This window comes from Nodularia sp. UHCC 0506, assembly GCF_034931045.1.
In the GTDB taxonomy this organism is placed as follows: domain Bacteria; phylum Cyanobacteriota; class Cyanobacteriia; order Cyanobacteriales; family Nostocaceae; genus Nodularia.
The window spans coordinates 120,906-170,765 of sequence record NZ_JAYGHH010000001.1 but is presented as its reverse complement, the minus strand read 5'-3'; the positions used below and the strand labels follow the sequence as shown (position 1 = coordinate 170,765).

Annotated in this window: 47 protein-coding genes, 1 other RNA gene and 1 pseudogene; 25 read left to right on the top strand and 24 right to left on the bottom strand. The window is 41.0% G+C overall.

Features of this window, described 5'->3' with window-relative positions; genetic code table 11:
- Positions 1-131 precede the first annotated feature (131 nt).
- Both VB654_RS00815 and VB654_RS00810 read right to left on the bottom strand, forming a co-directional pair.
- Positions 132-509 carry a DUF2267 domain-containing protein gene (locus VB654_RS00815; RefSeq protein ID WP_323211367.1) on the bottom strand — a complete coding sequence of 126 codons (378 nt, stop codon included), beginning with the start codon at positions 507-509 and terminating at the stop codon, positions 132-134.
- Positions 510-534: 25 nt separating this feature from the next.
- Complete coding sequence (locus VB654_RS00810; protein WP_323211611.1) at positions 535-978, bottom strand: DUF2267 domain-containing protein; 444 nt, start codon at positions 976-978, stop codon at positions 535-537.
- Positions 979-1,291: 313 nt separating this feature from the next.
- Between VB654_RS00810 and thrC the strand changes: the two genes are divergently transcribed.
- Both thrC and VB654_RS00800 read left to right on the top strand, forming a co-directional pair.
- Positions 1,292-2,596 (top strand): threonine synthase, encoded by a 1,305-nt coding sequence (gene thrC, locus VB654_RS00805; protein WP_323211610.1) that lies wholly within the window; start codon positions 1,292-1,294, stop codon positions 2,594-2,596.
- A 91-nt stretch (positions 2,597-2,687) separates the two neighbouring features.
- Complete coding sequence (locus tag VB654_RS00800) at positions 2,688-2,963, top strand: MoaD/ThiS family protein (protein ID WP_089093423.1); 276 nt, start codon at positions 2,688-2,690, stop codon at positions 2,961-2,963.
- Between the two features lie 77 nt (positions 2,964-3,040).
- Here the strand turns inward: VB654_RS00800 and VB654_RS00795 are convergent.
- A pseudogene (locus tag VB654_RS00795) lies at positions 3,041-3,215 on the bottom strand (type II toxin-antitoxin system HicB family antitoxin).
- A gap of 110 nt (positions 3,216-3,325) precedes the next feature.
- On the opposite strand from VB654_RS00795, the gene VB654_RS00790 reads away from it, so the two are divergent.
- A complete protein-coding gene (locus tag VB654_RS00790) occupies positions 3,326-3,955 on the top strand; it encodes a DUF2996 domain-containing protein (protein WP_323211364.1) in 630 nt (209 codons plus the stop codon).
- On the opposite strand, the gene VB654_RS00785 is transcribed toward VB654_RS00790, so the two are convergent.
- Positions 3,952-4,452, bottom strand: a complete 501-nt coding sequence (locus VB654_RS00785) for a TM2 domain-containing protein (protein ID WP_323211363.1) — start codon at positions 4,450-4,452, stop codon at positions 3,952-3,954. The two genes, VB654_RS00790 and VB654_RS00785, sit on opposite strands and share 4 nt — an antisense overlap.
- Before the next feature lie 545 nt (positions 4,453-4,997).
- Here VB654_RS00785 and acsF point away from each other — a divergent pair.
- From acsF to VB654_RS00750, 7 genes are all read left to right on the top strand, one after another.
- Positions 4,998-6,074 carry a magnesium-protoporphyrin IX monomethyl ester (oxidative) cyclase gene (gene acsF / locus VB654_RS00780; protein ID WP_323211362.1) on the top strand — a complete coding sequence of 359 codons (1,077 nt, stop codon included), beginning with the start codon at positions 4,998-5,000 and terminating at the stop codon, positions 6,072-6,074.
- 208 nt (positions 6,075-6,282) lie between these two features.
- Positions 6,283-7,689, top strand: coding sequence for a collagen-like protein (locus VB654_RS00775; RefSeq protein ID WP_323211361.1), 1,407 nt, complete (start codon positions 6,283-6,285; stop codon positions 7,687-7,689).
- Positions 7,690-7,758: 69 nt separating this feature from the next.
- A complete protein-coding gene (locus VB654_RS00770; RefSeq protein ID WP_323211360.1) occupies positions 7,759-8,754 on the top strand; it encodes a 2-dehydropantoate 2-reductase in 996 nt (331 codons plus the stop codon).
- A gap of 225 nt (positions 8,755-8,979) precedes the next feature.
- Positions 8,980-10,560 (top strand): phosphoglycerate dehydrogenase, encoded by a 1,581-nt coding sequence (gene serA, locus VB654_RS00765; protein WP_323211359.1) that lies wholly within the window; start codon positions 8,980-8,982, stop codon positions 10,558-10,560.
- Between the two features lie 107 nt (positions 10,561-10,667).
- The gene (gene prmA / locus VB654_RS00760; protein WP_323211358.1) at positions 10,668-11,588 is read left to right on the top strand and encodes a 50S ribosomal protein L11 methyltransferase; all 921 of its coding nucleotides are present in this window, start codon (positions 10,668-10,670) and stop codon (positions 11,586-11,588) included.
- A 29-nt stretch (positions 11,589-11,617) separates the two neighbouring features.
- On the top strand, positions 11,618-12,775 hold the full coding sequence (gene queA / locus VB654_RS00755) for a tRNA preQ1(34) S-adenosylmethionine ribosyltransferase-isomerase QueA (protein WP_323211356.1): 1,158 nt from the start codon (positions 11,618-11,620) through the stop codon (positions 12,773-12,775).
- A 119-nt stretch (positions 12,776-12,894) separates the two neighbouring features.
- Positions 12,895-13,968: a tetratricopeptide repeat protein gene (locus tag VB654_RS00750; protein ID WP_323211355.1), complete on the top strand. Its 1,074-nt coding sequence runs from the start codon at positions 12,895-12,897 to the stop codon at positions 13,966-13,968.
- Positions 13,969-14,318: 350 nt separating this feature from the next.
- Here the strand turns inward: VB654_RS00750 and VB654_RS00745 are convergent, their stop codons facing one another.
- On the bottom strand, positions 14,319-14,795 hold the full coding sequence (locus VB654_RS00745; RefSeq protein WP_323211354.1) for a universal stress protein: 477 nt from the start codon (positions 14,793-14,795) through the stop codon (positions 14,319-14,321).
- 43 nt (positions 14,796-14,838) lie between these two features.
- On the opposite strand from VB654_RS00745, the gene VB654_RS00740 reads away from it, so the two are divergent.
- A complete protein-coding gene (locus tag VB654_RS00740; protein WP_323211353.1) occupies positions 14,839-15,033 on the top strand; it encodes a hypothetical protein in 195 nt (64 codons plus the stop codon).
- Positions 15,034-15,038: 5 nt separating this feature from the next.
- Here VB654_RS00740 and VB654_RS00735 read toward each other — a convergent pair whose 3' ends face one another.
- The 4 genes from VB654_RS00735 to VB654_RS00720 all read right to left on the bottom strand — a co-directional run bounded on the left by VB654_RS00735 (position 15,039) and on the right by VB654_RS00720 (position 17,749).
- Positions 15,039-15,272: a hypothetical protein gene (locus tag VB654_RS00735; protein ID WP_323211352.1), complete on the bottom strand. Its 234-nt coding sequence runs from the start codon at positions 15,270-15,272 to the stop codon at positions 15,039-15,041.
- Entirely contained in the window at positions 15,272-15,562 is a 291-nt protein-coding gene (locus VB654_RS00730) for a type II toxin-antitoxin system HigB family toxin (RefSeq protein WP_323211351.1), read from the bottom strand. Before VB654_RS00730 ends, VB654_RS00735 begins: the two co-directional genes overlap by 1 nt.
- Before the next feature lie 134 nt (positions 15,563-15,696).
- A complete protein-coding gene (locus VB654_RS00725; protein ID WP_323211350.1) occupies positions 15,697-16,881 on the bottom strand; it encodes a GNAT family N-acetyltransferase in 1,185 nt (394 codons plus the stop codon).
- 136 nt (positions 16,882-17,017) lie between these two features.
- Positions 17,018-17,749 carry a RibD family protein gene (locus tag VB654_RS00720; RefSeq protein WP_323211348.1) on the bottom strand — a complete coding sequence of 244 codons (732 nt, stop codon included), beginning with the start codon at positions 17,747-17,749 and terminating at the stop codon, positions 17,018-17,020.
- 267 nt (positions 17,750-18,016) lie between these two features.
- On the opposite strand from VB654_RS00720, the gene VB654_RS00715 reads away from it, so the two are divergent.
- Both VB654_RS00715 and VB654_RS00710 read left to right on the top strand, forming a co-directional pair.
- Positions 18,017-20,002, top strand: a complete 1,986-nt coding sequence (locus VB654_RS00715) for a sensor histidine kinase (RefSeq protein ID WP_323211347.1) — start codon at positions 18,017-18,019, stop codon at positions 20,000-20,002.
- 28 nt (positions 20,003-20,030) lie between these two features.
- A complete protein-coding gene (locus tag VB654_RS00710; RefSeq protein ID WP_323211345.1) occupies positions 20,031-20,246 on the top strand; it encodes a hypothetical protein in 216 nt (71 codons plus the stop codon).
- Here VB654_RS00710 and VB654_RS00705 read toward each other — a convergent pair.
- The 7 genes from VB654_RS00705 to groL all read right to left on the bottom strand — a co-directional run bounded on the left by VB654_RS00705 (position 20,241) and on the right by groL (position 28,271).
- Positions 20,241-21,269 (bottom strand): Gfo/Idh/MocA family oxidoreductase, encoded by a 1,029-nt coding sequence (locus VB654_RS00705; protein ID WP_323211344.1) that lies wholly within the window; start codon positions 21,267-21,269, stop codon positions 20,241-20,243. The two genes, VB654_RS00710 and VB654_RS00705, sit on opposite strands and share 6 nt — an antisense overlap.
- A gap of 345 nt (positions 21,270-21,614) precedes the next feature.
- Positions 21,615-22,409 carry a PEP-CTERM sorting domain-containing protein gene (locus tag VB654_RS00700; RefSeq protein ID WP_323211342.1) on the bottom strand — a complete coding sequence of 265 codons (795 nt, stop codon included), beginning with the start codon at positions 22,407-22,409 and terminating at the stop codon, positions 21,615-21,617.
- A gap of 691 nt (positions 22,410-23,100) precedes the next feature.
- Positions 23,101-23,820, bottom strand: coding sequence for a ribonuclease III (gene rnc, locus VB654_RS00695; RefSeq protein WP_323211341.1), 720 nt, complete (start codon positions 23,818-23,820; stop codon positions 23,101-23,103).
- A 132-nt stretch (positions 23,821-23,952) separates the two neighbouring features.
- An RNA gene (gene rnpB, locus VB654_RS00690) (RNase P RNA component class A) lies at positions 23,953-24,344 on the bottom strand.
- A gap of 49 nt (positions 24,345-24,393) precedes the next feature.
- Positions 24,394-25,098 (bottom strand): hypothetical protein, encoded by a 705-nt coding sequence (locus VB654_RS00685; RefSeq protein WP_323211340.1) that lies wholly within the window; start codon positions 25,096-25,098, stop codon positions 24,394-24,396.
- Between the two features lie 50 nt (positions 25,099-25,148).
- Entirely contained in the window at positions 25,149-26,297 is a 1,149-nt protein-coding gene (gene corA / locus VB654_RS00680; RefSeq protein ID WP_323211339.1) for a magnesium/cobalt transporter CorA, read from the bottom strand.
- A gap of 294 nt (positions 26,298-26,591) precedes the next feature.
- Positions 26,592-28,271, bottom strand: coding sequence for a chaperonin GroEL (groL, locus tag VB654_RS00675; RefSeq protein ID WP_323211337.1), 1,680 nt, complete (start codon positions 28,269-28,271; stop codon positions 26,592-26,594).
- A 159-nt stretch (positions 28,272-28,430) separates the two neighbouring features.
- Here groL and VB654_RS00670 point away from each other — a divergent pair, with 159 nt between their 5' ends.
- Positions 28,431-29,513 carry an MraY family glycosyltransferase gene (locus VB654_RS00670; RefSeq protein WP_323211336.1) on the top strand — a complete coding sequence of 361 codons (1,083 nt, stop codon included), beginning with the start codon at positions 28,431-28,433 and terminating at the stop codon, positions 29,511-29,513.
- Between the two features lie 202 nt (positions 29,514-29,715).
- Here the strand turns inward: VB654_RS00670 and VB654_RS00665 are convergent, their stop codons facing one another.
- A complete protein-coding gene (locus VB654_RS00665) occupies positions 29,716-29,946 on the bottom strand; it encodes a hypothetical protein (RefSeq protein ID WP_323211334.1) in 231 nt (76 codons plus the stop codon).
- 147 nt (positions 29,947-30,093) lie between these two features.
- Here VB654_RS00665 and VB654_RS00660 point away from each other — a divergent pair, with 147 nt between their 5' ends.
- The 4 genes from VB654_RS00660 (at position 30,094) to VB654_RS00645 (ending at position 34,985) form a co-directional block, all read left to right on the top strand.
- Complete coding sequence (locus tag VB654_RS00660; protein ID WP_323211333.1) at positions 30,094-31,272, top strand: hypothetical protein; 1,179 nt, start codon at positions 30,094-30,096, stop codon at positions 31,270-31,272.
- Positions 31,269-32,288: a MoxR family ATPase gene (locus tag VB654_RS00655; RefSeq protein WP_323211331.1), complete on the top strand. Its 1,020-nt coding sequence runs from the start codon at positions 31,269-31,271 to the stop codon at positions 32,286-32,288. The genes VB654_RS00660 and VB654_RS00655 overlap by 4 nt, the downstream gene beginning before the upstream one ends.
- 5 nt (positions 32,289-32,293) lie before the next feature.
- Positions 32,294-33,358 carry a hypothetical protein gene (locus VB654_RS00650; protein ID WP_323211329.1) on the top strand — a complete coding sequence of 355 codons (1,065 nt, stop codon included), beginning with the start codon at positions 32,294-32,296 and terminating at the stop codon, positions 33,356-33,358.
- A 100-nt stretch (positions 33,359-33,458) separates the two neighbouring features.
- Complete coding sequence (locus VB654_RS00645; protein WP_323211327.1) at positions 33,459-34,985, top strand: formylglycine-generating enzyme family protein; 1,527 nt, start codon at positions 33,459-33,461, stop codon at positions 34,983-34,985.
- A gap of 523 nt (positions 34,986-35,508) precedes the next feature.
- Here VB654_RS00645 and fabG read toward each other — a convergent pair.
- Positions 35,509-36,255: a 3-oxoacyl-[acyl-carrier-protein] reductase gene (gene fabG, locus VB654_RS00640; RefSeq protein ID WP_323211326.1), complete on the bottom strand. Its 747-nt coding sequence runs from the start codon at positions 36,253-36,255 to the stop codon at positions 35,509-35,511.
- Positions 36,256-36,567: 312 nt separating this feature from the next.
- Here fabG and trxA point away from each other — a divergent pair, with 312 nt between their 5' ends.
- The 3 genes from trxA (at position 36,568) to VB654_RS00625 (ending at position 38,290) form a co-directional block, all read left to right on the top strand.
- Complete coding sequence (gene trxA / locus VB654_RS00635) at positions 36,568-36,885, top strand: thioredoxin (protein ID WP_323211324.1); 318 nt, start codon at positions 36,568-36,570, stop codon at positions 36,883-36,885.
- 126 nt (positions 36,886-37,011) lie between these two features.
- Complete coding sequence (locus VB654_RS00630) at positions 37,012-37,419, top strand: hypothetical protein (RefSeq protein WP_323211322.1); 408 nt, start codon at positions 37,012-37,014, stop codon at positions 37,417-37,419.
- A 97-nt stretch (positions 37,420-37,516) separates the two neighbouring features.
- Positions 37,517-38,290: a hypothetical protein gene (locus VB654_RS00625; protein WP_323211320.1), complete on the top strand. Its 774-nt coding sequence runs from the start codon at positions 37,517-37,519 to the stop codon at positions 38,288-38,290.
- A gap of 287 nt (positions 38,291-38,577) precedes the next feature.
- Here VB654_RS00625 and VB654_RS00620 read toward each other — a convergent pair whose 3' ends face one another.
- Positions 38,578-39,936 carry an N-acetylmuramoyl-L-alanine amidase gene (locus VB654_RS00620; protein ID WP_323211319.1) on the bottom strand — a complete coding sequence of 453 codons (1,359 nt, stop codon included), beginning with the start codon at positions 39,934-39,936 and terminating at the stop codon, positions 38,578-38,580.
- 127 nt (positions 39,937-40,063) lie between these two features.
- Here VB654_RS00620 and dnaG point away from each other — a divergent pair, with 127 nt between their 5' ends.
- The 3 genes from dnaG (at position 40,064) to VB654_RS00605 (ending at position 44,238) form a co-directional block, all read left to right on the top strand.
- Positions 40,064-42,067 (top strand): DNA primase, encoded by a 2,004-nt coding sequence (gene dnaG / locus VB654_RS00615; protein ID WP_323211318.1) that lies wholly within the window; start codon positions 40,064-40,066, stop codon positions 42,065-42,067.
- Between the two features lie 342 nt (positions 42,068-42,409).
- Positions 42,410-43,522: a PD-(D/E)XK nuclease family protein gene (locus VB654_RS00610; protein ID WP_323211316.1), complete on the top strand. Its 1,113-nt coding sequence runs from the start codon at positions 42,410-42,412 to the stop codon at positions 43,520-43,522.
- A 137-nt stretch (positions 43,523-43,659) separates the two neighbouring features.
- Positions 43,660-44,238 carry a Uma2 family endonuclease gene (locus VB654_RS00605; RefSeq protein WP_323211314.1) on the top strand — a complete coding sequence of 193 codons (579 nt, stop codon included), beginning with the start codon at positions 43,660-43,662 and terminating at the stop codon, positions 44,236-44,238.
- 212 nt (positions 44,239-44,450) lie between these two features.
- Here the strand turns inward: VB654_RS00605 and VB654_RS00600 are convergent, their stop codons facing one another.
- Entirely contained in the window at positions 44,451-45,413 is a 963-nt protein-coding gene (locus VB654_RS00600) for a protochlorophyllide reductase (protein WP_323211313.1), read from the bottom strand.
- A 108-nt stretch (positions 45,414-45,521) separates the two neighbouring features.
- Positions 45,522-46,031 carry a pentapeptide repeat-containing protein gene (locus VB654_RS00595; protein WP_323211609.1) on the bottom strand — a complete coding sequence of 170 codons (510 nt, stop codon included), beginning with the start codon at positions 46,029-46,031 and terminating at the stop codon, positions 45,522-45,524.
- 15 nt (positions 46,032-46,046) lie between these two features.
- On the opposite strand from VB654_RS00595, the gene VB654_RS00590 reads away from it, so the two are divergent.
- Positions 46,047-46,535: a YraN family protein gene (locus VB654_RS00590; RefSeq protein WP_323211312.1), complete on the top strand. Its 489-nt coding sequence runs from the start codon at positions 46,047-46,049 to the stop codon at positions 46,533-46,535.
- An 81-nt stretch (positions 46,536-46,616) separates the two neighbouring features.
- Here VB654_RS00590 and VB654_RS00585 read toward each other — a convergent pair whose 3' ends face one another.
- The 3 genes from VB654_RS00585 to VB654_RS00575 form a co-directional block, all read right to left on the bottom strand.
- Positions 46,617-47,006, bottom strand: a complete 390-nt coding sequence (locus VB654_RS00585) for a hypothetical protein (protein ID WP_323211310.1) — start codon at positions 47,004-47,006, stop codon at positions 46,617-46,619.
- A 445-nt stretch (positions 47,007-47,451) separates the two neighbouring features.
- A complete protein-coding gene (locus VB654_RS00580; protein WP_323211308.1) occupies positions 47,452-48,309 on the bottom strand; it encodes an SDR family oxidoreductase in 858 nt (285 codons plus the stop codon).
- A 502-nt stretch (positions 48,310-48,811) separates the two neighbouring features.
- Positions 48,812-49,860: FAD-linked oxidase C-terminal domain-containing protein (locus VB654_RS00575; protein ID WP_323211306.1), on the bottom strand; the 1,049-nt coding region annotated here is incomplete at its 5' end.

Sequence of the window (49,860 nt, the reverse complement as noted above, 5' to 3'; positions counted from 1 at the left end):
TTCGTAATTCGTAATTCGTAATTCGTAATTCGTAATCAAGCAAGTCTGACTTGATCTGAGTTTTTAGCTACATTAAAAAGCAGCTGGTTTAATATGCCAACCGCTTTTTTCTCCCAATTTAATTCTCAGCATTAAGCCGCTTCAATCAAAGCACTCCAGTCAGCAGGTAGACGTGATGTAAATTCATTTATTTTGTCTTTGACTGCTTCTTTGGTAACTCGCAGAGTTTCCTGGATCAGCTGACTAGCTTGAATATCATCCAATTTGAATTGTTCGCAAATCACATTAATATATTCATCAGCAGAAATAGGTAACTTTCTAATTTGGTGAGAATGCAGTCTTTCATAATTTAGAGGTTCAGGTAGACTATCACTAAGCTGGTGCGCTTGATCATCTTCTAGTTTGCTGGCTAAAATGCCAATAACTGCTTTCACCGCAGCATCAGCAGTTTCTCGATCTGGGATAAAAGGTAACTGACTAGCTGCGTCAACAAATTTTTCGTACTCCATCTGTGTTTCTCGCTAAATTTGTCTATTAAGCTCGGACTTCTTCAGGCCAGAGTTCTCGCAAAGCCGGCGGTAACATATTGATCACATCATCAATTTCGCCTCTGGTAATGCGTTCAGCCAGTAGCTGGAATACTGCACGCACGACACCTTCTGCATCAATTTCGGGGTCAGTGTTGCGGAAGTAATCACGGATATGCTGCAAAAATGCGGCTTTATTCCTTTCTTTGGTGGGGGTAGCTCCAGGCCGCCAGTTTTCGTAATAAAATCCCCCTAAGAGAATGGGTAACTGCGCTCCTAAATGTGCGGCTTCTGCTACTGTTAGGCGATCGCGCAAAGCGTGTAATGTAGCACGCAACGCCTGAAATACTTGGTGCTTACTTTCCCAGCCGAGCTTATTACACAAGTCATTTACCCAAGGAATTGTGGTCTGAACTGTTGTATCAAAAATATCCAGTCCTGTCATTGTCATAGCGATCGCTCCTGTAAAATGCCTTGACTTAGCATGGGTGAGACTCACTGAATCAGTCCCGCCTCTTCAGGATTCAAGGCTTTTCATGTCCTCAAGTCCATCCTAAAAATTTAGAAGTTGTGTCTCCTCTGACTAGTGGTGTGTGATGCCGGATTTACCCCTCTGTCTCAGGGATTGAGTCTTGATTAAACTTAATTGTGAGATTGATGACAAAGCTATACCCGATAAAAATAGTCGGGTATGTTTGACGGGTATTTTAACTCGTGTTAGTATCAGGCGACAGTTGACTGACAAAACAGGGAAGGCTTCATTTATGACTCAGGCAATCATCAAAGATACCCAATCAACAACTTCGACTTTAAAAGCTTTAAAGTGTAAAGAATGTGGTACAGAATACGAACTTAAAGCCAGTCATGTCTGTGAGTTATGTTTTGGCCCACTAGAAGTCAAGTATGATTTCAGTGAGTTACGTCTGACGATTACGCGTGAGAAAATTGCCGCCGGTCCCAATTCTATTTGGCGCTACCGTCCCTTTTTGCCCGTCGCAACTGATAATGTAATTGATGTGGGAACGGGAATGACTCCCCTGGTTCGTTCCCATCGCCTGGCTCGTCGCCTGGGTTTAAATAAGCTTTATATTAAAAATGATGCTGTGAATATGCCCACCCTGAGCTTTAAAGATCGGGTGGTGTCAGTGGCTCTCAGCCGAGCGCGTGAATTGGGTTTTACCACCGTTTCTTGTGCTAGTACTGGCAACTTGGCTAATTCTACAGCAGCGATCGCCGCTCATGCCGGTTTAGATTGTTGTGTATTCATCCCCGCAGATTTAGAAGCAGGTAAAATCCTGGGTAGCTTAATCTACAGTCCGACACTGATGGCAGTCAAGGGCAACTACGACCAGGTAAATCGTCTCTGCTCGGAAGTGGCTAATACACACGGCTGGGGTTTTGTCAATATTAATTTACGTCCCTATTATTCTGAAGGTTCCAAAACTTTAGGCTTTGAAGTTGCAGAACAACTCGGTTGGGAACTACCAGATCATGTAGTTGCTCCTCTCGCCTCTGGTTCACTATTCACCAAAATTTATAAAGGTTTCCAAGAATTTGTAGAAGTTGGTTTAGTGGAAGGTAAAGATGTCCGTTTCAGTGGCGCTCAACCCGAAGGTTGTTCACCCATCGCCCAAGCATTTAAAGAAGGGCGCGACTTTATTAAACCAGTGAAACCAAATACAATTGCTAAATCATTGGCAATTGGTAATCCTGCCGATGGTATTTATGCTGTTGAACTAGCCAAGAAAACTGGCGGTAATATTGAATCAGTCAATGATGCCGAAATTATTCAAGGCATCAAGTTACTAGCAGAAACCGAAGGCATTTTCACAGAAACAGCAGGTGGTACAACTATTGCTGTCCTGAAAAAATTAGTCGAAGCCGGTAAGATTGATCCAGATGAAACCACAGTAGTTTATATCACTGGTAATGGTTTAAAAACCCAAGAAGCAGTCCAAGGCTACGTCGGCGAACCTTTGACAATTGATGCTAAATTAGATAGCTTTGAACGTGCCTTAGAGCGCTCTCGTACACTTGACCGCTTGGAATGGCAACAAGTCCTCGTATAGTTAGAAGTTGTGAGTTAAGGGTTTTCTTCCTAACTTTCAACTGCTAACTGTACTCTTAACTCTCCCCTTTCACTCTTAAATTTTTACTTCTATGGCTGTTAAAGTTTTAGTTCCCACCGCGCTGCAAAAATTTACAAATAACCAAGCTACCCTGACCTGTAGTGGTAGTAATGTTTCGGAACTGTTCGATTCTCTAGAGCAAAACTGCCCTGGAATTAAAGCCCGGTTATGTGACGAAAAAGGACAAGCGCGGCGATTTTTAAATTTCTATGTGAATAGTGAAGATATCCGCTTTTTAGACGGGATAGAGACACCACTCAAAGATGGTGATGAAGTGAGTATTGTCCCGGCTGTAGCTGGTGGTTGATTCATTAGTCATTAGTCATTAGTTATGTGGGTTGCATATCCCGCTTCTTGTGGGTAATTAACTCCAAACTAATGACTTTATGTATGTTCGTATTCTTCCTGAATCATTTCAAACACATAAACGAGTTCGGTACGGGCTGCATCTGGTGTTTCTCCCCAAGCATGACAACCAACAATCGCACCGGATATCAGCCACAAATGTGCCATTGTCATCGGGACGAATCAAAGCGGTGTAGTCTTGCAAAGGCTTCAAAGGATGGAAGTTTTAGTTACACTTTATAGTTTACAGCGATCGCCAAGCTCTCCTATGTCAAAATGAAGGTAAAATCGCTCCCAAAGCTAGACAAAGGATTGACCTGAGCAATGGCAGAAGAAAAAAATCACAATCAATCGGGAGAAGTGGCTCCCAGCACTGTTGACAAACAAGCTCCCACTGTCGCTAAAAAAAATGCTCCCAGCACTGACGAACCAGTAGCAACAGATATTCCTACTGCCAACACGCCAGATCCCAAAGCAGCGAACCCAGAAGTCAACCCCAACGCCGCTACGACAAAAACTGCCCCACCCAAGGCAGAAAAGCCCCCAGCCGCAGCCAAAGCCGCAAAAAAGGAAAAACTCCCGGCAGTAGAAGATAAGCCCTTTGTAGAGTTTATGGAGCAACACTACTTGCCAAGTTTACAACAAGCGATCGCGGATCAAGGTGTAGAAGATTTGCAGCTGGCTTTTGCGAAACAAAAACTTCCCATTGCTGGCTTTCAGTCAGCTGAAGAATGCTGGCAAGTTATTGGTAGTTGGCAAAATGGTCAACGCCAATTTAACTTGTATTTCCCAGATGAAAGTATTACTGGTCAAAAGGGCTTTTCTTGCAACGAAGGTAAAAAACCTAGCACACTTGAGTCATTTTTAATTGATGAGCGCCGAATTACACTAGACCTTTTAGTATTTGGTTTAGTGCAGCGTTTGAACGGTCAAAAGTGGCTAGGTAGAAATTAGTTAAGTTCGTCAAAGCAGTAAATAACGGCTCCAGTAATGGGGTCGTTGTCTATTCTTACATAACCTGATTTCAACATCTCTTTAAGCATAGCTTCTACTTCCGCAAAGCCTGCACCTGTGGCACTCACACCTTGAGTTACAGTCAAAGTACCACCCTTTTTTTCTGCCGCTTGTAGCAGTTCTATCATCAGTTGATTACCAGTGGGGCGGTAAACTTGAGAAGCGATCGCAGGTTGATTTACAGGCACACCCAAGGAAGATAAACCTGCTTTGGCTTTGAGGTTTTGTTCATAATCATCAACCATATTAGGGATCAGCAACAAATCCACACACTGCCCTATACCAAACATACCAAAAGTAAACAACCACAAAAGACCAGTTCCGATTTTGCCATTATATAAACGATGTAGCCCTCCTAATCCAACGAAAAAAAACGCTCCACTCAAAATATAAGAAACAAGAAGACGGTCTTTGTGCTGCTTATTGTCAGGATTCATCTTGTTTTCAACCCTTTGGATTTTTTCTTGTTGTTGAAGATGGATTATTGATGCTGTTCTCTGGTAAATCAGCTTGGTCAGGCAAAGCAATTGAATCGGATTCAGTAATCACGCCATTCATCGAATATTGGTTAAATTGAAGTGAATAACTGATGAAAAATCGCTTGATACCATTGTAATAAAAACCACAAGAAGTTACATAAATAAGCGTATTTTATGAATATTGGTCAGTGTATGCTACTCTAACAAATTTATGAACTGCAATAGACATGATTATCTATTTTGACTACTAATTCTTGATTGTTGGTTCCTTGAGCGTTGACATATTGTTGCAACTCTTAACTTTTTCTATACTAAATTCTAGGCTGCATATTGGTAGACTGAGTTTTATACAAATCAATTATTCTCGTCTCCTGCGCCTTGTGAGAGCATCACCCTCATACTCGTTCATGGGAAACCCTGATGGAGTCTGAGGATATAAACTACAAATTGGTGTTAGCTCTCTGGTGTACTCAAGATCATAAAGACAAAAGAGCAATTTAGATATGGTAGATTCCCTCAAAAAACCAGGCTTTGAAGAAATGCGGCCAGGTGTGAAAACCCCGGCAAAAGAAACCCTGTTAACACCACGTTTTTACACCACAGACTTTGATGAAATGGCACGGATGGATATATCCGTCAACGAAGACGAGTTACAAGCCATTCTCGAAGAGTTCCGTGTTGACTACAACCGCCATCACTTCGTTCGAGATGCCGAATTTGAGCAATCCTGGGATCACATTGACGGAGAAACTCGCCAATTATTTGTAGAATTCCTCGAACGTTCTTGCACAGCCGAATTTTCCGGGTTTTTGCTTTATAAAGAACTCGGCCGTCGTTTGAAGGGTAACAGCCCAGTATTAGCCGAGTGCTTTAACCTGATGTCACGAGATGAAGCTCGTCATGCAGGCTTTTTAAACAAAGCGATGTCAGACTTCAATCTGTCCTTAGATTTAGGTTTTTTAACCAAGAGTCGCTCCTACACCTTCTTTAAGCCAAAATTCATCTTCTACGCGACTTATCTTTCTGAAAAAATTGGTTATTGGCGCTATATCACCATTTATCGTCATTTAGAAGCAAATCCTCAAGATAGAATTTACCCAATTTTCCGATTCTTTGAAAACTGGTGTCAGGATGAAAACCGTCATGGAGATTTCTTTGACGCGATTATGAGATCCCAGCCACAAATGTTGAATGATTGGAAGGCCAAGCTTTGGAGTCGCTTCTTCCTGTTGTCAGTGTTTGCAACTATGTATCTTAATGACATCCAGCGTCAAGATTTTTATGCTGCCATTGGACTAGATGCACGGGAATACGACATCCACGTGATTAAAAAGACCAATGAAAATGCTGGTAGGGTATTTCCTTTGATGCTGGATGTGGAGAATCCCGAATTTTATCAGCGTTTAGATACCTGTATTCAGAATAACGAAAAATTGGCAGCGATCGCCAAGTCTAAAACCCCCAAATTCTTCCAATTCTTCCAGAAAGCCCCAATTTATCTCTCTCATGCTTGGCAGTTCCTCCGGTTGTACTTAATGAAACCCATTGATACTGTTGCGACTCATGGCGGAGTACGCTAGTACCGCCGTGAAGTCAAAAATTTTATTCTATAGGCTTTTTATTGACTTGGAATAGTCGCCTTATTTACACTGTGTTGTACTAAGTGAGAAAACTAAATTTTTTGTCAGATTGAGTGGTTTTGTGCATAACAGAGCCACTTTTTTTATTTGGGAGCAAAATTGGGAACATCAGCGTCAAGACTGACTGACACAATTGAGGTTTACCCTGATGCACAGAAGTTTTAGGCGTAAGCTGCCACTTTTAGTAATTTTCAGCTTATTTACTAGCTTTTTGCCTGCCTCTGGCTCAGTCTTATGTCCAGTTTTTGCCCATACCAAATACGATCCAGTTAGTAGAAACCATAGCAGAGACGGAAGTAGCGGTACAGATGGGCGTTCTGGCAGAAATGGTCGAGATGGTGAGGACAAAACTATTTTTGTCGATGGTTCATCTGTAAAACTTGACCTGTCTGGTGAAAATGGTGAAGATGGTGAAAATGGCAGACGTGGTTATAGACCTGACTGTCATCATCAGGGTGACAAAACACACCATGATATCTATGCACCCAGTGGCGGTACTGGCGGGAATGGTGGTAATGGGGGTATTGGGGGGAATGGTGGCTCGCTCACACTCTATTACACTAACTTAGCAGACTTGCAGAAAATTTTTGCCGTAGCTAACCCAGGAGACGGAGGTCGGGGTGGTCGGGGTGGTCGGGGTGCTTATGGTTGTAGATGTCATAGACGAAGTTGGGAAATAGAAACTTGTACAGGAACCCCTGGGAATCCTGATTATAAATGCACAAAGCGGCGTTACAGGTGTTATGACGGCAGAATTGGAAATAATGGGATCAATGGCAGGAATGGTAGTCAAGGCCGCTTAGGAAAATTGCGTATTATTAACAGTCAGGAAACTTTAGCAACCGATAATCCAACTTTAAAGTTACCAATTTCTCAACTGATAGGTCAGCAATTTAACCTTTCTCGAAACCAGTGGCATCTCCGCCAGGGAGGAAACTCTTTACTTGCTCCTGGTTCTGTAATTGCGGATGAGTATCGGGAATTTGCAAAACGCCTAGAAACAGATTTTCAATTAGTTTGGGCTGAAAAAGAACCCATAACTAGCTTTAACAATCAATTTGTAACCGCTAGTTTAACTGATAGCGAACAGGTAGAAGTTACCTTTGCTGATGATTTATGGGTTGCAGGTAGTTCTCAAACTGAAGCTAACTTGACTACATTTACCGTTAACCATGCGATTTCCCAAAAAGATGTCACGCGATTAGCAGTAGCAGAGTTTGCGGAGGCTGGGGAAAACCTCAAATTAAATATTGTCGATTTGGCAGCAAAATCAGCAGTCATTCAAACTCAATTTCAGGTTAAATTCCGGGCGCAAGATAGATTTGCTCAGTCATCCAATTACACAACTGTATACCAAGGGGTGATTCCCGCAGAACTTGTTACCCGTGACTATAACCGTTTTATCTTAGCTTTGGGAAAGCTAAAAATTCCTGATCATGCCCTACGCCCTGGCGTAAATGTTGATATTGAGGTGGTGGCTACTCGCACCTTGGGGAAACGTTCTGCAAAACAAACAATTAACTGGCGAGGTGCTATCCGCAATCCTAGATCATAATAGGATGAACAAACCCTTAACATAGGTAGAGACGCGAACAACCGTGTCTAAGGAATAGCGAAATCGTTTATGAAAATCTGTGTCGTAGGTGCGGGTGCTATCGGTGGGTATTTAGGCGCTAAACTAGCTCTAGCAGGGGAAGAAGTCACCTTAATTGCTCGTGGACAGCATCTAGAGGCAATTCAAAACCAGGGTCTTGAGGTGATCATGGCTGATGGGTCAAAGTATGTAGTAAATCCATCTTTAGCCACTAGTGAGATCAATCAGGTCAGTCCTCAAGATGTCGTCATCCTCGCTGTCAAAGCTCAGAGTTTACCTGCCATAGCCCCGGCTCTATCATCCCTCTACAATCCTGATACAATGGTGGTTACTGCCCAAAATGGGATTCCTTGGTGGTACTTCCAGAAGCATGGTGGTGAATATGAAGGACAAGAAATTCACGCTATTGACCCAGATGGCATAATTGCAAACAACATTGATGTAGACAGGGTAATTGGTTGTGTTGTGTATCCAGCCGTAGAAATACAGTCACCAGGAGTAATTCGTCACATTGAAGGTGATCGCTTGAGTCTGGGAGAAATCGACAATACCAAAACCGAACGCATTCAAAAACTAGCTCAAAGCTTCAAAAAAGCAGGTTTCAAAGCCCCAGTGCGGTCTAATATTAGAACAGAAATCTGGCTAAAATTATGGGGAAACTTGGCATTTAATCCCATCAGTGCCTTAACTCGTGCAACTTTAGAGCAAATTGCCCAATACCCCTTGACTCGTGAACTGGCCAGGCAGATGATGATGGAAGCCCAAACCATCGGCGAAAAACTCGGTATTGAATTCGGTATCAGTTTAGAACAGCGCATCAATGGGGCGGAAAAAGTCGGCGCTCATAAAACTTCTATGCTCCAAGATATCGAGGCGGGTCGGGCAACAGAGGTAGAATCCATCTTAGGAGCAGTGATTGAACTGGGCAAACTCACCCAGATCCCTACACCCTACATGGATACGGTGTATGCTAATGTCAAATTACTAGAACAAACTCTGATTTCTAGCCGGGAAAGAATTTTATAAAAATATGAGGTTTTTAGCGAATAAAACCCTAGTCATGGTTTATATTACCGAAAGGGTGGCACAAATAACCTACTATCTCTGCAATTGATTACATTCACCGTCAAAGGTGAGTGAAGACGAGGTTGATATGAAAATGCTTAACTTTTGCTGAATTGCCACAGATAAAGACTAAACTAAAAAGTCTTGTGCAGCAAAACCTGTAACTCTAAAAGAAATGAAGTAATCATGTCTAAGGTTCTCGTCTCCGATCCCATTGACCAAGCTGGAATTGACATTCTCACCCAAGTAGCTACTGTAGATGTCAAAACAGGTCTAAAACCAGCAGAACTGATCGAAATTATTGGTGAATATGACGCGCTGATGATTCGCTCTGGTACGCGCGTTACACAAGAAATTATTGCAGCTGGAACTCAGTTAAAAATCATCGGTCGCGCCGGTGTGGGTGTGGATAATGTCGATGTTCCCGCAGCTACCCGCCGAGGAATTGTCGTTGTCAATTCTCCCGAAGGTAACACAATCGCCGCCGCCGAACACGCCCTGGCGATGATGTTATCGTTATCTCGTCACATTCCTGATGCTAACGCTTCCGTTAAAAGCGGTGAGTGGGATCGTAAAACCTTTGTCGGCGCGGAAGTTTATAAGAAAACTCTCGGTGTTGTCGGCTTGGGCAAAATCGGTTCCCATGTAGCCACTGTAGCTAGAGCAATGGGGATGAAACTACTAGCTTATGACCCCTTTATCTCTACAGAACGCGCCGAACAACTTGGCTGTCAGTTGGTAGAGATGGATTTACTGATGCAGCAAGCAGACTATATCACACTGCACATCCCCAAAACACCTGAAACCACCCACTTAATTAACGCCACAACTTTGGCAAAAATGAAACCCACTGCCAGAATTATCAACTGCGCCCGTGGTGGTATCATTGATGAAGCTGCTTTAGCAGTAGCGATTAAAGAAGGTCAAATTAAAGGTGCAGCCTTGGATGTGTTCGAGTCGGAACCACTGGGTGAATCTGATTTGCGATCGCTCGGTAAAGAAATCATCCTCACCCCCCATTTAGGAGCCTCCACAACGGAAGCACAAGTAAATGTCGCCATTGATGTCGCCGAACAAATCCGCGATGTTCTCTTAGGATTACCCGCACGTTCAGCAGTCAATATCCCTGGATTTGGCCCCGATGTGCTAGAAGAACTCAAGCCTTATATGCAACTAGCCGAAACCCTCGGTAACTTGGTGGGACAATTGGCTGGTGGACGGGTGGAATCACTGACTGTCCGACTACAAGGTGAACTAGCCAGCAACAAGAGTCAGCCTTTGGTTGTCGCTTCCCTAAAAGGATTACTTTACCAAGCCCTGCGGGAACGAGTAAACTATGTCAACGCCAGCATAGAAGCTAAAGAGCGAGGAATTCGAGTAATTGAAACCCGTGATGCCTCAGCTCGCGACTACGCCGGCTCATTGCACCTGGAAGCTACAGGTACTTTAGGTACTCATTCTGTCACAGGCGCTTTATTAGGCGACAAAGAAATTCATCTCACCGATGTTGATGGTTTCCCCATTAATGTCCCACCCAGCAAATATATGCTGTTTACCTTGCACCGCGATATGCCAGGAATTATCGGCAAACTCGGTTCCCTATTGGGCAGTTTTAATGTCAACATTGCCAGTATGCAGGTAGGCCGTAAAATTGTCCGTGGTGATGCGGTAATGGCTCTCAGTATCGATGATCCCTTACCCGATGGCATTTTGGCAGAAATTGTCAAAGTAGCTGGAATTAGGGACGCATACACAGTAACTTTATAAAGTGCTGAGTGCTGAGTGAAGAAAAAGGTTAGGAGTAATTCATAAATCTGTTCCACTCATCACTCTTTTAGACTCAGAACTCAGCACTCAGAACTCAGCACTAAAAAATGGCAAACACTTGGTGGGAACTACAGATTTTATGTGATCCAGCGCTAGAAGAGTCAGTCTTGTGGCGACTGGAAGATTTTAGTAGCCGTGGTACAGCGAGTGAAAGTCAAGGTAATGTCTGTCTCGTCAAAGCTTATCTACCGAGAATTCAAGCACAATTGCTAGATTTAGCGGCGCTGTCGCTGTGGTTGCGTCAAGATGCTCTTTGTGTAGGATTGTCTATTCCTACCTTGAATTGGGAGTTAATTGATGAGGAAGATTGGGCTACTAGCTGGAAACAATACTGGAAACCTGAAGAAATAGGCGATCGCTTTTTAATTAATCCTGCATGGCTATCCTTACCAGAAACAACAGAAAGGTTAGTAATTCGTCTTGACCCTGGGGTTGCATTTGGTACTGGTAATCATCCCACAACTCAATTATGTTTGGAATCCCTAGAAATGCGGTTAAGTGAAGTACCTGCGGCTTTTGCCGACAAAAGTGATCAACACAAACCGTTGGTAATTGCGGATATCGGCTGTGGTTCTGGTATACTTTCTATTGGCGCATTACTATTGGGTGCGGCAAAAGTCTATGCAGTAGATACTGACCCCTTAGCGGTGCAATCAACCTTCAGCAATCGCGCTCTTAACGACATTAACCCAGAACGCTTAGTATCAGCAGAAGGTAGTGTAGACATGATCCTCAAACTGGTGGATCAGCCAGTGGATGGTATTGTCTGTAATATTTTGGCTGATATAATCATTCAATTGGTTCCACAAATGAGTGCGATCGCTAAACCAGATACTTGGGCAATTTTTAGCGGTATTTTACTCGAACAATCTACAGCTGTTGCTGATGTATTAGAAGAAAATGGTTGGATTGTTGCTACCCTGTGGAAAAAGAAAGAATGGTGCTGCTTAAATGTGCGGCGTTCTTAGCGCTAATAATTTAAAATGCGATGAATTCAATGGAGTCAGAAATAACACACACTAATTCAAATGAACTTTCTCCAACAGAGGCACAAGACGTAAATCTAGATCGTTCATTAGCAGGGTACAACTACACATTACCACCCGAACTTATTGCCCAAAATCCCGTATTTCCCAGAGATAGTTCCCGTTTATTAGTAGTCAATTCTCCCGCAACAGGTCAAGAAACTGCACCTCTACACTATATTTTTCGAGATTTACCAGAGCTATTACGTACTGGTGATTTATTGGTAGTCAATGATACAAAAGTTATTCCGGCTCGGCTATATGGCCGTAAATGTACTGGTGCGGAAATTGAAGTTTTGCTATTAGAAGAAAGACAATATAATTGTTGGTTAGCTCTAGTTAAACCAGGAAAACGCTTCAAACCAGGAGCCAAAATTATTTTTGAACCCAGGGGATTAGAAAATAGCAATCAAAAGCATTGTCAGCCACTACCCACTCAACTCATCGCTACAGTTTTAGAAACAGACGCAGCTACGGGAGGACGTTTATTGCGGTTTGATGTGCCTGGAGGCAAACCTCTGGTGGAAGTGTTAGATCAATTTGGTGAAATACCCCTACCGCCTTATATTACGGCATCCACTGCCGCCGATGAACAATATCAAACAGTTTATGCTCAACAGCCAGGAGCGATCGCAGCACCTACGGCTGGATTACACTTTACCCCAGAATTACTAGAAAAGTTACGCGATCGCGGCATTAATCAAGCTTTCATTACTTTACACGTTGGCGTAGGCACATTTCGCCCAGTAGAAATAGAAGATGTCACTAGCCACCAAATGCACGAAGAATGGATTTCAGTTCCTGCCGCCACAGTGGAACAAATCCGCGCCACTCAAGCGGCTGGTGGTCGAATCATTGCCGTGGGAACAACAGCAGTCCGTGCCTTAGAAGGGGCAGCTAAATCTGGAGATTTACAACCATTTTGTGGCAAAACAGACTTATTTATTTATCCCGGTTATGAATGGCGGGTAGTAGATGGACTAATTACTAATTTTCATTTACCACGTTCTAGTTTGCTGATGTTGGTAAGTGCGTTAATTGGTAGACAACGTTTATTAAAAATATACCAAGAAGCGATCGCCTCAAAATATCGTTTTTATTCCTTTGGTGATGCGATGCTCATTCTTTAGAGACAAGAAGACGCAATTTATGGCATCTCTACAAGTTTTTAATTGTTAATTATTAATTTTTGCTTTCGTAATGGGTACTCTAAATTATAGGGTTCAAAAAAAGTACAGAGTTGCTACTTATGTATAAACAGCATAAAATTCGTCAGTGGTTTGGCTGGTATTACTCGGTGATCAATTGGCGGCAACCACATTTAGGACTTCTCTGTGCTGCATCTACCTTTTTGGTGTTTGCTGCACCGACAATTATGGAATTACCAGGAAGCAAGCTACTGGCACAAAAACCAATTTCTCAGGATTTAGAAACAGCAAGCCTTTACCAGCAAGGAGTCACACGCTATAACCGTAACGATTTACAAGGTGCTGAATCTGCCTTTCGTCTAGCCTTAGAACGTGATTCTAACCTTGGTATGGCACGAAAGTATCTGGGTAATATTTTACTGATGCAAAATCGTCTGGATCTAGCAGTGCAAGAATATGGAGAGGCGGTCAGAATTAATCCTAATCTGGGTGAAGCCTACTATAATCTGGGGTTAGCATTGCACCGACAAGGACAAAAAGCAGCCGCAATTACTGCTTATAGACAAGCTTTAGTGATTGATCCTACAATTTCAGACGCGCAGTATAATTTGGGTTTGGCACTGTACGAATTAGGACAAGTAGAAGAAGCGATCGCCGCTTATGAAGAAGCGATAAATTTAGATAACAGCAATGCCAAGGCTTATTTTAACTTAGCGATCGCCCAGCAGAAAGAAGGACAAATAGAATCTGCGATCGCTTCCTATAAAAAAGCCGTAGCACTTGATCCTCAAAATGCCAGGGCTTACAATAACATAGGCAGTCTCAAGGCAATTCAAGGTCAAACAACAGAAGCTATAGAAGTTTATCGGCAAGGTATTCGCCTCAATCGTCAGAATCCTGAAGCTTTTTATAACTTGGGAGTGATTTTATACAATCAAGGTGAACTTCATCAAGCCAACAGGTTATTGAAACGCGCCCACACAGCATACCAGGAACAAGGCAACCTTGAGGAATCCCAAAAAGTCGAGCAATTAATGCAGAAAATTGCCCAAGTGATCGAACAACAGCGTCAAGCTACTCCAACAGCTACTACCACCCAAAATGCAACTACTTCAGGCAATATACTGATTCAGAGGCTTTCTCCTGGTTACGTACCCGTTTATATTGATAAATAGCCTACCTCCACAACTCCCGAACAGTAGTCCAGGGTGTGTTGTCAACCAGCGTCATGCACCATTTTAATAGGGAACAGGGAACAGTTATCCCCAAATTTTCTCAATTTATGCAACCCAAAATTCACACTTTTGATGGTACACCCTTCAAAAAACGTTCGGCTGACGCTCACAGCGAAGCCTTGCACCTACTTTCGGGTTTATCAGCCTCAAACCTTTGATTATCTGGGTTTTACATTTATTCAGCCAGTCGCAATTAAGACCAGGGCTAAATGAGCAATCGTATAATAAAGTTACGCTGTGCGATTACTCATTTGCCCCCAACCTTTACCGAACAAAGATTTTGCTGGAGTTTACAAAATAGCTCTTACACCTTGGACTGTCAATACAGAACAGGGTGCATGGTGTAATACGTAATTACTGACACTACCTAAGAAAAATTCATTGATGCCACTGAGTCCCCGACGGCCTAAAACAATTAAATCAGCTTGAGAACTACGGGCTACTTCACAAATAGTGGGGCTTGGTTCACCTATTTTTTGGGTAAAATCAGATGCTATCCCCTTGGCGATCGCTTGACTCTTGAGCAGTGTTAAAAATTCAATTCCTTCTCGTTTTAAACTTTCCCATTGATTTACATAATAGTTCACATCGTCATAAACACTGTATGTTTCCATTGTGGAAGCATCGAGATAACCATCATCAGAAGGTGAAATGACGTGTAACAATAACAATTCGGCATTGCTGGCTGTTGCTAAAGTTAGGGCGTGTTCAAAAATCTGTTGCCCAATTGCATTGGTATTCAGTGCAACTAAAATTTTGTTAAACATAATTAAAAATCTTTAGTTATTAGTCAGTAGTTAATCACGCAATTTGTACATTATTTTAATAGATTATTGGGTACAACAATTTAATACGGCACAGCAAGGGTCTGAAGCTCCTAAATTTCAGAGACTTCCTCCTGGTTACGTACCAGTTTATATTGACGAATGGCCTACCTCCACAACTCCCGAACAGTATTCCAGTAGGGTGTGTTGTCGCCCAGCGCAACGCACCATCCTCATCTAGTAAAGTTATACAATTTCCTCTAACTGAGGAATGTGTTCAGTTTCATAGTTTTCAATTAAGACTCCGATGACTTCCATGAGAGACGCAAGGGGATGACTCTCATCTTCACCAACTTGATCGATCAGACAATCAAGCATTTCAACCAAGCGTTCATATTCTTCTTCCTTGTGAGGAACAAAAACATTTTCAGCAATGGAAGACCAAGCAGTGACGGTTTGATTAAGGTTGAAACTTTGCATTATTCTTTCCACTTTCCCTCATCATATTCTGGATGCATCAACACAGCTCGTATGTAGAGTTTTTGGCGGTTGTAGTGAATTGCGGCAATCAGTCGAACTTTGTTACCACTAATATTAAACACTGTTAATTTACCGACTTGATCTGCTGATGGAAACATCTCACGAAGTGCCGCAAATGATCCAAACTGATTTACCTTGACTAATCGATACCACTGAGACAAAGCGTTATTTGTATCTGGATGGAGTCTGACAAATTCATTCAGCCTTTTTCTGGTAATGATATGCATCATCTATATTTATATATTTCATGCATCCAACTTATATGTTTCTTTAGGGACTTCCAAGAAATAAAGAGATTTTTTCCGCTAGGTGGTTGAGTATTTTTGAATTTGTCACTCCCTCATAAACAAGGAGGCGCATCAGCTTATTTGTTTGTATCCTGATTAAAAGGCAAATCCTGGTTAATCGCTGCCATTTCCTGCTGTTCTAATTGATTAACTTCCCGAATATAAGGGCGAATAATTTGGTCTAAACGACTATTGTAAAAGCGGTGCAAACTGTAATTAGGCATAGCAGGAAAACCACGGCGTTTTTTGTGTCGTCCGCCAGCACCGGGATCGAAGCTTTGAATACCGTTAGCGATCGCCCACTCAATTGGTGTATAGTAGCAAGCATCAAAGTGTAAGCAGTCTATTTCTTGAAAACTACCCCAGTAGCGTCCATATAAGCGATCGCCCTTAAATAAACAAAAGGACATCCCCACAGGTTGATCCTGATTTTCTTCATGATACGCCGGGAAAAACACCACACGATGACGATAGTTAGTGTGTAGCTGTTCAAAAAACTGCTTTGTCAGGTATTTACTACCCCACCAGCCGAACTTATCACAAGTATCAGCATAGAAATTGTACATCAAAGGAAATAAAGACTGAGGAATAGCATCACCTGTGACTGCTTGTAGTCGTAAACCTACCTTTTCCACAGCTTTGCGTTCTCGCTTGATATTGCGGCGCTGATTGGCGTTGAATAATTTTAAATAATCATCAAAATTTTTAAACTCCACATTTTCCCAAATGTAGCTATGGTGTAACCAAGTTGCAAAACCTTGCCGTTCTAGCACCACCCGCCATTGGGGATCGACATAGAGAAAATGACAACCAGAAATCTTATTCTTAGTGCAGAAAGAATCGATTTCATGCACCATCATGGCTGTAATTTCATCCTCATCTTCCCCAGGCGCAATTAAGAACCTATAACCTTCCGCCGGGGTAAATGGAGTCATTCCCAGCAATTTCGGATAATACCGTACTCCAAGACGATCAGCTAATTCTGCCCATTGGTGATCAAAGACAAATTCGCCATAACTATGACCTTTGAGGTAAAGTGGCGCAACAGCAATCAACGTTCTATCTCGCCAAAGTGTCAGATGATTTGGCAACCAGCCAGTTTTAGCTGTAGCACTCTGGGAAATTTCGAGATTATTCAGCCAATCCCATTCTAAAAACGGCGTTTCCAGTGGCATTGCTAAAGCATCCCAGGCATCTTGGGGTACTTCTACGATTTTGTTAATCCAAAGGCTAGAGTAGCGAGGCTTGATTTGTTCCACCATTGTGGGGCTTTTCTAGGGAATAAAGGACAGGGGAGCAGGGAGCAGGGGGAAAAGGTTGTGACTTCCTAATGACTAATGACTAATGACTAATGACCAATGACTAATGACTAATGACTATTAGCCTAATCTAATTTGCTCATCGTTGCAGGCGATAGTGCAGAAAGACTTCTTGCTTAACTTGCTCAACTTCTAAAAGTTCTAGTTTGGGAGCTAATTCAGATAAAAATCCTACACCTTCTACTGGTGTTGGCGCAGATGCACCTCCTAAAATTAATGGACAAACTGTCAGCCAAAATTCATCGATTAAATCTGATTGCAACATAGAAGCTACTAATTCACCTCCTCCCAATACCGCTAACCGTGTTATATGTAGAGATGTCAGGTGTTGCAAAGCCGCAGATGTGTCAACCTTTCCCGTTGGTGTGTCAAAAACTATAATCTGATTAAATTTGGCAGTACACTCCTGTACGGGTGTTAACTCTGTGGAATGAAATGTCTGTTCTCTTGTTTGCCAAAAACCTGCCCCTTTTGTTGTCGTCAGCAACCAGCGTTCAATCGGCTGTTGAAAAAACTTAATCTCCGGATTGAGATCAGCAGATTGTGTAAGAACTATATGAACCGGCTGGGCGGGCTTACCCTGTTTTATTCGATGTTGCAGCAGGATTGGTTGTGATACGGTGAGTGTTGTACCGTAAGCACGAAGAGTACCAGCACCTAGTAAAACGGCATCAGAGGCAGCAATTTGTTTTTCCAGGTGTGTTTTATCAGCCCCCGAACCAAACCGAGCAGGCGATCGCTTAAAATCTGCTATCTTACCATCTGCACTCATTGCCAAAACTACTGTGGTATGAGGACGAAGTTGCATCATGGGGTTGGTTTGATTAAAAAAAATATTTGCCCGCAAGCTACTGTTTAGCAATTTTATAACGGTATCTATATGCAACACCAGTCAAGTTCACATCTTTTTGATATCAGTTCTTGTATGACTGATTTCTGGTTATACTTTCAGCATTTGCAACTTTTGAGGGTGGACAAGATAATTTTCATCACTTAGCAGAATATCTCCTTGATCTGTTCTATGTTCTAATTGCACATCGTTACTTTTGTGGTTTACAGATGCGAAGTGAGATACTCGATGGCTAAACTTCGTCAATCCTCCTTTCGACGTATTTTAGTAACAAGAATTTTGCTGTTATTGGTCCCCGTTTTGTTGATGGGGGAGATTGTGGCTTTGAATAAGGCTAAATCTAGCCTATTGAGAACTGCTAGTCAAAATCTCACAGAGAGTGCTATCTCCAAAGGTGAGAAAATGGCTAATGCGATCGCTACCCTCAAAACTTACTTGTTAACTGTCAGTAAAACAACAATCATTCAGTCTGGCTCAACTAATGAAGTAGAAGAATATCTCACTCAGATAGCACAACAATTGCCTACACACATTGAGTGTTTACAATTAACTAACCTGCAAAATACTAAAATTATTGCTAGTAGTTGTGGTAATCAAAAAATTGCCGAATTAAGTTTATCTTTTCCTGATGAAGAAGAAAGTATTAATATCACAAAAATATTCCCCCCCAAGGCAGGAACCACAGGTAAGAAAAATCCCCAAAATCAGCTACAATTATTGCTATCTATCCCGGTTGACAGTCGCAACAGGGAAATGCGATCTGTCTTAAGTATTCGATCAGTAATATACAAACAAACTACAAATCAGCCGGGTTCCTTAACTGGCTCTACCCTAGTAATTGCTGAAAACGGGACGATTTTAGCACACCCATCCGCAGAACTAGTGGGGAAAAATATTCAAGAATACCCAGATATTTCCCAACTACAACACATTGTCAAAAATGCAATCGCGGGAGAAAGTAATTCCATCAATATACCCTCTCAAGAAGGTAAAGAACTAATAGTTGGTTATACAGCTATTGCTAACCCCATTACAAAAGAGCAAGGACAAAAATGGATAGTCCTAGCTGTCACCACGGTAGATAATGCGCTGCTAGGTTTAGAAGAAATTAAATTGATTTTAATAGTTTTAACAGTTGGTTTGATTGGTGCGAGTTTGTTAGCATCTTTATATCTAGCCCCTTACCTAGCCAATCCTTTAGAAGAATTGCGAGACTATGCCCTAAATCTTCACAGCCATCACGCTGCACAACCAGTCCCACGCAATTTCAAAATCCGCGAATTCAATCAACTGGCGCAAGCAATGGATCAAATGGTAGAAAGACTCAAAGCCTGGGCAGAAGAACTAGAAATTGCTTGGAAAGAGTCAAAAAGCGCTAACCAAATCAAAAGTCAGTTTTTGGCTACCACTTCCCATGAATTGAGAAATCCCCTAAATGTAATTATTAACTGTGTGCGTGTAGTTCACGATGGCTTGTGTGATAGCCGGGAAGAAGAAATAGAGTTTCTTAAACGTGCCGACGAAACAGCTATTCACTTGCTAGGTATTATTAATGAGCTGCTAGATATCTCCAAAATTGAAGCAGGTAAGCTTTCCGTGGTGACAGCACCTATTGACCTCCGACAAGTGCTGCTGGAAGTGATTAATTTACAATCAGTAAATGTGCAGACCAAAGGTTTGCAGTTTAAAACGGCTTTAGGTGATGCCATGATTCCCGTAGAAGCGGATGCAGCAAAGTTAAAGCAGGTATTAATTAATATTATTGGCAATGCTACTAAGTTTACCGACCAAGGAAACATCACAATTACTACAACAATTACTAAAGAGTCTCAGGTGATTGTCAGCATCACAGACACAGGTTTAGGTATCGAACCAGCCCAGCAACACAAACTATTTCGCCCTTTTGTGATGTTAGATGGAGGCGCACGCAAAGTTGAAGGTACAGGACTAGGACTAGCAATTTCCCGCAATTTAATAGAACTGATGGGAGGTAGCATTACTTTGGAAAGTGCGGGGATAAACCAAGGCACAACTGTAAAGATTACATTGTCGATGATTAATAGCACTCTCTTAACAGTTCCCGCCACAGAAGGAAATTTGAAGGCTTCTGGGAATGAATCTCAGCCAACAGGATTAGATACTGAAAGTTCTGAACTACCAGTTTTAGAAGATAGTGATAAACTTTTGCAATTAGGAGAAATCCAGAATCGGTAAAACAATAGATCAGGTGCTTTGAAACTGGTTGATTGCTCGAAATCTTGAAATCACTAGATTATACTCAGCACTCAGAACTTTCCCCACACAGCACTCAGCACTCAGCACACAGCACTCAACACTCAGCACTCAACACTCAGCACACAGCACTCAACACTCAGCACTTAGCACTCAAAACTCAGCACACAGCACTCAGCACTCAACACTCAGCACTCAGCACTCAGCACTCAGCACTTTGCTATAAAACAACAGGCTGTCCACCTTGGTTCAGAGATGCTGTCAAACCAGAGAGAATCTTTACTAATTCTGTGCCTACCCAACCAGATGAGATGTCTGGGGCAGTATTTTGGATCATACTGAGAATAAAGCGATCGCAAACTCGCTGCAATGGTTCACCTGTTCTTACTTCCAGCACCTCTGATTTTTGATTTACAGGTAAAAACTGATTTCCCTGACCTTCAAACTCACCATGTAACAGAGTTAAAGGTGATGCAGTGGACATTTCATCAAAAATCAAGCAACCACGGCTACCCACAACCGCCAGCCGACGCTGTTTATCAGGATTTCCCCAGCACAGATGAATATATACTTGAAAGGCATTTGGGTATGTCAGCGTTACCCAGACTAAATCTGCTAATCCTGATACAGAGTTGTTAAATTCCCCATTTCCTGCTCCCTGTAACCACACCGTACCAGTAGCCTGTGCTTTCACTGGTATCTGACCCAGCCAATTGTTAAAAATGGCAATATCATGAATCGCCAAGTCCCACAAAGCATCAACATCCTGCCGGACTGGCCCTAAGTGGGTACGTGTAGCATAGCCGTAACGTAAATTACCTAATGTACCTGCCTTAACAACACTTTGCCCTTGCTCAACAGCTGGATGAAATAAATAAGTATGGTCAACCATTAGGATTAAATGCTGTTGCTCTGCAATTTGGCAAAGTTCCAGACATTCTGCTGGGTCTAGAGTTAGGGGCTTTTCTGCTAAAACGTGGTATCCCAGATTGAGGGCATCTTTAATTAAAGTATAGTGGGTCGTAGCTGGAGTAGCGATCGCCACTGCTGTCAATCCTGCCACTTGCTGTAAATCTGACCACTCAGTAGTCAAAAATATATTTTCATCTAAATTAAACTGTTGCTTTACTGCTGCCAATCTTTCTGCTTGGGGGTCTACTACCGCCACCACATTCACTTGAGGATGTGCTAAAAAATTCCGCAGTAAATGTACTCCCCAACGTCCCACACCAATGACAGCTATTTTCATTTGATTGATTCTTAATTATTTAAGTAACCTGACGAGAATAAACCTAACTATGTGAACAAACTTAAAAATATTATAACTTAGCTCGTAGTCAGGGCTTTAGCCCTTAATGCAAGACTTTATTCCTAACTTTTCTTGATTTTTTCATCAATAAATTTAGGGGTTTGTTACCCTGATAGCAGAGGGCAAAAATTATATTTCTGCCTTCTGCCTTTCTTCGGTCAGAGAGTTCAAGAAGAAACAAGGTAAGTGGTTATCTTAAGTCATCACTTCCTGTAACTGCTCAATAATTATCATCTTTTGGGTAATTGGTTGGTTTTTCTTGGTCGTTTATTTATTGGCAATTCCTTAATGTCTGGCAATTGAGGCTGATTTCCGTTTTACGAACAAACCCATAATACCTGCTAAAAATAAACCACCGACAGTGGCAGGTTCTGGTACAGAAGTTACATCGCTGGGTGGTTCTGAGATAATTTCCACTCCCTCTCCTTCGACTGTGACATTAAAACTCACCGCGAAATTATCTAAAGATAAAGATGTTATGGTTGGTGATCCTGGAATATCAGATTTAAAATCAAAAACTGTGGGAAAATTGCCACCGTTAGGGTTGCTATATCGTGGGCTAAATCCACTAATTCTAAACTCGCCTTCATACCGCTTACCTGTGCTGGGGTCAGTCAGAATACCGTCGTAAAAGGCTCTGCCGAGAACAAATTCATCCTGAACTACGCCTTGAAATTTTACTCCTGGCAAAGCCGGATTACCCTGATAATTATAAGGTGTCAACTGACCACCAGCAAGAATTGGTGAATTGAGAACCCCGTCTAAGGATACAAAAGGAATACCTTTAAAATCGACATAGTAAGTCCCGTCAGCATCTCTCTTTACCTGATTTGACTGGTATACAAGTTGATTATTTCGGTAATATCTCCCTTGGCTATCTGTAGGAATACGAGTGGTTCTATTATTGAAATTGGGATTAAAACTCGGAAGCTCGATGGTGCCTGATAATGTGACAGTACTTTGAATTGATAATTGCGCTGCAAAAGCACTGGCACTACTGAAAGCAAGCATTGTTATAGCTAAAAAATTGCTACTTGCAACTTTCAAACCAAATTTTGCAGATGGTGTACTGATTTTCATGAAAGATTTCCTCCTCTAATCACCTATCTAAAAAAACACGCTAATTTTGAGTCCATAAAAATGGACTAAATGAACTCAAATGGCTAATCTTAAATCTAAAATTGGCCTAGTCAAAATCTTTCTACTGACTGAACTAACAATTAATTCCCAGTGTTGTATTTATTTTTTTCAAATGAAGTAAACTGCACTATTGCCATCAGTATTTATCGGCATAGCAACGCTACCCTCAGTTCATTTGATTCTCTGATGCTTTTTTAGCAATGGTTTTCCACCAAATACAGGAATTTAATCAAAATCTACAAACTTGCTTGACTTGTGTAGCTTTGCCCTGTTCCTAGAAAGTTTATGACATCTTTTTACATATTTGATGGTATTTTTAGCGAGCAATTAATTGTTTACGATCACTGAACTAACATTACATTTGCAGTATAGCCATAAACATTGATACTGACAAGACATTTTACTTTTGTTTCTGAAAAAAAAGCCATTAAGTTGCTCTTTATAAGGAAAATTAAGTAGATTTTCTACTAATTTTTAATTGAATCAATGTTGCATAAACTTCTAATTCCGTTTATTCACTTAGCATAGCCACATAGCCGGAAAAATTATCAGAATAATTACCGTATAAAAACTTAGGTGTGAGGTAAAAGATAGGATTTCAAGTTGGGAAAATTGTTTGAAAATGTTGAGATTAAGAATTTTCCGGCTGAGAAATTGCTAAGAAAGCTACTTTAGCTGCGGCTTGTTCAGCAGCTTTGATGGAACGTCCTTTACCTTCACCTAGTTTGTTGTCATAGAGCCAAACTTCAGCAGCGAAACGCTCTTGGTTTTGGTTAGCTTGATTAACTTCTCTTACCCGATACTCAGGCAAAACTTTAAATTCTGCCTGTGTCCATTCTTGCAGGGCAGCTTTGTAATTAAGTCTAGCGGGGTCGAGGCGAATTTCCGTTGCTAACTTTTTTAAGTGAAAATCGAGCCAAGGACGAATTAATTCTAGATTGTTTGTGCTGAGGTAAAGCGCACCTAGCACAGCTTCAAAAGCGTCTGCCAAGCGTGATTCTTGACCAACTTTATCACTTGTAGCACTACCAGCGACAAGTAAGTATAGTTCAAAACCATATTCTCTTGCCAGTTGAGCGAGGATGCGATCGCTGACCAAAACTGAACGAATTGCTGCAAAATCTCCTACTGGGCAGTCAGGATATGTTTCCCATAAAACTATCGCCGCCGCGAGTCGCACCACAGCATCACCGACAAACTCCAACTGTTCATAATTTGCCGATTCGGAAACAGTCGGATGAGTCAGAGCTAAATCCAACAGATCCCACTGTATGGGTAGACCTGGTGGTAAACCTAACTTTCTAATTAAACTTTCAAGCTGTCTCTGACGGCGTGGATAAACAAGTGTCATGGGCAGGAGGGCAGGGGGCAGGGGGCAGGGGAAACTTGTTCAGCACTCAGAACTGTCTTTACTCAGAACTGTCTTTACTCAGAACTTTCTGGACTCAGCACTCAGCACTCAGCACTCAGCACTTAAAAAGAGGGAGAGAGTCGGACATAAGCCGGGTTCTGTTCTCGCCAGTGTTTAAAAACACTTTTGAGGGCAGTTATCTATCTGGGACGCTTGTTACCAAACGCCTCTAGCGGCTCTACTTTTGGAAACTGGTAAAAGACCAACCATAGTTTCCTTTCGCCTTGCTCCCAACCGGGGTTTACCGAGCCACAACCTCTCGGTTGTGCTGGTGCGCTCTTACCGCACCTTTGCACCCTTACCATTTTCAGTGATCAGTTCACTGAAGATGGCGGTATCTTTCTGTGGCACTATCCTCACGATCGCTCGCACTGGGCGTTATCCAGCAAGTTTGGTCTTTCGGGAGCCCGGACTTTCCTCAAACCAGTCATTCCGACTAATCTGCAACCGCCTGCGCCTACTCCCTCCCTAACTCCAGTGTAATCTGGGATGGCATGATGTGTCCGGTTCGGATTACTTCTTTTTCTTCCAAGGCAGAGCATAAGTCCAGGGTAATTTTCTAATGGTGAAGGGACAATTAATAATGCACATCGGTGGGATATTTTGACCTGGGGCTAAACCTACACGGACTTCAGAGATGCGTAACACTAGCTGTAGTGAAAATTCCAACTCCTTTCTTTCGTTCATAAAGTCGTTATATAACTTTTTTTGCGGTGGCCCAGCTTTGCTGAGTCCGGTAATATTAATTATGGGTTTGGTCGCTGAGTAGGTTCCGGTATCTTTATCACGTACAAAGACATCTTCTGCTGTGACTGTTTCCGAAAGTGTTTTTTGAGGAGCAATCAAACTAGGACTTTGCGGAACAGCTAAGTCACGGGTCAAATCTGGTGATTTGCGAATGACTCGGCGCGATTGCTTGCTATGTTCGACAACTAAAGAGCTATTGTCCCAGTCAACATATATAGCAATATTCTCAGATTTATTATCGATACTCAACGATAAATCTTTGACATCATCCACAGCATACGAGGGTTGAAATTTAAAAGAAACCCCAATCTTGTCTTGCAGATTTTGTTCTTTAAGTTGTTCATCAACAACTGCTTTTTTGAAATCAAATTTTACTTTATCGTCGATAGACTCGACCATACGATTAAAGACGTAAGAAACGCCAATAATATAAAGGGTCAAAACAACTAAATTTTGATCACCATTACTCATAAATCAGAATATTAACTCCCTATAGAAGATTTGTATATGGGACTCATAAGCTATTTCCAATCTTGCTTAATTGTGGAAGAATCTTTAAGCCAGCCTCGTCGCCAAAAAAAGAATAGCAAACCAAAGGCGATCGCAGCCATTACAGCCAAACAAATTGGGTAGCCCCAATACCAATTCAATTCAGGCATATTATATGGAGATTTTTCGGTATTGAAATTCATACCATATATTCCAGCCACAAAAGTTAATGGAATAAAAATAGCAGAAACTACCGTTAGCAGCTTCATAATTTCATTCATTTTATTACTCACAGACGACAAATAAACATCCATTAATCCAGATGCCAGTTCCCGGTAATTTTCCACCATGTCCATAACTTGTACTGCATGGTCGTAACAATCTCGTAGGTAAATTTGCACTTCTGCTCCTATGAGTTTACTACCATCTCTAATTAAAGAACTAATGGCATTTCTCTGCGGCCAGATAGCACGACGTAGTTGCAGAAGTTCTCGCCTAACTTGATAGATTTGTTGTAGTGTTTTTCGGGTAGGATTAAGTATTACTTCCTCTTCTAATTCTTCCAGCCGCTCTCCATACAGTTCCAGTACTGGAAAAAAGCCATCAATAATTGCATCTAACAAGGCATAAGCTAAATAATCAGCCCCTTGTTTGCGAATGTTCCCTTTACTTCGATCAATTCTTAACCTCACGTCTTCAAAGCAATCATGTTCTGGTTCTTCTTGGACTGTGAGCAGATAATATTTTCCCAATACGAAACTCACTTGCTCGCTGTAATAACCACAGTTATTTTCCATGGGAACGACCATGTGGGCAATGATGAGTAATTGGTCTTCATAATCTTCAATTTTAGGACGTTCTCCCATATTGACTACATCTTCTAAAACTAGAGGATGTAATTCAAAAACTTTACCCAATCGTTGTAGTATGTCTTGATTTCCTAATCCTTGTACATCTACCCAAGAGACAGATTCTTGATGTAGATAAGTAGTACATTCTTCAGGAACTACTATTTGTTTGCGAATGCAGTTATTTTGGTTATAGTCAAACAAACAAATTTTGGGTTCTTCAGCATTGATATCAACGATGATAGTTCCTGGAAGCGTTCCTGGTTGGTGATAAAATTCTTTTCTGTAGAACTTTTTCACTGCTTTGGGTATACGGCGAATTTTTCTTACCATACAGTTTTACTTATTGGTCATTAGTCATTGGTCATTGGTCAAAAAATTTCACTTTTGGATTTTGGCTCCTTCATACTAAAAAAGTAGCTGTATTTATTTAACCTTTTGTCAGAAATTTTACAAGTTTGAATATCAGGATGTGATTGATAAATGACCTAGTTTTGTCAAATATAACATCAGTATGCAAGCGGTTATCATATCATTTCATTGTCTCCGAATCGGCAAGGGTATAAAAAAACAGTTTGCCGTCACAAGACAAACTGCTAACAAAATATTTACATGAAGCAACAGAGATTAGAACATACCCATGCCGCCCATGCCACCCATGCCACCCATGCCGCCCATGCCGCCCATGCCACCCATGCCGCCCATGTCAGGGGCTGGAGCTGCGGATTTTGGCTCTGGTTTTTCGACCACGATGGCTTCGGTGGTAATCACCATACCAGCGATAGAACCGGCATTTTGCAAGGCTGAACGTACTACCTTGGCAGGATCAATGATGCCAGCTGCAATTAAATCTTCAAATTCTCCAGTAGCGGCGTTGTAACCGATATTGAAAGCACTGTCTTTAACTTGAGAAACAATTACAGAACCTTCGTCACCAGCGTTATCTGCTATTTGACGCAAGGGAGCTTCTAATGCTCGTTTGACAATATCTGCGCCAATTTTTTCTTCTTCGCTGAGGTTGGCTTTGATTGCGTCTATTTTTGTAATCAAGTTAATCAGGGTTGTGCCACCACCAGGAACTATGCCTTCTTCTACAGCAGCTTTAGTGGCGTTGAGTGCGTCTTCAATCCGCAGTTTGCGGTCTTTGAGTTCGGTTTCTGTGGCCGCACCAACTTTAATGACTGCGACACCGCCAGCTAACTTGGCAATGCGTTCTTGAAGTTTTTCTTTGTCGTAGTCTGAATCAGTTTCTGCCAATTGCTGACGAATTTGAGCAATTCGGGTTTGTACTTCTGGTTTAGTTTCACCAGCAGCAACAATGGTGGTGCTTTCTTTGTCAATGGTGATTTTGCGGGCTATTCCCAACATTTCCACAGTGGCGGTGTCTAGACTTAAACCGATTTCTTCAGAAATCATCTGTCCATCGGTGAGGATAGCAATGTCTTGTAACAACGCTTTGCGGCGATCGCCAAATCCTGGTGCTTTAATTGCAGCTACAGTCAGCACACCCCGTGCTTTGTTGACTACTAAAGTTGCTAAAGCGTCTCCTTCTACATCTTCGGCAATAATCAACAAAGGTTGACCCAGACGGGCAACTTTTTCCAAGACTGGAACTAAATCTTGAATGCTGCTGATTTTTTTGTCGGTAATCAGGATACGAGCGTTTTCAAATTCTACGATTTGCCTGTCGTTATTGGTGATGAAGTAGGGAGAAATATAACCCCTGTCAATCTGCATCCCTTCCACTACTTCTAGTTCTGTGGTTAGAGATTTGGATTCTTCTACAGTGATTACACCGTCTTTGGTGACTTTTTCCATCGCTTCGGCAATCATTGCGCCGACTTCTTCATCATTACCAGCCGAAACAGTGGCAACTTGAGCGATCGCACTGCCTTCTACTGGCTTGGCAACGGTGGCAATTTCTTTTACCAGGGCTTCAATAGTTTTGTCAATTCCGCGCTTCAAGCTGATGGGGTTAGTACCAGCTGCAACGTTCTTCAAACCTTCTCTAATCAGCGCCTGTGCTAAAACAGTGGCTGTAGTAGTACCATCACCAGCGATATCCTTAGTTCTGGATGCCACTTCTTGGATTAGTCTTGCACCAGTGTTTTCTAAAGGGTCTTCTAATTCAACCTCTTGGGCGACAGTAATCCCATCGTTAACGATTTGAGGTGCGCCAAATTTCTTTTCTAAAAGGACGTTGCGACCTCTTGGCCCCAAGGTAATTTTCACCGCATCAGCCAGGGCATTGACTCCCCGTTCTAGCGATCGCCGTGAATCTTCATCAAAGGAAATAATTTTTGCCATGTTTAATTTCTCTAGCGGTTCCATTAAACAATTTAGCACTCACAAGAGCAGAGTGCTAATTACCCAAGTAGCTCAGATTATAAATGCAAATAAAAAAAATTGATTAATATAACAGTTGATACTCATATAGGATACTGGCAGTAATGCTTGAATTGGGGGATGAATCCATACAAATTTCTTGAATCCCTCGGCATTGCCGACCCTCGCGGCTCCGGCTGGTTGGCAGTAGTTTTTACATTTTGTTTGGCTTGGCTAGTGACGTGGCGATTAATTCCCACAGTCCGCCAGTTTGCCCTACGAGTAGGTTGGGCTGACCAACCAAACGCTCGCCGACTCAACCAGCAGCCTTTGCCCAATGCCGGGGGTTTAGCTATTTATGCGGGAGTAATTGCCGCAATGGTACTGGCTAGCCTGTTACGACCTATTGCCCTGCAAAACGTCTTGGCTCAAGTGCTAACTATTTTACTAGGAGGTTCCATCCTAGTGCTGGTGGGTTTTATTGATGATCAGTTCGGTTTACCGCCCTCTGTGCGTTTGTGGGCGCAGATTGTCACCGCACTGTTGTTGTATGCGAACGGCATTAGTATCGAGGTTGGTTTCAACACGCCCATTGATTCGCTGCTTTCTATGGCGGTGACGGTACTTTGGGTAGTGGGGATCACTAACGCGATCAATTTGATGGATGGGATGGATGGATTAGCCGGAGGTGTCAGTTTTATCACCGCTATGAGTTTATTAGGGGTGGCAGCCCAATTTCCTAATCGGGCAGCAGCTATTTTAGTGCTTGCAGCTTTAGGAGGTGGAGCCTTGGGCTTTTTGCGTCATAATTTCCACCCTTCAAAAATTATCATGGGTGATGCAGGCGCATACTTTTTTGGTTATGTACTGGCTGCAACCAGTATTTTAGGTAATCTGCAAGAAAGCACAATTTTTGCCCTTGGCCCGACAGTGTTATTTCTGCTGTTACCAGTTATGGATACTACACAAGTTTTTATCCGCAGGTTATTAGCAGGAAAAAACCCTCTCAGTACCCCAGGTAAAGACCATCTACACCACCGTTTATTGGCCTTGGGATTCTCCCAGCCCCATGCAGCGTTAACTCTGTGGTCAATTACTCTAATTTTTAATTTGCTGGCAATGAGAATAAAAAACATGAGTTGGGAGGTGATAATTTTTACCGCCATTAGTATCATTTTCTTGTTGGGTTTTACTGTCTGGCGCAAAGATAGCCAACCATCTTGAGTTATTTTATGTCTGTTTAAACACTGTTAGTGATAGCAATTTTACTTAACTAAACCACAATGTAGGGGAAAATTTTTTTTGCCCCTACTCAATTTTGTGGTGAAAATATTGAAATTATTGAGAAGAATAGCTTAATTTTTTCATGGCGCTTCAGATCCCCGACTTCTTGAAGAAGTCGGGGATCTTTGTCTTCGTAGCTGATTTAAGAATTATCATCCTCTTGGGAAATTTTTTTACTCACTTCAAGAATGGCAATAACTGGCTGACCCAGTGACATGGTTGTTCCCTGTGGAAGCATATCACTAGCTTCTAGGCCTACAGTAGCAGAGAGTAGTAACCCCATAAACACCATTGTCACTGGTTGAAGGTGCTGCTGCCAAGTCTTGACAGCATTTGTGGTTTTGTCAGATTTGCGAGCTTTTTTGTTTGCCATGTTGGACTCCATAGTAGTGGTTGAACTTGTTACTACTATGAAGCCAGAATCTTTGTACACTGCGGATCATCAGTGCCGATGATCGGCAATTTTAAATAATTTCTACTTATATATTGTTAACGCAGTTATTGCAAGCTTTTCAGCCTCATGTATATAATACACGAAGGATTTGGCAAGATTTGCGGATCATCGGCATTTTTATTTGGAGTTGGCATTTTGGCTGTGTCAGAGTCTGAGAATGGGAAGAGTGGCAAGCAATGTATATTAAACCAAGATGGTAGAGACAAATTAGATCAAAAACTGAAGGAAAAGTATGAGAATGGAGTCAATAAATCAGCACTGCATAAAGAAATAGGTACAGAACAAATAAGCTATGACACACTTTGTAAAATATTAGATAAACCTAAAAAAGCAGTAACTCGTAAATTTCTTGATATTTTATTTAGTTTTCTCGGCATTGATTTAGAGGAAAGTGACTATGACAATCCTCCAAAGCAAGAACCATCAAATGGAACAAAAAAACGAGATATCCAAAATAGGGATGATAAGCCTACTATTGAAAAGCTTAAAAACGCTTTAGAAAAATTAAACTATAAACAGCAAAAAGACTTATTTGATGATGCAATTGAGCCGTTAAAACCAGCCGCAACTTTTTTAATACACGGCAAAAAAAATTACGGGCAACAATGGTTAGTTAATTTGCTCAGATACCAACATCTACCTTTATATACAACAGATGTTTGGCAGCATAAATTGGAAATTCAGCGTCGTGACGCAAATATTGAGAACATTTGGCGAAAATTACAGACATTGCTCAATACTCAAGATTCCGCCCCACAGACTCTTGTAGATGAACTGTACAAACATTGGCAAACCCGCCCAGTAATTTTAGTTCTCTATATAGAACATATTGTTGATAATTATTTAGAAGAATTTATTAATAAGTTTTGGAAACCTTTGGTTGATATGGTAATAGCTGATTTATCAGAGTCAAAAAATAATAGATTGGTTTTGTTTTTAGTTGATAATGCAAATTCTCAAGCAAAAGTAAAAAAGTATTTGTTAGAAAAACCAGATAATAATGAATCTTACAAACCCCTAAAATTAGAACAGATAGAACATTTCAACCCACAGGATGTAGAAAGTTGGGCTGGTATCCAATGTAATTATCAACTATTCTCGCAACTTTGGAATGATTCAACATTTAACAGAGATGTAATGGCACAAATAGTGGAAAATCATACTACACCCATAGCAGTTTTCACGAAAATTTGTGAATGTTGTGATTTAAACTGGCATGATATTGAAACCACACTAGCACTATGAACAAACCACTAGACTATAAATATACAGGTAAAAAGCTGGAAAACCAGTCTTTACCAGACTCCAACGCCAATATCAGAGGACAAAAACAGTATCCTTATTTACCGGATGAAAATTTAGTAAAAGCTGTTAACCTCGCTCTTTATCTCCAGCGTCCTTTACTTTTGCAAGGTGAACCGGGTTGTGGTAAAACACTTTTAGCTCGTGCTATTGCTAGAGAATTTAAAGAAACTTTTAAAATTAAAGATAAAGAATATCCTTATTTTCCTTGGTATATTAAATCTACTACACAGGCTAAAGAAGGTTTATATATTTATGATGCTATTGGACGTTTACGTGATGCTCAATTAGTAGCGACGGTTTCTAATCAAGCAGAAAAAGCCAAAATATCGAAGCGGTGTGAAAACCCTGAAGCTTATATTACATGGGGTGCTTTGGGTAATGCTTTTCGAGAAGAAACATATCGCCCTATTATCTTAATAGATGAAATCGATAAGGCTGATATCGATTTTCCTAATGATTTATTGCGTGAACTTGATGAAGGGACATTCACAATTACAGAAACACAAACGGAAATTCCAACAAAACAACAGCCAATTGTGATTATTACTAGCAATAGCGAAAAAGAATTACCTGATGCTTTTTTGCGGAGGTGTATCTTTTATTATTTAGATTTTCCTGAAAAAGACAGGTTAATTGATATTGTTAATGCTCATTTTGATGATTCTCTGGATATGGAATTAGTCACAGCCGCAGTTGAGAAATTTATTGGATTGCGCGAGACAGGAGCGAGTAGAAGAGATGGTAAAAAAGCTAGTACCAGTGAATTACTTGATTTGATAAGTTCGCTGAAGCATTACGCCGCGAAGGAAATAAATGCCGAATTGACCACAGAAGAAATTTCACCTGATGATATCATCAAAAAAGCTTTGGCTATTATTAAGAACTTGGGCGATAATCTTCCTTTGTTGGGAACATTGCTGAAAACTAAAGATGACCAAGATTATTATAAGAAGTAATCGCAATGACTCAGCAAACCCCCCCTTTATTTGATTTATTTATGGTCATGCGAGAGGAAGCTGGTTTACCTCTGACTATTGACCAATATTATTTGCTATTAACTGCTTTGAAAGGAGGATTTGGTGTTGCTAGTCGTGAAGATTTAAAACAAATCTGTCGTTTGTTGTGGGTGAAATCAAAGTCTTCACCGCAAAGAGAACAGTTTGAGCAATGTTTTGATGGATATTTTCAAAAATATGATAGGGAAAGAAAAGCTGGAAAAGAAAAACCAGCCTCTACTTCAACGGATAATATAAAAACGGAAAAACCACCGATTACTAAACCAGAACTGCCAAAAAAGCCAGAAATTGCCGTTAAACCTATTCCTCAAATTCCCATTGCTATTAAAGGAAAGCTGCTTCGTAAAAACCCATTTATCGAAAATGAGGTCTATAAATTAAGTGCAAATGACTTTCCGGTAACGAAACGACAAATTCAGCAAAGTTGGCGTTATTTTCGTTGTCCTGTGCGCGAGGGTGCGTTAACTGAAATAGATATAGCCGCGACTATTCAAAAAGTTGGTCAAGAGGGAATTTTTTTGGAACCAGTAATGATTCCTCAAAGGATTAATCGGGCGGAATTACTTTTATTGATTGATGTTTCTAATTCGATGATTCCTTTTAATTTGCTGTCTCAGAGGTTGGTGGATAATTTACAAGGCGGGCGTTTGGGTAAAGCTGAAGTTTATTATTTTCTTAACTGTCCGGGAAATCATTTATATTTATATCCCCAGGGTTCGCAAGTAAAATCTATTGATGATTTATTACCTAAATTGCATAGTAAGCGGACTGTGGTGTTAATTGTTAGTGATGGCGGGGCGGCTCGTGGGGGCGTAAGTCCTAGTAGAATTGAATTTACGGAGGAGTTTATTAAAAAATTTGCCCGTTGTGTCCGTCATATTGCTTGGCTTAATCCTACACCGGAGGAACGTTGGGAATATACTACTGCTGAGGAGATTCTGCAATTTGTGCAGATGTTTGAACTCAATTCTTCTGGTTTGAAGGCTGCTATTCGTTCAGGTAAAGGGTAAAATAAGTTCGTAGTAAGGGCTTTAGCCCTTTTTTGTGCGGGTAAGTTACATGGAGAGGACTAAAGTCCTCACTACAAACTTTTGAATATTTATAAGGTTTATGATTAAGTCTCAAAAACAGGATAAATTTAAACATAAGCGGCTGGAATATTTTGCAAATCGCTTTAGTGAGGCGCATTTAGATTTAGCTTGTTATGGGGCTTTTCCTTTAGCGTTGACACCAGAACTTTTATATTGTTTACGCGAAAACTTTGCACCTGATGCTCCTTTTATCGCTGTTGCAGATATTTTACTGTTTCTCTGTGAAACTGTAGGTTATCAACTTTATGAACTAGATACTGAGGTACGTAATGAGTTACTTGTTTATTTAAAAAGCCGTCTAGGTGACGAAAAATTATATGAAAAACTATTGTGTAAATTATCTGATTTTATGGTGGCTTATATTCGCCAACAATTAAAGTCTAATGATTATGCTGATGAAGATTTGGGCGCAACTCCACATTGGACTGCTTTGGCTTATATTAAACCTGAAGAAGCGGTTAAGGATATTGCTGAGGAGTTGCAAAAAGCATTAAAGCAACAGCCTGGAAATTTGCTCAAGTTTTCTTCGATTATAGAGGGCTATGCTGATACTGATCCACTGTTGAAAGCTGGTTTTGAACCTTTGTTAATTTTATCTCGTGGTTTAGATGCAAAAGCACGCGGTGATGAGGAAACAGCAGAGGAAGAGTTTGCTAACTTGCGTCAAGAATATGGTAGTCAGTTGGAGATTCAAGGGGTAAAGTTTGATATTCCTTCAGATGGGAAAGGTGGGGAATTAGAGGATTTTACCTTTGATGTGGTGACTGTGAATGCTAAAGGTGAGGAAGTTAAACGGGAACTGGGTAAAGCTCAATATTTTGTGGAAAAGCTGGGGGATGGTGTGACTCTGGATATGGTGGCTATCCCTGGGGGTACATTTACTATGGGCGCTCCTGAAGGTGAGGCAACAAGTGCGGATGATGAACGCCCTCAACATCAGGTGACGGTTCCTGCTTTCTTTATGGGGAAATACCCTGTAACTCAGGCACAATGGCGAGTTGTGGCTAATTTTGAACAAGTATCGCATTCACTTGAGCCAGACCCATCGCGCTTTAAAGGAGATGATTTGCCAGTAGAAACAATAGATTGGTATGACGCGGAGGAGTTTTGTTCTAGACTAAGCAAGGCCACAGGCAAAACCTATAGTCTTCCTATTGAAGCTGAGTGGGAGTATGCTTGCCGAGCAGGTACGACAACACCATTCCACTTTGGTGAGACAATTACACCAGACTTAGCAAATTTTAACGGCAACTATACTTATGCTTCTGCGCCCAAGGGAGAATATCGTGAAAAGACCACCCCAGTTGGCAGCTTTAAATTAGCTAACGCTTTTGGGCTGTATGATATGCACGGTAATGTAAATGAATGGTGCGATTTTTTGTGGCAAGACAATATCGAGACTGATCATCAAAGCTGGCCTTTGCGCGGTGGTTCCTGGAATGACTATGCCTGGATTTGCCGTTCTGATTATAGTGAACTATACGTCCGGGGCGATGGAAGTAGCGACATAGGTTTTCGGGTTGTAGTTTCAGCCGAGAGGACTTAATTCTTTACACTCTTGCCCTCTAACACTCTAAACTTTTTCTTTTTCCCTAACCCCCGCCGAAGGCGGTCGATATTTTTTTAAAATTCAGTACGACAACTATATTGTATTATCCATAAATAGGTAAGTCTTGTCAAGTGGTCTCATTCAGTGAATAATGTGGGTTGTGAGATAGAGATTTTTGAGAGAATGCCAGATTTACCAATTATTCAACGGTATCTGAATATAAAACTGAGTTGGGTAGCTTGGTTGGTGTGAACCGAACAGTTGCTCAACTCTTTGAGAAATGCGGGTTGAATCGAATATGGAAACCTCACCCCCAGCCCCTCTCCTTGTGAAGGAGAGGGGAGATCAAGAGTTAGATATCAAGCCCTGGCGAATGGAATTCGCGGCTACACTGTTAACTGATAATAAGCCCTGGCGAATGGAATTCGCGGCTACACAGACAAAGCCCACCTGCGTGGGCTAAATTCTGAAATTGTCACAGAAAAATCCTGATAACTGTTCACTGTTAACTGATAACTGATTATGCCATGACCATGCCGCCATCAACGTTAAAGACTTGTCCGGTAATGTAGGCGGCGGCGGGGTCGGCTGCTAGGAAGCGCACCATGCCGGCTATTTCTTCTGGTTGACCGTAGCGACCAAGGGGGATATATTTCAAAATATCTTCGGTGTTGCTGAGGTTACTGGTCATGTCTGTGGCGATGAAACCAGGGGCGACGGCGTTAACTGTGATTCCACGAGAGGCTAGTTCTTTGGCGACGGTTTTAGTAAAGCCGATGACTCCGGCTTTGGCGGCGCTGTAGTTGGCTTGACCAGGATTTCCCATTTGTCCGGCGACGGAGGCAATATTTATAATCCTTCCCGAACGTTGTTTGAGCATGATTTTACTGACTGCTCTTGTACATAAAAATACACCAGTCAAATTAAGGTCTATTACGGCTTGCCAATCTTCTGGTTTCATGCGTAATAGTAAGGTGTCACGGGTAATTCCGGCGTTATTGACGAAGATATCAATGCGCTTGAATTTGTCCATGACGGTGCTAATTAGTGTATCTACTTCCTCGGCTTGGGATACGTCTGCTTGTAATGCGATCGCTTGTCCTCCATCTGCACTAATTTCTGCCACTACATTGTCAGCAGCGCCGCTAGAACTGGCATAATTAACTATTATAGTCGCTCCTTGTTTGGCTAATTCTAATGCGATCGCTCTTCCTATTCCTCTTGAAGCACCTGTAACAATAGCGACTTGCCCCTGTAAAAGTTCCATAAATTATTCCTGTTGCTTTTTCAATAACCGCGCTAATTATCTTATGGTGATTTGTGCCTATATAGCAAAGTGCTGAGTGCTGAGTTCTGAGTTCTGAGTGGGGAAAGTTCTGAGTTCTGAGTGGGTAGGGGTGGGTTTAAGTAGTGAGTCTGTGGTTCATTGAAATCTTGCGTAAACCCAGCCGTATATCAAATATCTACCTTGGGAAATAGTGGGAAATTTAGCAACAATAAAAACAAAATGATGTTACAGCGATTCTTTGAGGGACACATTACCATTAAAAGCAATCAATAAACATTTGGTGTGTGTCACATGGCTACAAAAAAACAATTCAACAGTTTTGAAGAGATGTTATCTAGTTCTGATGTCCCTGTGTTGGTAGATTTCTATGCTGATTGGTGTGGTCCTTGTCAGATGATGGTGCCAATTTTAGAAAAAGTTAACGCCCAATTACAAAATAGTTTGCGGATTGTCAAAATTGATACTGAAAAGTATTCTGCCTTAGCCACTCAGTATGAAATTAATGCTTTACCTACATTGGTATTATTTAAGCAGGGTCAGCCAGTGGAAAAAATTGAGGGTGTGATGCAAGCAGAACAATTGGTACAACATCTGAAAAATTTCATTTAAGCGGATGTAGGGCGGGTTTAATCAGGATTTCGACGAACCACAGACTCACTGCTTAAATCCGTCTCTACCCACTCAGCACTCAGCACTTTGCTATATAATATCGCTGGCGGAAGTATATCAAAAAACATGGTACGGCTTTTTGTGACGGTGATTTTGCTGGCGTTATTGACTGCTTGTGGAAGTATTGGACTGCTACCAACTACCAAGTTAGTCCAAAAAGCGATCGCATTCCAAGTTGAGCAAACTCAGCAGCAACTTAACCAAAAACTGGATCTAGATTTCCAAAGTTTTGAAATTAAACGCTTAAAAATTCGGCAGGAACAACCCCTGACTATTCAAAATTTACCAGCTTTCCGGGTGCGGGGAACCTACGATTTAATTTTTAATCTCCCCAAAAGACAGTTGAGACGACTGCAACAACCCTTTGAAGTTTACCTCCAAATTCAGCAAGAAGGTAAAACCTGGCGCTTGCTACTTCCTGAACGGGATAGCAAAGACACTCAACAAACTTGGCGTAGCTATTTAATTCTCTGATGTGATGTGCAGCTAAAAAAACTATCATAAGCTTTACCGTAGAAACTCTAATGCGTAGCCATGATTGAGGTGATAATTTTAGCAGGGATGAAGCAAAATGAATTTCAGTTTTTTTATCAATTCTATTGTGGTAATTATTCTGGCAGTTCTGCTGGGTTTTGGCGGATTGCAATGGTTTCAAATACCTGCGGGTAACTTCCTTGATTGGGTAATTGGTGGTGCAAGTTTTTGGTGGTTATTAGTGATTGTAACTGTACCTTGGAGTGTACATTTTCAAGCTAAGGAAGTTTTAGCAGAAGCAGCACAATCTAGGGAAAAAGAAATTCCTGTAGACGAAAAGCAAGTTAATTATGTCAAAGTTTTAGCCAAGCGATCGCTCTGGATAGCCATTGGTTTACACTTAATTTCAGCAGTTGGTCTTTATACTCTTGCCGCTACTGGGATCAGCGCTGTGGGATATATCAGTTCTGGTGCGGCTTTATTATTAACCATTCTACGTCCAGCTATCCGCGCCTACGAATATTTATATGCACGGCTAAGGATGATTCGCCAAGAATTTCAATATCCCCGTGAGGACGTGATGGAACTCCGCAATCGCTTTTATCAATTAGAGGAGACAGTTAAACGCTTAGAAGAACAACTTAATCCCCAACTAGATAATTCATTACCCGCAAATCAAAAACGCTTCACGAACGAAACGCGCACAGGTTTAGCCAGAATAACTGCTACTTTAGAAGAATTACGCGCCACAAATCAAGTAGAACATGAACGTCTAGCCAGAGAAGCCAGAAGCGCGATCGCTCAACTTTCCACCGATGGACAATTTCTCGATCATGTCCGGGAAATCATCCGTTTTTTCAAAACAGCATGATCCGCATTCAAAATTCAAAATTCAAAATTCAAAAATAACTAGGAAAATTCTTAGGACTCGGTAGATTATCTCAAACGCAAGCCGCAGGGCGGAAGTCAAAAGTCAAAAGTCAAAATTATCCTCATGCCAATCCTGGACTAGACGAAGTAGCCAACGAAGTTTACCACGTAGTCCGAGATTGGATTATTCAACATTTAAACAGATCCTCCGTCACCTTAATTTAGCCCATTAAAAACTACGTTGCCGAAGCTCCTCCGAACTACGAACTACGAACTACGAACTACGAATTACAAAAGTCTTGCCGATTCATACAATCGTTTCATCATTGCTAATATTTTTATACCATAGTCCAAATCTACTGACCAGCGCCCAGAAAGCTGATAAATTGATGGCGCAATTCCACGGGTAATAAAGCGAAATCTTGGATCTACAACTGCATTGACCAAAGGTTCTAAACTAGCGTAAGCTTTTAAATGTTGAATATGCGCTCTCACACCAATTCTGGCACTAGAAAAAGACGCAACTTCCGCACCACCACCAATAGAACCTAAACCAGCAAAATTATTTTGCTCAGGTCTAACATCGCTGCCAAAACGTAAAAATCCTGTTTCTAAACACATTTGACAGAAAGCAATATCATAGTTAACACCCTCGGCATTACCTTCTTCTCGATACAATTTAGGGATGTCAGGGAAAGTCAGCAAACCATTTTCATTATTATTTCTCAGGAATAATTGTAATTCTATTTCTGAAGTATTTCCCCGTGACATAACCCGGTCAAGTTGATCAGCGCACACTAATAAATTTGAGCGTAAACTAACTGTACGAGTTGCAGCATCCCAACCAATAGCTACATTAAAATCTCTCAAATCGACTGCTTTAATATAAACAATTCTCCGATAACTAATCCGGTTAACAGTAGGGGATCTAGATAAATCAATTCGTAGCTGATCTACTAAATCAATAGGAATGTAGGAATTACCATTAACTAATATTCCTTGCTCGGCGTATTTTTGCCCATTAATATCAATATTAATTGGTGGATAATTTGGTTCAACAGGAGTTACAGGTGCTGTACTAGGGTCAATTACCCGACTCCAGGATGCTAGACCATCGGCAATTCCCAAAGCAAAGTCACGGCGACGATTTTGCAACAAAGCCCGATCTTCGGGACTACTCAGAAAGCCTACTTGCATTAACAAAGAAGGAATAGTGATTTGGCGACAAAATGCCAAACTCCCCAACCCGCTATCTGTATCTGGCCTAACTCCCCGATTTGGTAACTGAGTCACACGGCGCAAAAGCCCCATTAAGACCAATTCGCCATTAGTTTTACGTTCCTGGTTATTGGCGATGTAGTAGACACCCGCACCGCGCACAGAGGGACTGCTAGCAGTATCTGCATGAATTTCTATGGCGACATCTACCCGACGACCACGAGAATTAATCCAAGCAATAGTTTGGGCGGCGCTGAGGTCATCAGGAACTGCTAAAACATCAAAACTTCTCGCCCGCAATTCTGTTACAATCAAATCCCGCAGCAAAATCATTTCTCTGGCTTCGCTTGTGCCACCTGCTATGGAGCCTGGATCGATGCCTCTTGCTTCTCTGCCTCCGTGAGCTGCCGAAATAAAAATACGTCCCATCCTCGGTGTTTCCTCGAAAAATTAAGCTGAAGCAATTTTATACAGGATTGTTGACTTAGCAACAACAATATAATATCTATCAGTTGGTTAACTCACAGCAGTTATCACTACCAAGCAATGGACTAAAATGCAAATTCCCCGCTTGCACCCAGACACAATTGAGGAAATTAAACAACGTGCTGATATTGTTGATGTCGTTTCAGACCACGTAGTTTTACGCAAGCGTGGTAAGGATTTTGTGGGTTTGTGTCCTTTCCATGATGAAAAAACCCCCAGTTTTACAGTCAGTCAATCTAAGCAAATGTACTTTTGCTTTGGCTGTCAAGCCGGGGGAAATGCCATTAAGTTTTTAATGGATGTGGGAAAACAATCTTTTGCAGAGGTGGTGTTAGATTTAGCTCGACGTTATCAAGTACCTGTGCAAACCCTCGCACCAGAACAACGTCAAGAGTTACAGCGTCAAATTTCTCTGCGCGAACAGTTATATGAGGTTTTGGCTTCTACTGGACAATTTTATCAACACGCCCTCAGACAAAGCCAAGGACAAAAAGCATATCAGTATTTGCAATCGGAACGCCAATTAAAGGAAGAAACTATTCAGCAGTTTGGCTTAGGTTATGCACCCGCAGGTTGGGAAACTCTACATCGCTATCTGGTAGAAGATAAGCATTACCCAGTGCAATTGGTGGAAAAAGCCGGGTTAATTAAGCCCAGGAAGGAGGGAAGTGGGTATTATGATGTTTTCCGCGATCGCCTAATGATTCCCATTCGCGATATCCAAGGGCGGGTAATTGCTTTTGGTGGGAGAACTTTATCTGAAGAACAACCAAAGTATTTAAATTCACCAGAAACCGAGCTTTTTAGTAAGGGAAAAACTTTATTCGCCCTGGATCACGCCAAAGACGGTATTTCTCAACTAGATCAAGCTGTAGTAGTAGAAGGATATTTTGATGCGATCGCCCTCCATGCTGCGGGTATTAATAACGCTGTGGCTTCTCTAGGTACAGCTTTAAGCATTGAACAAGTCCGGTTAATTCTACGCTACACCGAATCGAAAGAATTGATACTCAACTTTGATGCTGACAAAGCCGGGATAAATGCAGCAGAACGCGCCATTGGGGAAATTGCCGAACTAGCATACAAAGGCGAAGTGCAACTGAAGATTCTGAATGTACCTGATGGCAAAGATGCTGATGAGTTTCTGAAAACTCATGGCTCATCCGACTATAAGGTTCTAGCAACTACAATAGCTCGGATATCAGCACTACGTAAATATAGATATAGGAATATAGATGAGCTGTCTGCGACTGAGCGTAAAGAACTCCTTGATAGCGCTCCACTTTGGATAGATTGGCAAATCCAGCAAATCATGAAGAACCGCGACTTGAGACAGGCTACAGATTTTCAAGCAGTTTCTCAAGAATTTGTAAAAATACTTAAAAAAATTGAGAATAAAGATACACGTGATTATTATGTTTTCCACTGTGCTGAAATATTAAGTTTAAGAGATGCCAGCCAGATACCACTACGAGCAGAAAATCTCTTAACTCAAATTGCACCAACTACGGCGATAAGAAATAAACCTCTATCTGGGAAGAAAAAATGGGATAGTCGCAAATCTCTTCAGTCACCAATCCCAGGGGATAAAAGTCTTTTAGAATTAGCCGAAGGTTTACTATTACGAATTTATCTGCACTGTCCCGAACAGCGTCAAACTATTTTCAACACCTTAGAAGAAAGAGATTTAGAATTTAGCTTTTCTCACCATCGATTATTGTGGCAGAAAATTTTAGAATCCACAGGAGAAGAGGTAGAAATTATATCTAGTTTACAAGATAGATATTTAGAATTATCAGCAGAAATCGAATCAATTTCCCATTTATTTCATTTGAACGAGAAAAGTCAGAAAGAAATATTGCGGACACCCCAAGTAGTTCAAGCTACTGTTGCTTGTATGGAGAGAGTATTAATAGAAAAGCGCTATCGGTACTTCTTAGAACTTTGGGAACAAACCGATCCCGAAGCCGAACCAGAAAAATGGCAATCATATTATCAGTCTTTTTACAACGAAAAAATGCGACTACAAGAATTAGATCGCCAACGCCAATTTTCCATTACAGATTTGCTTTAATTTAATCATTTAACTAGGTATATCATGTCCATTTAATTAGTCATGATTACCATAATCATGTCACCCCACCCCCAACCCCTCCCATATCAAAGGTTTATCCTTTTCCTCCCCCCGTTGCGGGGGGATTGAGGGGGGTGCGAGGAGGGGAGATAAAGCAAAAGTTTGGCAGGTTTTCGTGTTTCGTAAGTATTCAACCAGACTTGATAGTATTAGCACTCTTGCCAAATTTTAAATTATAAGTTAAAACTTACACAACTTTAAAATAAATATAACTAAAAAATATACAGAATCCCTTGAGTGATTATGTGTAGCTTTTGCATGATAATATTATTTTTCTAAAAAATGTCATTATTTACCAACTTACTAAATTTGCATTCAGCAAATAAACCACTTGAAGATTTTTTCACAGAAATTATTGCTTATTTTCTAGATATCAATCACGATATTTTAATCGCTTGGCTCAAACATGAATCAATTATTAATAATGAAAATGAAATAAATATTAACCTTTTAACTCAAGAATCCTATCAGCCACTTAAACATCATCATAGCGGTAGTAAACCTGATATTGTCATTAAATTAGAACATGATAATCAGACAGATATCATATTTATTGAATCGAAAATTGGTTCTACTGAAGGATGGGAACAATTAAAAAGGTATGCTGAGATTTTGAGTAGTTTATCATATCCTCAACAGCGAACTCTAATTTACATCACTCGTGATTACGAACCAAAGGAAGAAATTGAAAAATTACTCCCACAATTAACCCCAAACGTAAAATTTTTTCAATTGAGGTGGTATCAGTTTTATAGCTTCTTGAAGAAGTACGAAACGGATACTTTGGCTAAAGAAATATTAACCTTTATGGAGATTCACAGAATGTCTCATACTAATCAGCTTTCATCTGTTGATTTATTGACAATGGTCAATTTCAACAAAACTCTGAATTTTATGAAATCTACTCTCAGCGAAGAAGTAGAAAAAGAATTTAATATGGCTTTTGGCAATGTCACTAAAGGCGCAGCAAGTATGACTCAATGGACATCGGTTAAGAGATATATTATCTATAACCGTTTTGATAGTTGGAATTGTTGGTGTGGTCTGGGATATTTTAATTTAAACCCAGAAAATTTGACTGAATATCCATATTTAGGTATATGCTTAGAAGTTTCTCCTGGTTTTAAAGAACGTCTAAAATTTGTTGAAGTAATGCAGGAAGTAGTTAATAAATATCCTAATAAATGGACTTCTTATAATCTAACTATTGCTCCAGGATGGTCTAGCATTTCTTATCGCAAAAGCCTACAAGAATTTTTATCTCAAGAAGACCAACTATCTGTTATTAAATCGTTTTTTATAGAATCTATTCATGAACTGCAAAATATTCAACATTATTTTGATTTTCATTGGAAGGTTGTAAGTACGGATGAAGCTTCTAAAGAGGAAGAATAGATAAGTAGCTCAAACTTAAAAAACGTAATACCTAGTCAAAATTTTATGTTTAATTATGTTGACCTATTTATCTCAAATAAGCAATCATCCCTTGCCAATATATTAAAATAAAAATAACCCTGTATGCCTTAGCTGTTATGAGCCTAACTACTGCTAAACACTTCACTATAGATGAATATCACCGTCTGGCAGAACTCGGCTTCTTCTCAGAGAATGACCGAGTTGAACTAATTGAAGGAGAAATAGTCCAGATAGTTGCTAAAGGTACACCACACTCTGTTTGTGAAACACTTTTATTTAGGGAGTTAATCAAGCTTGTAGCAGACAGCGCTTTAGTCCGAGGTCAACAACCAATTATCATCTCCGAACAAAGTGAACCTGAACCAGATATAGCCATTGTACGTAATGTTGATGATAATTATCTTTCGGCTCATCCTCAGCCATCTGATATATTGCTGGTAATTGAGGTTGCTGATTCCTCTTTAAAATATGACCAAGAGATAAAGTTACCGCTTTATGCAAAGGCAGGTATTACTAATTATTGGATATTTAATTTAGTAGATAATTATCTAGAGTGCTATAGTGAACCTTATCAAGATTTACAAGATAAATTTGGCTATCGCCGCAAGTTAATTTTCTTGCCTAATGAGACAGTGAATCTGTCCGTTTTCCCTGATTTAGTTTTAGATTTATCTCAGGTATTTCCTAAAAAGTAAATGATAAAAATTCCATGTATATGAAGAAATATAATTTAAACGTAGAGTATGTTATGCCGTAGCTATCGCACCTTAAATTATTGATACTGAGTGCAGCCGAGGTCAAGAGGACTAAAGTCCTCACTACAAACCTTTAATAAAGAATGTAGGGACAATTGATCAATTATCCCTACAAAGTTTCTGGAAAACGCATATTCAGTTGTGGTTTAATCTTAAGACAATCCCACCAACTTAGCGCTTAACTCCCACATCCGTTCAGCTTTATCATCATCGCTGGCTTCATTGGAAACCTCTTGCAGAAAAGACTTGCCATTTTTCTTTTGTCTATTTCCCCAACTCCAATAAGCACCAGATTGATTATACTGAGGATCGCTGACAACTTCCGCCACGCGATCGCCTGATTCTTCCTCAGTCACAAAGCCCCCGGTAATATATCTTTGGAAAAGTGGGAAAATCTTCTGAAACAACGGATAATGATTTCTAAATAAAGCAGTTGTCGCCACACAACCAGGATAAAGAGAGCTAAAAGTGATACCGTGTGACTCATGATAGCGCCGATGTAGCTCCCTCATCGTCAACACATTACACACCTTACTATCCTTGTAAGCCTTGACAGGTTCAAACTTCTTACCGTCAATCATCGCAATCGGTTCTTTAAAACCTTCGGCAAAACCCTTCAAATCGCCCAAATCTGGACGGGGTGGAATCTTCCCTCCCAACTCCTTGGGATTGTGGGTAACAGTTCCCAAAATCACCAGCCTTGGCTCAGAAGCAGGTGAATTTTTCAAATCTTCCAAAAGCAGGTTACACAGCAGGAAATGACCAAGGTGATTTGTCGCCACACTTAACTCAAATCCTTCCGGGCTTCGCAATGGCTCCTTGATTAAAGGCATATAAATAGCCGCATTGCACACCAAAGCATCCAAGGAATTACCACTGGCTCTAAAATCCTTCACAAAATGCCGAACACTCTCTAAAGAGCCTAAGTCAATGTGCATGACTGTGTAGCTGTCCGGCTCCATCCCTAAAGATTTGGCTGCATTTTCCGCCTTGGATAAATTCCGACAGGCCATCACCACGTGCCACCCCTTTTGGGAAAGCGCTCTCGCGGCTTGCAAACCCACCCCAGAGGAAGCGCCCGTGATTACGACTGTTGACTTCTGATCTTGTGCCATTTTATTAAAATTGCATGAATCGTCTTGTGACATCTTTGATAATCTCTAATGATCTCATATCACAGAGCCATCAAGTTTTAATTTTTGAAAAGACAATTACCCTGTTCCCTACGGACAAAATAACGTATCCCTGGTATCTCTTCCAGTCACGGGATTAGTACCTTTAGCAAGTTGGCACAATTTTTTTTCCTCATCCTGGCGCAGCAAAATATCAGTAAAATCTGCGCCATCAATAATCGCACCATCAAATCTAGCGTTAGAAGCAAACGCACCTTCTAAAATCGCGTTAGTCAAATTAGCTTTAATCAGTCGTGCTGAATCTAAAGTAGCAAATGACAAATCAGCACTTTCCAAATTTGCCGATTCTAAATTTGCCGCAAAAAAACTGACACCACGCAAATTAGCATGGTTAAAGTCACTATAGCGGAGATTAGCTTTGGTAAAACTAGAGTCTGTTAAATCACGTCCTGAAAAATCAGCCTCTATCAAAATCTCTTTGTTATATTCCAGGGCAAAAGCTGGGGGCGTATACCCAAAAATTGCAATCATGCCAACTATTACCCAAAGCAATACACTGAGTATACTGGCTCCAATTCGATTATTTAATCTAGTATTCATCATATTTTTTAACCAATGGCGAACCCTCCTCCCTCTCATTATCCCGATATTGGTGAATTAGGAGAAGACCTCGTAGCACAATGGTTACACTCTACAGGCTGGAGGATTCTGCATCGGCGCTTTTCTAGCCGTTGGGGAGAAATCGATATTATCGCCCAGCTTGACGAAAAACAGCCCTTTGCTAACCAATTACCCCAAGTAGCATTTGTGGAAGTGAAAACCCGTAGTCAAGGAAATTGGGATGCAGGAGGTAAAAGTGCTATTACACGACAAAAGCAGGCAAAAATTGGGCGAACAGCGACAATATTTTTAGCTGAGTATCCTGAAAAAGCTGATTACTTGTGTCGTTTTGATGTTGCTATTGTCTACTGTCGGCAAATCTCAAAACAGCAGACTGATATGACCTTGACTTCAGAAGCTCTAGCTAGTTTATCAGCAGATAGATACCAATTGTATCTGCAAGAATATCTACCAGGAGCTTTTGACTGTGCAATTGATAGCTGATGAGTCTTTTGAAATCTCAATTTGGCTGCATTAGCCACAAAATTAGCAATTATCTGATAGCAGCGCTCCAAGTTAACGCAATTAAGCCAATGTTTCTGGACAGTAACCCAGCCCCCGCACAAATTGTTGACGGAATGCTTCAATTTCTCCTCTCTCTGGGCTACCATGAGAAACAATTGCGACTTGATAGCGACGCATTACGTCTACAGGGCTTTGTCCGGCCTGTAAACTCCAAAGAGCCATTTGCACCCGCATCGGTGGCTTATAGCTAATTCCTAATTCATTGAGAAAAGCGCGAAAGTCACCATCTTCTTGGGAGGAAAGTTCTTCTGAGAATTTTATCCTCACTACCCAGCCATCAATTTGATGAATCACGGTAACGAAAGAAACAGGCATCTGGGGTCTGGCGTGCAGATGTTGTACAATTCTCAGCGTGAGACTGGCATTTGCCAGGTAATATAAATATTCCATAGTTGCTGCTTGGGATCAAAGCCCATCCTACATTTCTATCTTCGTCAATAGATCGGTGTTCCCGGTAGGGTAAAAGCCCCCGTTTTTATATGGGGAGGTTTACCCAATTTTGATCATGATTAATGTTTCCCTGTGATGCCAATTGACGTTGAAACTGTGTATATTCAATATACTTCAGTGATAAATATCACTCTTTTATTGAAGAGACATGACAAAAGTTACAGAGTCTTGAAAGAAAACGCCCAAATATACCAAGAGTGTAAACGCTGATTTTTTTAATGCCTCAAAGATATATTCAGTACATTTACATTAAAGGGCGTTATATCTTTAACATTTTATAAATCCATTATAAATTGTAAATCGATGTAACGGCAACCTTTAGGAAGGGGTAGAGATGAAACTTCTTTTTTGTAGTTAAAATTCCAATTTTTAACTGAGTATTCAATCACAAACCCATTGAATATAACATTACACGGTCATACAGCTTATCAGGTAAAAGATGCCTAAGTAGGACGGCAATTTTAGCGTCTCGACCCACCACATAGCGTGTCTTTGGTTGCTTTGCGGTCAGCGCCTGAACAACAATTTCAGCTACTGAATCCGGCGAAATTCCCCCAGATGCTATAGTTCCGACTCTTTTACGGACAGCACTCATAGCTTCGCCATAAAGTGTTTCTGCTGATTGTGGGAGGTTTTTCCGGGCTGTGTCCACTTGCATAAAGGACTTTTGCCAAATTGGGGTAGCGATCGCACCTGGTTCTATAATTGAAACTGAAATTCCCCAGGGGCGCAACTCCATACGCATGACATCGGTTAGTGCTTCCAGGGCAAATTTTGAAGCATTGTAAGCTCCTAGAAACGGTGCTGCGCTTCTACCACTAATGGAACCCATATTCACAATTCTACCCTGACCCTGGCGTAATAAACCCAGAAATCCTTGAGTAACAGCTAATTGTCCGGTGACATTAACATTCATCTGTTGTTGAAATTCAGCAATTGGGAGTAATTCTAAGGGACTGGGAACAGCAATACCGGCGTTATTTACTAAACCTAAAATTCCCCTATCACCAACTACATTTGTTACCGTTGCAACTGCACTTTGAATCGATTCGTAGTCAGTCACATCTAAAAAGATTGATTTCAGCTTTGGTGATGCTTGTTCTTGAAGTTTTTCAGCATCCTCATCTTTACGCACACCAGCAAACACAAAATATCCCAATTTGTCTAAAAGCAAAGCACAAGCCGCACCAATCCCTGTTGACGCTCCTGTGATGACAATTGTATTTTTATTTCCTGGAAGCATGACTTTCCTCAGCACATTAATCTGTCAGAGTTGATATCAGACCCTGAGAACATTGGAAAATTCAAAATCCTATAATCCTGGTGACTTGAACCGAGATGCTCATATCTTGCGATCGCGTAGCTTATCCGCAGGACTCAGATTTAAGAATGCTATAATATCTTAACTATAAAGTCACTAGTCCATAACAAATGTAGCAAAGATATCTTTTGCCAGAATATCAAAGTGCTTCATTTTAGATCATAAAAATACCAATAGCCCCTGACAAAAAGTAACACAATTGTGCTTTTTGCACTTAAAACAGTTGATAGTCAAGAGTCATCACACCCACAGAATTTACGCAAGTGTCAAAAAAATTTTTATTTTTTGCTTGTAGTAAGGGCTGAAGCCCTTATTAAGAGGACTAAAGTCCTCACTACAAACTTAAAATAATATGCCAGTTACGTAACTCCTAACCCATTAAGTTAGAGACTCAGAACCAATTACATCTCTTAACTGATAACTGTTAAAATTGTTCCACCCCGGCAAACTGTTTCATACTGACAGCATTTGCAGCTTCACCACAAGTGCGGGGTGTGGGGAATATCTTATCAGGATTTGCCAAACCCTTGGGATTAAAAACTTGCCTTACCCATTGCATACTTTCTAAATCAGCAGGGCTAAACATATCAGGCATATAGCATTTTTTATCTGCACCAATGCCATGTTCACCAGAAATACTACCGCCTACTTTTACACAAAGTTTGAGAATTTCCCCACCAACCTCCTCAACTTTCTCTAATGCTCCTGGGACAGAATTATCAAATAAAATTAAAGGGTGGAGATTACCATCACCAGCATGAAACACATTGGCAATTGTATAACCAAACTTTTTACTTAACGCTTCAATTTCCTGCAAAACATAAGTTAATTGTGTGCGAGGAATTACACCATCCTGAACATAATAATCAGGGCTTAAATGCCCCGCAGCAGCAAAGGCAGCCTTGCGACCTTTCCAAAGTTTTAAGCGAGTTTCTAAGTCACTAGCAGAAGTTACATTACGCGCGCCATTCTTTTTACAAATTTCCGCCACACGTTGTTTATTTACTTCAACTTCCACATCTAAACCATCAATTTCTACTAATAAAATCGCCGTAGCATCGCGAGGATAACAATTTGTAGCTACAACATCCTCAACTGCATTGATGCTAACGTTGTCCATCATTTCCATACCACCCGGAATAATTCCGGCGCTGATGATATCAGAAACACTTGCCCCAGCCGCTTCTACACTGGTAAAATCTGCTAATAAAACACAAATTGACTCAGCACTTTTGAGAATTCGCAGAGTAATTTCTGTAGCAATACCCAGAGTACCTTCAGAACCCACAAATACACCCGTTAAATCATAACCAGGCATTTCTGGTACTTGTCCACCTAAATCCAGAATTTCCCCTTCAGGGGTGACAATTTTTAAGCCTAAAACGTGGTTAGTCGTCACACCGTATTTGAGACAATGCACCCCCCCAGAGTTTTCCGCCACATTACCCCCAATTGAGCAGATAATTTGGCTAG

What these genes read in the sequence shown, in the direction of transcription:
- VB654_RS00630 (WP_323211322.1), top strand. Translation starts at nt 37,012, where the DNA reads ATGGTACGGCTTTTTGTGACGGTGATTTTGCTGGCGTTATTGACTGCT.
- VB654_RS00650 (WP_323211329.1), top strand. Translation starts at nt 32,294, where the DNA reads ATGACTCAGCAAACCCCCCCTTTATTTGATTTATTTATGGTCATGCGA.
- VB654_RS00700 (WP_323211342.1), bottom strand. Translation starts at nt 22,409, where the DNA reads ATGAAAATCAGTACACCATCTGCAAAATTTGGTTTGAAAGTTGCAAGT.
- VB654_RS00685 (WP_323211340.1), bottom strand. Translation starts at nt 25,098, where the DNA reads ATGAGTAATGGTGATCAAAATTTAGTTGTTTTGACCCTTTATATTATT.
- VB654_RS00715 (WP_323211347.1), top strand. Translation starts at nt 18,017, where the DNA reads ATGGCTAAACTTCGTCAATCCTCCTTTCGACGTATTTTAGTAACAAGA.
- VB654_RS00600 (WP_323211313.1), bottom strand. Translation starts at nt 45,413, where the DNA reads ATGGCACAAGATCAGAAGTCAACAGTCGTAATCACGGGCGCTTCCTCT.
- VB654_RS00800 (WP_089093423.1), top strand. Translation starts at nt 2,688, where the DNA reads ATGGCTGTTAAAGTTTTAGTTCCCACCGCGCTGCAAAAATTTACAAAT.
- dnaG (WP_323211318.1), top strand. Translation starts at nt 40,064, where the DNA reads ATGCAAATTCCCCGCTTGCACCCAGACACAATTGAGGAAATTAAACAA.
- VB654_RS00730 (WP_323211351.1), bottom strand. Translation starts at nt 15,562, where the DNA reads ATGATGCATATCATTACCAGAAAAAGGCTGAATGAATTTGTCAGACTC.
- acsF (WP_323211362.1), top strand. Translation starts at nt 4,998, where the DNA reads ATGGTAGATTCCCTCAAAAAACCAGGCTTTGAAGAAATGCGGCCAGGT.
- VB654_RS00625 (WP_323211320.1), top strand. Translation starts at nt 37,517, where the DNA reads ATGAATTTCAGTTTTTTTATCAATTCTATTGTGGTAATTATTCTGGCA.
- VB654_RS00670 (WP_323211336.1), top strand. Translation starts at nt 28,431, where the DNA reads ATGAATCCATACAAATTTCTTGAATCCCTCGGCATTGCCGACCCTCGC.
- VB654_RS00720 (WP_323211348.1), bottom strand. Translation starts at nt 17,749, where the DNA reads ATGATGCAACTTCGTCCTCATACCACAGTAGTTTTGGCAATGAGTGCA.
- VB654_RS00610 (WP_323211316.1), top strand. Translation starts at nt 42,410, where the DNA reads ATGTCATTATTTACCAACTTACTAAATTTGCATTCAGCAAATAAACCA.
- VB654_RS00605 (WP_323211314.1), top strand. Translation starts at nt 43,660, where the DNA reads ATGAGCCTAACTACTGCTAAACACTTCACTATAGATGAATATCACCGT.
- VB654_RS00750 (WP_323211355.1), top strand. Translation starts at nt 12,895, where the DNA reads ATGTATAAACAGCATAAAATTCGTCAGTGGTTTGGCTGGTATTACTCG.
- trxA (WP_323211324.1), top strand. Translation starts at nt 36,568, where the DNA reads ATGGCTACAAAAAAACAATTCAACAGTTTTGAAGAGATGTTATCTAGT.
- VB654_RS00580 (WP_323211308.1), bottom strand. Translation starts at nt 48,309, where the DNA reads ATGCTTCCAGGAAATAAAAATACAATTGTCATCACAGGAGCGTCAACA.
- VB654_RS00815 (WP_323211367.1), bottom strand. Translation starts at nt 509, where the DNA reads ATGGAGTACGAAAAATTTGTTGACGCAGCTAGTCAGTTACCTTTTATC.
- queA (WP_323211356.1), top strand. Translation starts at nt 11,618, where the DNA reads ATGGAGTCAGAAATAACACACACTAATTCAAATGAACTTTCTCCAACA.
- groL (WP_323211337.1), bottom strand. Translation starts at nt 28,271, where the DNA reads ATGGCAAAAATTATTTCCTTTGATGAAGATTCACGGCGATCGCTAGAA.
- VB654_RS00735 (WP_323211352.1), bottom strand. Translation starts at nt 15,272, where the DNA reads ATGCAAAGTTTCAACCTTAATCAAACCGTCACTGCTTGGTCTTCCATT.
- VB654_RS00595 (WP_323211609.1), bottom strand. Translation starts at nt 46,031, where the DNA reads ATGAATACTAGATTAAATAATCGAATTGGAGCCAGTATACTCAGTGTA.
- VB654_RS00585 (WP_323211310.1), bottom strand. Translation starts at nt 47,006, where the DNA reads ATGGAATATTTATATTACCTGGCAAATGCCAGTCTCACGCTGAGAATT.
- rnc (WP_323211341.1), bottom strand. Translation starts at nt 23,820, where the DNA reads ATGACACTTGTTTATCCACGCCGTCAGAGACAGCTTGAAAGTTTAATT.
- VB654_RS00810 (WP_323211611.1), bottom strand. Translation starts at nt 978, where the DNA reads ATGACAATGACAGGACTGGATATTTTTGATACAACAGTTCAGACCACA.
- VB654_RS00775 (WP_323211361.1), top strand. Translation starts at nt 6,283, where the DNA reads ATGCACAGAAGTTTTAGGCGTAAGCTGCCACTTTTAGTAATTTTCAGC.
- VB654_RS00645 (WP_323211327.1), top strand. Translation starts at nt 33,459, where the DNA reads ATGATTAAGTCTCAAAAACAGGATAAATTTAAACATAAGCGGCTGGAA.
- VB654_RS00705 (WP_323211344.1), bottom strand. Translation starts at nt 21,269, where the DNA reads ATGAAAATAGCTGTCATTGGTGTGGGACGTTGGGGAGTACATTTACTG.
- prmA (WP_323211358.1), top strand. Translation starts at nt 10,668, where the DNA reads ATGGCAAACACTTGGTGGGAACTACAGATTTTATGTGATCCAGCGCTA.
- VB654_RS00665 (WP_323211334.1), bottom strand. Translation starts at nt 29,946, where the DNA reads ATGGCAAACAAAAAAGCTCGCAAATCTGACAAAACCACAAATGCTGTC.
- VB654_RS00590 (WP_323211312.1), top strand. Translation starts at nt 46,047, where the DNA reads ATGGCGAACCCTCCTCCCTCTCATTATCCCGATATTGGTGAATTAGGA.
- serA (WP_323211359.1), top strand. Translation starts at nt 8,980, where the DNA reads ATGTCTAAGGTTCTCGTCTCCGATCCCATTGACCAAGCTGGAATTGAC.
- corA (WP_323211339.1), bottom strand. Translation starts at nt 26,297, where the DNA reads ATGGTAAGAAAAATTCGCCGTATACCCAAAGCAGTGAAAAAGTTCTAC.
- thrC (WP_323211610.1), top strand. Translation starts at nt 1,292, where the DNA reads ATGACTCAGGCAATCATCAAAGATACCCAATCAACAACTTCGACTTTA.
- VB654_RS00770 (WP_323211360.1), top strand. Translation starts at nt 7,759, where the DNA reads ATGAAAATCTGTGTCGTAGGTGCGGGTGCTATCGGTGGGTATTTAGGC.
- fabG (WP_323211326.1), bottom strand. Translation starts at nt 36,255, where the DNA reads ATGGAACTTTTACAGGGGCAAGTCGCTATTGTTACAGGTGCTTCAAGA.
- VB654_RS00745 (WP_323211354.1), bottom strand. Translation starts at nt 14,795, where the DNA reads ATGTTTAACAAAATTTTAGTTGCACTGAATACCAATGCAATTGGGCAA.
- VB654_RS00620 (WP_323211319.1), bottom strand. Translation starts at nt 39,936, where the DNA reads ATGGGACGTATTTTTATTTCGGCAGCTCACGGAGGCAGAGAAGCAAGA.
- VB654_RS00655 (WP_323211331.1), top strand. Translation starts at nt 31,269, where the DNA reads ATGAACAAACCACTAGACTATAAATATACAGGTAAAAAGCTGGAAAAC.
- VB654_RS00785 (WP_323211363.1), bottom strand. Translation starts at nt 4,452, where the DNA reads ATGAATCCTGACAATAAGCAGCACAAAGACCGTCTTCTTGTTTCTTAT.
- VB654_RS00725 (WP_323211350.1), bottom strand. Translation starts at nt 16,881, where the DNA reads ATGGTGGAACAAATCAAGCCTCGCTACTCTAGCCTTTGGATTAACAAA.
- VB654_RS00790 (WP_323211364.1), top strand. Translation starts at nt 3,326, where the DNA reads ATGGCAGAAGAAAAAAATCACAATCAATCGGGAGAAGTGGCTCCCAGC.
- VB654_RS00660 (WP_323211333.1), top strand. Translation starts at nt 30,094, where the DNA reads ATGTATATAATACACGAAGGATTTGGCAAGATTTGCGGATCATCGGCA.